At 55.3% G+C, this 57,396-nt stretch carries 57 protein-coding genes (1 of these 57 running past the window's edge); 20 read left to right on the top strand and 37 right to left on the bottom strand.

What is annotated here, in order from left to right; translation table 11 throughout:
* The first annotated feature begins 118 nt into the window (after positions 1-118).
* The 5 genes from L350_RS19170 to cmoB are packed head-to-tail and all read left to right on the top strand — an operon-like array spanning position 119 to position 3,699.
* Entirely contained in the window at positions 119-685 is a 567-nt protein-coding gene (locus tag L350_RS19170) for a hydrolase (protein WP_023300447.1), read from the top strand.
* Positions 682-1,500, top strand: a complete 819-nt coding sequence (locus L350_RS19175; RefSeq protein ID WP_032624044.1) for a DUF72 domain-containing protein — start codon at positions 682-684, stop codon at positions 1,498-1,500. The genes L350_RS19170 and L350_RS19175 overlap by 4 nt, the downstream gene beginning before the upstream one ends.
* Before the next feature lie 51 nt (positions 1,501-1,551).
* Complete coding sequence (locus tag L350_RS19180) at positions 1,552-1,947, top strand: MAPEG family protein (protein WP_032624043.1); 396 nt, start codon at positions 1,552-1,554, stop codon at positions 1,945-1,947.
* 40 nt (positions 1,948-1,987) lie between these two features.
* Positions 1,988-2,731, top strand: coding sequence for a carboxy-S-adenosyl-L-methionine synthase CmoA (gene cmoA / locus L350_RS19185; RefSeq protein ID WP_032624041.1), 744 nt, complete (start codon positions 1,988-1,990; stop codon positions 2,729-2,731).
* Complete coding sequence (gene cmoB, locus L350_RS19190; protein ID WP_015570275.1) at positions 2,728-3,699, top strand: tRNA 5-methoxyuridine(34)/uridine 5-oxyacetic acid(34) synthase CmoB; 972 nt, start codon at positions 2,728-2,730, stop codon at positions 3,697-3,699. Before cmoA ends, cmoB begins: the two co-directional genes overlap by 4 nt.
* Positions 3,700-3,897: 198 nt before the next feature.
* Here the strand turns inward: cmoB and cutC are convergent, their stop codons facing one another.
* Positions 3,898-4,641: a copper homeostasis protein CutC gene (gene cutC, locus L350_RS19195; protein ID WP_032624039.1), complete on the bottom strand. Its 744-nt coding sequence runs from the start codon at positions 4,639-4,641 to the stop codon at positions 3,898-3,900.
* A 78-nt stretch (positions 4,642-4,719) separates the two neighbouring features.
* The gene (locus tag L350_RS19200) at positions 4,720-5,280 is read right to left on the bottom strand and encodes a VOC family protein (RefSeq protein WP_032624038.1); all 561 of its coding nucleotides are present in this window, start codon (positions 5,278-5,280) and stop codon (positions 4,720-4,722) included.
* Between the two features lie 238 nt (positions 5,281-5,518).
* Between L350_RS19200 and argS the strand changes: the two genes are divergently transcribed.
* Positions 5,519-7,252 carry an arginine--tRNA ligase gene (argS, locus tag L350_RS19205; RefSeq protein ID WP_022648494.1) on the top strand — a complete coding sequence of 578 codons (1,734 nt, stop codon included), beginning with the start codon at positions 5,519-5,521 and terminating at the stop codon, positions 7,250-7,252.
* Positions 7,253-7,297: 45 nt separating this feature from the next.
* Here the strand turns inward: argS and L350_RS19210 are convergent, their stop codons facing one another.
* From L350_RS19210 to L350_RS19295, 18 genes are all read right to left on the bottom strand, one after another.
* Entirely contained in the window at positions 7,298-7,738 is a 441-nt protein-coding gene (locus L350_RS19210; RefSeq protein ID WP_022648495.1) for a DUF3421 domain-containing protein, read from the bottom strand.
* A 45-nt stretch (positions 7,739-7,783) separates the two neighbouring features.
* A complete protein-coding gene (locus tag L350_RS19215; RefSeq protein WP_032624037.1) occupies positions 7,784-8,074 on the bottom strand; it encodes a hypothetical protein in 291 nt (96 codons plus the stop codon).
* A gap of 244 nt (positions 8,075-8,318) precedes the next feature.
* The gene (locus L350_RS19220) at positions 8,319-9,458 is read right to left on the bottom strand and encodes a beta-galactosidase BglB (RefSeq protein ID WP_032622451.1); all 1,140 of its coding nucleotides are present in this window, start codon (positions 9,456-9,458) and stop codon (positions 8,319-8,321) included.
* A gap of 4 nt (positions 9,459-9,462) precedes the next feature.
* Positions 9,463-11,046 (bottom strand): MFS transporter, encoded by a 1,584-nt coding sequence (locus L350_RS19225; protein WP_022648498.1) that lies wholly within the window; start codon positions 11,044-11,046, stop codon positions 9,463-9,465.
* A 261-nt stretch (positions 11,047-11,307) separates the two neighbouring features.
* Positions 11,308-11,700 (bottom strand): flagellar protein FlhE, encoded by a 393-nt coding sequence (locus L350_RS19230; protein ID WP_022648499.1) that lies wholly within the window; start codon positions 11,698-11,700, stop codon positions 11,308-11,310.
* On the bottom strand, positions 11,700-13,778 hold the full coding sequence (flhA, locus tag L350_RS19235; RefSeq protein ID WP_003859723.1) for a flagellar biosynthesis protein FlhA: 2,079 nt from the start codon (positions 13,776-13,778) through the stop codon (positions 11,700-11,702). Before flhA ends, L350_RS19230 begins: the two co-directional genes overlap by 1 nt.
* The gene (flhB, locus tag L350_RS19240) at positions 13,771-14,919 is read right to left on the bottom strand and encodes a flagellar biosynthesis protein FlhB (protein WP_022648500.1); all 1,149 of its coding nucleotides are present in this window, start codon (positions 14,917-14,919) and stop codon (positions 13,771-13,773) included. Before flhB ends, flhA begins: the two co-directional genes overlap by 8 nt.
* A gap of 149 nt (positions 14,920-15,068) precedes the next feature.
* Positions 15,069-15,713, bottom strand: a complete 645-nt coding sequence (gene cheZ / locus L350_RS19245) for a protein phosphatase CheZ (RefSeq protein ID WP_022648501.1) — start codon at positions 15,711-15,713, stop codon at positions 15,069-15,071.
* A 10-nt stretch (positions 15,714-15,723) separates the two neighbouring features.
* Positions 15,724-16,113 (bottom strand): chemotaxis response regulator CheY, encoded by a 390-nt coding sequence (gene cheY / locus L350_RS19250; protein WP_000763862.1) that lies wholly within the window; start codon positions 16,111-16,113, stop codon positions 15,724-15,726.
* Positions 16,114-16,130: 17 nt separating this feature from the next.
* Entirely contained in the window at positions 16,131-17,180 is a 1,050-nt protein-coding gene (locus L350_RS19255; RefSeq protein ID WP_014884341.1) for a protein-glutamate methylesterase/protein-glutamine glutaminase, read from the bottom strand.
* Positions 17,177-18,043, bottom strand: coding sequence for a protein-glutamate O-methyltransferase CheR (cheR, locus tag L350_RS19260; protein WP_017384409.1), 867 nt, complete (start codon positions 18,041-18,043; stop codon positions 17,177-17,179). Before cheR ends, L350_RS19255 begins: the two co-directional genes overlap by 4 nt.
* 19 nt (positions 18,044-18,062) lie before the next feature.
* On the bottom strand, positions 18,063-19,664 hold the full coding sequence (tap, locus tag L350_RS19265) for a methyl-accepting chemotaxis protein IV (RefSeq protein WP_032624035.1): 1,602 nt from the start codon (positions 19,662-19,664) through the stop codon (positions 18,063-18,065).
* Positions 19,665-19,708: 44 nt separating this feature from the next.
* Positions 19,709-21,376, bottom strand: coding sequence for a methyl-accepting chemotaxis protein II (gene tar, locus L350_RS19270; RefSeq protein ID WP_032624034.1), 1,668 nt, complete (start codon positions 21,374-21,376; stop codon positions 19,709-19,711).
* A gap of 86 nt (positions 21,377-21,462) precedes the next feature.
* Positions 21,463-22,425, bottom strand: a complete 963-nt coding sequence (locus tag L350_RS19275; RefSeq protein ID WP_023300457.1) for a Csu type fimbrial protein — start codon at positions 22,423-22,425, stop codon at positions 21,463-21,465.
* Positions 22,422-24,806: a fimbria/pilus outer membrane usher protein gene (locus L350_RS19280; RefSeq protein WP_032624033.1), complete on the bottom strand. Its 2,385-nt coding sequence runs from the start codon at positions 24,804-24,806 to the stop codon at positions 22,422-22,424. Before L350_RS19280 ends, L350_RS19275 begins: the two co-directional genes overlap by 4 nt.
* Positions 24,782-25,543, bottom strand: coding sequence for a fimbrial biogenesis chaperone (locus tag L350_RS19285; protein WP_023300459.1), 762 nt, complete (start codon positions 25,541-25,543; stop codon positions 24,782-24,784). The genes L350_RS19280 and L350_RS19285 overlap by 25 nt, the downstream gene beginning before the upstream one ends.
* 16 nt (positions 25,544-25,559) lie before the next feature.
* Complete coding sequence (locus L350_RS19290) at positions 25,560-26,105, bottom strand: Csu type fimbrial protein (RefSeq protein WP_022648507.1); 546 nt, start codon at positions 26,103-26,105, stop codon at positions 25,560-25,562.
* A gap of 7 nt (positions 26,106-26,112) precedes the next feature.
* Positions 26,113-26,685, bottom strand: coding sequence for a spore coat protein U domain-containing protein (locus L350_RS19295; RefSeq protein WP_022648508.1), 573 nt, complete (start codon positions 26,683-26,685; stop codon positions 26,113-26,115).
* A gap of 427 nt (positions 26,686-27,112) precedes the next feature.
* Here L350_RS19295 and L350_RS19300 point away from each other — a divergent pair, with 427 nt between their 5' ends.
* Positions 27,113-28,372, top strand: a complete 1,260-nt coding sequence (locus tag L350_RS19300; protein WP_032624032.1) for a dicarboxylate/amino acid:cation symporter — start codon at positions 27,113-27,115, stop codon at positions 28,370-28,372.
* A gap of 96 nt (positions 28,373-28,468) precedes the next feature.
* Here the strand turns inward: L350_RS19300 and cheW are convergent, their stop codons facing one another.
* The 6 genes from cheW to flhD all read right to left on the bottom strand — a co-directional run bounded on the left by cheW (position 28,469) and on the right by flhD (position 33,874).
* Positions 28,469-28,972: a chemotaxis protein CheW gene (cheW, locus tag L350_RS19305; protein WP_003859699.1), complete on the bottom strand. Its 504-nt coding sequence runs from the start codon at positions 28,970-28,972 to the stop codon at positions 28,469-28,471.
* 19 nt (positions 28,973-28,991) lie between these two features.
* A complete protein-coding gene (gene cheA, locus L350_RS19310) occupies positions 28,992-31,001 on the bottom strand; it encodes a chemotaxis protein CheA (RefSeq protein WP_032624031.1) in 2,010 nt (669 codons plus the stop codon).
* Between the two features lie 4 nt (positions 31,002-31,005).
* Complete coding sequence (gene motB, locus L350_RS19315; RefSeq protein ID WP_022648511.1) at positions 31,006-31,935, bottom strand: flagellar motor protein MotB; 930 nt, start codon at positions 31,933-31,935, stop codon at positions 31,006-31,008.
* On the bottom strand, positions 31,932-32,819 hold the full coding sequence (motA, locus tag L350_RS19320) for a flagellar motor stator protein MotA (protein WP_003859696.1): 888 nt from the start codon (positions 32,817-32,819) through the stop codon (positions 31,932-31,934). The genes motB and motA overlap by 4 nt, the downstream gene beginning before the upstream one ends.
* A 123-nt stretch (positions 32,820-32,942) precedes the next feature.
* Complete coding sequence (gene flhC, locus L350_RS19325; protein WP_022648512.1) at positions 32,943-33,521, bottom strand: flagellar transcriptional regulator FlhC; 579 nt, start codon at positions 33,519-33,521, stop codon at positions 32,943-32,945.
* A gap of 2 nt (positions 33,522-33,523) precedes the next feature.
* A complete protein-coding gene (gene flhD, locus L350_RS19330) occupies positions 33,524-33,874 on the bottom strand; it encodes a flagellar transcriptional regulator FlhD (protein WP_003859693.1) in 351 nt (116 codons plus the stop codon).
* 796 nt (positions 33,875-34,670) lie between these two features.
* On the opposite strand from flhD, the gene uspC reads away from it, so the two are divergent.
* Positions 34,671-35,099, top strand: a complete 429-nt coding sequence (gene uspC / locus L350_RS19335; protein ID WP_022648513.1) for a universal stress protein UspC — start codon at positions 34,671-34,673, stop codon at positions 35,097-35,099.
* 15 nt (positions 35,100-35,114) lie between these two features.
* Here the strand turns inward: uspC and otsA are convergent, their stop codons facing one another.
* From otsA to L350_RS19365, 6 genes are all read right to left on the bottom strand, one after another.
* The gene (gene otsA, locus L350_RS19340) at positions 35,115-36,539 is read right to left on the bottom strand and encodes an alpha,alpha-trehalose-phosphate synthase (RefSeq protein WP_022648514.1); all 1,425 of its coding nucleotides are present in this window, start codon (positions 36,537-36,539) and stop codon (positions 35,115-35,117) included.
* The gene (gene otsB, locus L350_RS19345; RefSeq protein WP_022648515.1) at positions 36,514-37,317 is read right to left on the bottom strand and encodes a trehalose-phosphatase; all 804 of its coding nucleotides are present in this window, start codon (positions 37,315-37,317) and stop codon (positions 36,514-36,516) included. The genes otsA and otsB overlap by 26 nt, the downstream gene beginning before the upstream one ends.
* A gap of 153 nt (positions 37,318-37,470) precedes the next feature.
* Positions 37,471-38,451 (bottom strand): arabinose ABC transporter permease AraH, encoded by a 981-nt coding sequence (araH, locus tag L350_RS19350; protein WP_022648516.1) that lies wholly within the window; start codon positions 38,449-38,451, stop codon positions 37,471-37,473.
* Positions 38,452-38,465: 14 nt separating this feature from the next.
* Positions 38,466-39,980 (bottom strand): L-arabinose ABC transporter ATP-binding protein AraG, encoded by a 1,515-nt coding sequence (gene araG, locus L350_RS19355; RefSeq protein ID WP_023300465.1) that lies wholly within the window; start codon positions 39,978-39,980, stop codon positions 38,466-38,468.
* 71 nt (positions 39,981-40,051) lie between these two features.
* Positions 40,052-41,041, bottom strand: a complete 990-nt coding sequence (gene araF / locus L350_RS19360; RefSeq protein WP_023300466.1) for an arabinose ABC transporter substrate-binding protein AraF — start codon at positions 41,039-41,041, stop codon at positions 40,052-40,054.
* A gap of 316 nt (positions 41,042-41,357) precedes the next feature.
* Positions 41,358-41,915, bottom strand: coding sequence for a DJ-1/PfpI family protein (locus L350_RS19365; protein ID WP_032624817.1), 558 nt, complete (start codon positions 41,913-41,915; stop codon positions 41,358-41,360).
* Between the two features lie 504 nt (positions 41,916-42,419).
* Here L350_RS19365 and L350_RS19370 point away from each other — a divergent pair.
* Positions 42,420-42,923 carry a non-heme ferritin-like protein gene (locus L350_RS19370; protein ID WP_022648520.1) on the top strand — a complete coding sequence of 168 codons (504 nt, stop codon included), beginning with the start codon at positions 42,420-42,422 and terminating at the stop codon, positions 42,921-42,923.
* Positions 42,924-43,500: 577 nt separating this feature from the next.
* Entirely contained in the window at positions 43,501-44,844 is a 1,344-nt protein-coding gene (locus tag L350_RS19375; protein ID WP_032624030.1) for an anaerobic C4-dicarboxylate transporter, read from the top strand.
* 80 nt (positions 44,845-44,924) lie between these two features.
* Here L350_RS19375 and L350_RS19380 read toward each other — a convergent pair whose 3' ends face one another.
* Both L350_RS19380 and azuC read right to left on the bottom strand, forming a co-directional pair.
* A complete protein-coding gene (locus L350_RS19380) occupies positions 44,925-45,176 on the bottom strand; it encodes a DUF2766 family protein (protein WP_003859683.1) in 252 nt (83 codons plus the stop codon).
* Between the two features lie 106 nt (positions 45,177-45,282).
* Positions 45,283-45,366: a stress response protein AzuC gene (gene azuC / locus L350_RS24140; RefSeq protein ID WP_003859682.1), complete on the bottom strand. Its 84-nt coding sequence runs from the start codon at positions 45,364-45,366 to the stop codon at positions 45,283-45,285.
* A gap of 214 nt (positions 45,367-45,580) precedes the next feature.
* Between azuC and L350_RS19385 the strand changes: the two genes are divergently transcribed.
* Positions 45,581-46,999 carry an MFS transporter gene (locus tag L350_RS19385; RefSeq protein WP_032624029.1) on the top strand — a complete coding sequence of 473 codons (1,419 nt, stop codon included), beginning with the start codon at positions 45,581-45,583 and terminating at the stop codon, positions 46,997-46,999.
* A gap of 42 nt (positions 47,000-47,041) precedes the next feature.
* On the opposite strand, the gene L350_RS19390 is transcribed toward L350_RS19385, so the two are convergent.
* Positions 47,042-47,680, bottom strand: coding sequence for an RpiB/LacA/LacB family sugar-phosphate isomerase (locus L350_RS19390; protein WP_003859680.1), 639 nt, complete (start codon positions 47,678-47,680; stop codon positions 47,042-47,044).
* Positions 47,681-47,925: 245 nt separating this feature from the next.
* On the opposite strand from L350_RS19390, the gene yecR reads away from it, so the two are divergent.
* Positions 47,926-48,264, top strand: a complete 339-nt coding sequence (gene yecR / locus L350_RS19395) for a YecR family lipoprotein (RefSeq protein WP_022648524.1) — start codon at positions 47,926-47,928, stop codon at positions 48,262-48,264.
* 200 nt (positions 48,265-48,464) lie between these two features.
* Positions 48,465-48,962 (top strand): non-heme ferritin, encoded by a 498-nt coding sequence (gene ftnA, locus L350_RS19400; protein ID WP_022648525.1) that lies wholly within the window; start codon positions 48,465-48,467, stop codon positions 48,960-48,962.
* Between the two features lie 36 nt (positions 48,963-48,998).
* Here ftnA and L350_RS19405 read toward each other — a convergent pair whose 3' ends face one another.
* A complete protein-coding gene (locus L350_RS19405; protein WP_032622412.1) occupies positions 48,999-49,238 on the bottom strand; it encodes a YecH family metal-binding protein in 240 nt (79 codons plus the stop codon).
* Between the two features lie 188 nt (positions 49,239-49,426).
* On the opposite strand from L350_RS19405, the gene tyrP reads away from it, so the two are divergent.
* Complete coding sequence (tyrP, locus tag L350_RS19410; RefSeq protein ID WP_032622450.1) at positions 49,427-50,638, top strand: tyrosine transporter TyrP; 1,212 nt, start codon at positions 49,427-49,429, stop codon at positions 50,636-50,638.
* 316 nt (positions 50,639-50,954) lie between these two features.
* Here tyrP and L350_RS19415 read toward each other — a convergent pair whose 3' ends face one another.
* On the bottom strand, positions 50,955-51,623 hold the full coding sequence (locus L350_RS19415; protein ID WP_032624028.1) for a YecA/YgfB family protein: 669 nt from the start codon (positions 51,621-51,623) through the stop codon (positions 50,955-50,957).
* Positions 51,624-52,034: 411 nt separating this feature from the next.
* Between L350_RS19415 and L350_RS19420 the strand changes: the two genes are divergently transcribed.
* The 6 genes from L350_RS19420 to L350_RS19445 all read left to right on the top strand — a co-directional run.
* Complete coding sequence (locus L350_RS19420) at positions 52,035-53,156, top strand: branched-chain amino acid ABC transporter substrate-binding protein (RefSeq protein ID WP_023300472.1); 1,122 nt, start codon at positions 52,035-52,037, stop codon at positions 53,154-53,156.
* Between the two features lie 68 nt (positions 53,157-53,224).
* On the top strand, positions 53,225-54,139 hold the full coding sequence (locus L350_RS19425) for an ABC transporter permease subunit (protein WP_003859667.1): 915 nt from the start codon (positions 53,225-53,227) through the stop codon (positions 54,137-54,139).
* Between the two features lie 11 nt (positions 54,140-54,150).
* Entirely contained in the window at positions 54,151-55,425 is a 1,275-nt protein-coding gene (livM, locus tag L350_RS19430; protein ID WP_032624027.1) for a high-affinity branched-chain amino acid ABC transporter permease LivM, read from the top strand.
* Positions 55,422-56,297: an ATP-binding cassette domain-containing protein gene (locus tag L350_RS19435; protein ID WP_023300474.1), complete on the top strand. Its 876-nt coding sequence runs from the start codon at positions 55,422-55,424 to the stop codon at positions 56,295-56,297. Before livM ends, L350_RS19435 begins: the two co-directional genes overlap by 4 nt.
* Positions 56,294-57,010 carry an ABC transporter ATP-binding protein gene (locus L350_RS19440; RefSeq protein ID WP_032622411.1) on the top strand — a complete coding sequence of 239 codons (717 nt, stop codon included), beginning with the start codon at positions 56,294-56,296 and terminating at the stop codon, positions 57,008-57,010. The genes L350_RS19435 and L350_RS19440 overlap by 4 nt, the downstream gene beginning before the upstream one ends.
* 163 nt (positions 57,011-57,173) lie before the next feature.
* Positions 57,174-57,396 carry the 5' portion of a hypothetical protein gene (locus L350_RS19445; protein WP_032624026.1) on the top strand. It continues 248 nt past the right edge of the window, so only the first 223 of its 471 coding nucleotides appear in the window; it begins with the start codon at positions 57,174-57,176; the stop codon falls past the right edge of the window.

The following is a 57,396-nucleotide window of genomic DNA, read 5'->3' as shown; positions in this document are numbered from 1 at the left end:
ACGCGTGTTTGCTGTGCTCTTATTGTCTATTCTCACAAAAATTAACAAAATTATCCGACCGATAACAGGCCATCCCGTCGTAAGGTGTAAAAAAGCAATTAATTTTACTGGAGTGACAATGTTAACGCTTGATGCCACCAAAACCGCCCTTGTGGTCATTGATTTACAGGAAGGGATCCTGCCTTTTGCCGGTGGTCCACACACCGCTGACGATGTTGTAAGCCGCGCTGCGCGTCTGGCGGAAAAATGCCGGGCCAGCGGTGCGCCTGTCGTCATGGTGCGCGTCGGCTGGTCCACTGATTTCGCCGAAGCGCTAAAGCAGCCGGTTGATGCTCAGGCCCCGGCGCATGCGCTGCCGGACAATTGGTGGACATACCCGGTCTCACTCGGTAAACGCGACAGCGATGTAGAAGTCACCAAACGCCAGTGGGGCGCATTCTATGGCACTGACCTGGAGCTCCAGCTGCGCCGTCGCGGGATAGACACTATTATTCTGTGCGGGATCTCCACCAACATCGGTGTGGAATCCACCGCCCGTAACGCCTGGGAGCTGGGCTTTAACCTGGTGATAGCGGAAGATGCGTGCAGCGCAGCCTCTGCGGATCAGCATCAGGGCAGCATGACCCATATCTTCCCGCGTATTGGTCGCGTGCGCAGCACGGATGAGATCCTCAGCGCACTATGATGTACGTGGGTTTGCCCCAGTGGTCGCACCCGAAATGGGTGCGCCTGGGTATTACTGGCCTTGAAGAGTATGCCCGACACTTTAACTGCGTGGAGGGCAATACCACGCTGTACGCTCTGCCACGCACGGAGATCGTCGAGCGCTGGCGCGAGCAAACCACCGACGATTTCCGCTTTTGCTTCAAATTTCCGGCAACCATCTCCCACAACGCCGCGCTGCGAAACTGCGATGATTTAACCCACGAGTTTTTCACCCGGATGTCGCCCCTGGCAAACCGTGTTGGCCAGTACTGGCTCCAGCTTCCCGCCACGTTCGGCCCGCGCGATCTACAAGCCCTCTGGCAGTTTCTCGACGGCCTGCCCCACGATTTCACGTACGGTGTGGAGGTGAGGCATCCAGATTTCTTTGCCAAAGGCGACGCGGAGAAAGCGCTGAATCGCGGCCTGCATAAACGATCGGTCAACCGCGTGATCCTCGACAGCCGCCCCGTGCACAGCGCAATCCCGCACAGCGAAGCCGTTGTTGATGCCCAGCGCAAAAAACCGAAAGTACCGGTTCACGCCATTGTTACCGCGCAGAACCCGATGGTCCGGTTTATCGGCAGCGATAACATGCAACAGAATGAGGAGATGTTCGCCGTCTGGCTGCAAACGCTCGCGAAATGGGAGCAAACCACCACTCCGTACCTGTTTTTACATACGCCGGATATTGCCCAGGTACCTGAGCTGGTCGATGCTCTCTGGCAGGCCTTGCAGCAGGCGGTTCCGTCGGTTGGCCCCGCGCCGTCCATCCCACAACAATCTTCTCTTTTCTGAAATCACCCCCTATCATAGAGACGTGCCATCTGCCAAAAACAGGGAGTTAGTATGGTCAGCGCGCTGTATGCGGTGTTAGGTGCATTACTGCTGATTAAATTTTCATTTGATGTTGTGCGCCTGAGAATGCAGTACCGCGTCTCCTACGGTGACGGGGGCTTTTCTGAGCTGCAAAGCGCAATCCGAATCCACGGCAACGCGGTCGAGTACATTCCCGTCGCGTTAATTTTACTGCTGTTAATGGAGATGGATGGCGCTGAAACCTGGATGGTGCACGTCTGTGGGCTGCTGCTGATTGCAGGGCGTTTGATGCATTATTATGGTTTTCAACACCGCCTGATCCGCTGGCGTCGTTCCGGCATGAGCGCGACCTGGTGCTCGCTTTTGCTGATGGTGCTGGCTAACCTTTGGTATATGCCGTGGGAGTTGGTTTTCTCCTTCCATTAGCGCACAATATGCCCCTTTATTTTTCCCGGATTTTTACGTTATGTCAGATCGCGACACGCTTTTTTCCGCGCCTATCGCCAGCCTGGGCGACTGGACCTTTGATGAACGGGTAGCCGAAGTCTTCCCGGATATGATCCAGCGCTCTGTTCCCGGTTATTCCAATATCATCTCCATGATCGGCATGCTGGCGGAGCGTTTCGTTCAACCCGGCACGCAGGTCTATGACCTGGGCTGTTCGCTGGGAGCGGCAACGCTGTCCATTCGTCGTAACGTTCATCACGATGGCTGCAAGATTGTGGCTGTCGATAACTCACCGGCCATGGTTGAACGCTGCCGTCGCCACATTGACGCGTATAAAGCCCCTACGCCTGTGGAGGTGGTGGAAGGCGATATCCGCGATATCGACATCCAGAACGCCTCGATGGTGGTCCTGAACTTTACCCTTCAGTTCCTGGTGCCGGACGATCGTCAGCGGTTGCTGGATAAAATTTATCAGGGTCTGAACCCGGGCGGCGCGCTGGTGTTGTCTGAGAAATTCAGCTTTGAAGACGCCAGCGTGGGCGAATTGCTGTTCAATATGCACCATGATTTCAAGCGTGCAAACGGCTACAGCGAGCTGGAGATCAGCCAGAAGCGCAGCATGCTTGAAAACGTCATGCTGACGGATTCCGTTGAAACACACAAAGCGCGCCTGCGCAAAGCTGGATTTGAACACAGCGAACTGTGGTTCCAGTGCTTTAATTTTGGTTCTCTGGTGGCGCTGAAAGCCGGAGACACAGCATGATCGAGTTCGGTAATTTCTATCAGCTGATTGCCAAAAACCACCTATCCCACTGGCTGGAAACCCTGCCTGCGCAAATTGCCACCTGGCAGCGCGATCAGCAGCATGGTCTGTTGAAGCAGTGGTCCAACGCCGTGGAGTTTCTGCCTGAACTGACGCCTCATCGTCTGGATTTACTGCACAGCGTGACGGCGGAGAGCGAAGAGCCGCTCCCGGCCGGGCAGATCAACCGCATCGAAACGCTGATGCGTAACCTGATGCCGTGGCGCAAAGGGCCGTTCTCGCTGTACGGCGTGAACATCAATACCGAATGGCGCTCAGACTGGAAGTGGGATCGCGTTCTGCCGCATTTATCCGACCTGACCGGGCGCACCATTCTGGACGTGGGCTGCGGTAGCGGCTATCACATGTGGCGCATGATCGGCGCAGGCGCGCATCTGGCCGTCGGTATCGATCCGATGCAGCTGTTCCTGTGCCAGTTTGAAGCGGTGCGAAAGCTGCTGGGTAACGACCAGCGCGCGCACCTGCTGCCGCTGGGTATCGAGCAACTCCCTGCTCTGAAAGCCTTTGATACCGTGTTCTCGATGGGCGTGCTGTACCACCGTCGTTCCCCGCTGGAGCATCTCTGGCAACTGAAAGATCAGCTGGTCAGCGGCGGTGAGCTGGTGCTGGAAACGCTGGTCATCGAAGGGGATGAACATGCCGTTCTGGTGCCAGGCGATCGCTATGCGCAGATGCGCAACGTTTACTTCATCCCTTCCGCGCTGGCGCTGAAGAACTGGCTGGAGAAATGTGGGTTTGTCGATGTACGCATCGCCGATGTGTGCGTGACGTCGGTTGAGGAACAGCGCCGCACCGACTGGATGATCACCGAATCGCTGGAGCAGTTCCTCGACCCGGACGATCACAGTAAAACCATCGAAGGCTATCCGGCCCCGATGCGTGCGGTGCTGATTGCAACGAAGCCGTAGTATTTATCCCCTCACCCCGGCCCTCTCCCCAAAGGGGCGAGGGTGAAAAGACCGCACCGTGCAGTCCCCTCTCCCCTGTGGGGAGAGGGTTAGGGTGAGGGGCAAGAATAAAAAAAGGCCCCTGTTGAAATTGCAGGGGCCTGGTACAAGCAAGCATCATATTGGGCGACATGATGCGCGGTAAAAATCGGTACGTTGCTACACGTGATGACGTTCAATCAGCGATTTCATTTCCGCAACCGACTCTCCATCCACACCGTAGCGCGAGTACTCATCCGCTTCAGCATCCGTCGACATTGACAACCCTGTATTGCGATAACGCATGGGTGAAGGTATCCATTTACCCGCCGAGCTGTGTAGCTCTTCCACCCCTGCGTTTAAAAACAGTTCCAGATTGCTGGCGCGTACTCCTGCGCCCGCCATGATTATTGGAACACCGGAATGTGCTTTTAGTTCCGTAATTAATTTCAGTCCTTTTTCAGCCGAGGGCTGCTGGCCCGACGTCAGAACGCGCGCCACGCCCAGTTCTGCCAGCGTATCAAAGGCTTGTATCGGATCCTGGCACATATCGAACGCACGATGAAAAGTGACCGCCATTCCCTGGGCTGCGCGCATGACCTGGCGCATACGCGAAAGATCGATGTTTCCGTCTTCGTCCAGCACACCGATCACCAGCCCCGGAAAACCGGAATCACGGACGAGGGCGATATCCTCAAGCATGGCACTGAACTCACCCGCCGTATAACAAAAATCACCGCCGCGCGGGCGAATAATCGGGTGCACCGGAATGGTGATGGCCTGAAGAGCTGATTTCAGCACGCCAAAGGACGGGGTTAATCCCCCTTCTTTCGGTGCCGCGCAAAGCTCGATGCGATCGGCCCCCTGCCGTTGCGCAGTGACGGCACACTCCACGCTGTAACAACAAATTTCCATCAGCGCCATGTCATCCTCCTTAAATTTCACTCAACGTACCATCGTGGCACGTTGCCCGATTCGTGTCTGGATCGACGCTCACAGTGCTTACGCTTCGCTGGCGACGATCTGCTCAATAGTCCAGGGATGGAATTTCACCGTCACGCTGCCGTCCGTTACGGCAAGCGTAGGGTTCGGTAGGCGTTCGCGCTCACCTTTTGGCGAGCTGGTTTTGACGAAAATACCCGGCTGGCTTAACCCCTCGTCGGACAGCAGCGCCAGCGCACGGGCGTTCAGCGTCTCGGGCTTCCCAGGCAGAACAATTTCGATATGCTCCCAGCCTTCGTGCGGATAACGCTTCTCTCCTGGCCAGGGCAGTTCCACAACGGTGAATTGCCAATGCGCCACCGTAACCGGCGCGTGAAGTTTGAACAGGCAAATCGGGCGACCGTTAATGATATTCTCTGACAGCAGTTCTCCGCACTGCTCAAAGCCACGCCGCCAGCGTTCTGCGGTGGCATTCTGGTGGCAGCGCAAAGAGATGTGATCTGCCTCAAGCGGCGCGATATCCAGCCCGAGACGGGTGGCAAGTTCTGTGAACGCCTGGGTGAAGCGCGGTAAATCTGCGGAAATATCATGCAGTTCGTCAATGGTGTGCCAGTTCGCCATAGGTCAGTCTCGTTTCGTGTCGCAAAGCCGCTAATTTACTCTGTTGCCCTCTGTCGACCAACCGCATAATCACGGTTTTTTCGACTGCATGATTATGCATACCGTCTTCGCCTGGATTCTGAGCGATCTTCGCCCCCCGCAGGGCTGACGCCCGAGGCCATTTGCAGTATACTCCCGCCCTAAATTCTTAAACTGGCGTGGGTGTTTTTTACCCGCATCAAAAACGTAAGGTATCCAGGTGAATATTCAGGCTCTTCTCTCAGAAAAAGTCAGTCAGGCACTGATTGCCGCAGGTGCGCCTGCGGATTGCGAACCACAGGTTCGTCAGTCAGCGAAAGTACAGTTTGGCGACTATCAGGCTAATGGCGTGATGGCAGTGGCTAAAAAACTGGGCATGCCGCCGCGACAGCTCGCTGAGCAGGTACTGACGCATCTGGATCTCAACGGCATCGCCAGCAAAACCGAAATCGCCGGTCCGGGCTTTATCAACATTTTCCTTGAGCCTGCGTTCCTGGCAAGCCACGTTGACGCGGCGCTGAAATCTGACCGTCTTGGCGTGGCTCAGCCAGAAGCGCAGACTGTGGTGGTTGACTACTCCGCGCCAAACGTGGCGAAGGAGATGCACGTCGGTCACCTGCGCTCCACCATTATCGGTGATGCGGCCGTGCGTACCCTGGAGTTCCTCGGTCACAAGGTGATCCGCGCTAACCACGTAGGCGACTGGGGCACGCAGTTCGGTATGCTGATCGCATATCTGGAAAAACAGCAGCAGGAAAACGCAGGCGAAATGGCGCTGGCAGACCTGGAAGGTTTCTACCGTGAAGCCAAAAAACACTACGACGAAGACGAAGCCTTTGCCGAGCGCGCGCGCAGCTACGTGGTGAAACTTCAAGGCGGCGATCCGTACTTCCTCGAGATGTGGCGCAAGCTGGTGGACATCACCATGTCCCAGAACCAGCTTACCTATAACCGTCTGAACGTGACCCTGACCCGCGACGACGTAATGGGTGAAAGCCTGTATAACCCGATGCTGCCGGGCATTGTGGCGGACCTGAAAGCCAAAAACCTGGCGGTGGAAAGCGAAGGCGCAACGGTAGTATTCCTTGATGAGTATAAAAACAAGGAAGGCGAACCGATGGGCGTGATCGTCCAGAAAAAGGATGGCGGCTATCTCTACACCACCACCGATATCGCCTGTGCGAAATACCGTTACGAAACCCTGCATGCGGACCGCGTGCTGTATTACATCGACTCCCGTCAGCACCAGCACCTGATGCAGGCGTGGACTATCGTGCGTAAAGCGGGTTATGTACCGGATTCCGTGCCGCTGGAACACCACATGTTCGGCATGATGCTGGGTAAAGACGGTAAGCCGTTCAAAACCCGTGCGGGCGGCACCGTGAAGCTCTCCGATCTGCTGGATGAAGCGCTGGAGCGCGCCCGTCGCCTGGTGGCCGAGAAGAACCCGGATATGCCTGCTGACGAGCTGGAGAAACTGGCTAACGCGGTTGGGATCGGTGCGGTAAAATACGCGGATCTCTCCAAGAACCGTACCACCGACTATATCTTCGACTGGGACAACATGCTGGCGTTTGAAGGCAACACGGCGCCGTACATGCAGTACGCTTACACCCGCGTACTCTCCGTCTTCCGTAAAGCCAGTATTGACGAAAGCGTGCTGGCGAACGCCACGGTGACCCTTACCGAAGACCGTGAAGCACAGCTGGCTGCCCGCCTGCTTCAGTTCGAAGAGACGCTCTCTGTGGTCGCGCGCGACGGTACGCCGCACGTTATGTGTGCATACCTTTACGATCTGGCCGGTCTGTTCTCTGGCTTCTACGAACACTGCCCTATCCTGACCGCCGAGAGCGAAGCGGTGCGTAACAGCCGCCTGAAGCTGGCGCAGCTGACGGCGAAGACCCTGAAACTGGGTCTGGATACCCTGGGTATCGAAACCATAGAACGTATGTAAAAAAGAAACCCGGCGGTTGCCGGGTTTTTTTATAAATGAACGCCATCAGTCGTGAACGAGTACCTGGAAGGTATCTAATTCATACTCTCTGCCGTTATAGCCGATGCAGCAACCTCTGCTGAGGTGACTTCCAGCTTTACCCACAAAGAGACCGTTATCGAATTTTGCACGGGCAACGTAGAGCTTAGTGCCATTGGCTTCATGTCCCGCCTCAACCATATTCGGTGGGAAATGTTTATCCTTAACGTCTACCCATTTTAAAGCGCCCACGTAAACTTCAAATTCATTACAAAAGTGCTCTCTTCCTCCCCATGGGACCCATGCCGTATTGCCGAACACCCATTTCCCCGGATGAATCCCACCATTCACTTTTGCGCGAATAATAAACAATGGAGATGGTCCTTTGATACCAGGAACACCTATTTCATAACCTGCTACAGGCGCGTCCAATGGGATAAACTCATCTCTTTTCGCTGATTTCCACATAATGATGTCCTTTTCAGTCTAAATAATTATCCGTAGTTAAAATCATTAAAACTCAGAAATTGAATGAATGGCAAAGTCATTATTCAGGCTTTGAAAAATAATCACCTTAACCAGTGATTTTTCCGGGCCTTCCGCATGGATAAAACGGCGAAGCGCAATAAAGGTATGGAACTGGCCAGCCACAAGCTGGCTTCCGACATACAGTAGTGGGAAATAACCCGCACCATCAATATCCTTGAAAACCGTGTCGAACATATTGATATGTTCTTCAGACATTTTATCAGCATGCATATTTACAGCAGGGTTAACGATAATACCGCCCATTGTATTTTCCATTGCATCACTCCTTGTATGAATATTAGAAGAATCTTAACGCAGATAAAAAATAGGATAAATACGGATTGTGTTTTGTGAAGAAAATCACGATTTAATACTAAGCGCAACGTATTTCCAGCCTAGTATTCACCCCATCAATATATAACACGCCTGATATTGATAGCGTAAGGTATTTTCCCGGTACCATTATTAAAAAAGCCTCTTCTAAAAGAGGCTTTGCAGTAATGAGATTATTATTCAGGTATTAAAAATATTTCCGTAAATATTCCGTCAGGCACAAAATCGCCATTGCCTGTCCATACGGCATCGAGGTCAGCGGTATCTGGCGGTAAAACGCCAGATCGCTGCCCATCCCCGTCCCGAAGGACGTTTGCAGCAGTTCCCCTTCCGGCGAGATGTTTTGCACGATACCGCGGATCGCTTTCTCCGCCACCTCTGCATACTCTGCGCCGACATACCGCTTGCGCACGGCTTTCAGAATGCCGTAGGCAAACCCTGCCGTGGCCGACGCCTCCAGATAAGAATCAGGATCGTCCAGCAGCGTATGCCACAATCCACTCTCATCCTGACATTTTGCCAGTGCGGCGATCTGCGCATTTAGCACCTGCACCAGATAGCGACGAACGGCGTTGTTTTCTGGCAGATCCACCAGTTCGAGGAAATCCGGGATCACGATGGTCAGCCAGCTGTTGCCGCGCGCCCAGCGGGCCCGGGCAAAGTTGTGATTGCCGTCGTAATTCCAGCCGTGGAACCACAGCCCCGTCTCACGATCCATCAGGTTCTGTACGTGGAGCAGGAATTGATAGATCGCCTCCTCGACGTACTCCGGCTTGTTAAGCAGTTTGCCGATTTTCGCCAGCGGCAGCACCGTCATCATCAGCGTGTCATCCCACATCTGCTGATGGTTCTCTTCCGCCAGTGTGATGTGCTGCATGCCGCCATGTTCGGTGCGCGGCATCTCATTCATCGCCCATTCCGCCCAGCTTTCCAGCCACGGCAGCCAGGCCGGGTTTTTGGTCTCTTCGTAGCGATACGCCAGCGTCAGGAACGGCGACATGGTATTCACGTTTTTGGTGGTTGCGCCTTCTGCGAAACGGTCATTAAACCAGCTGTCGATAATCTCGCGCATGCCTGCGTCACCGGTCTGGCAGTAATACTGCCAGATACCGTACAAACCAACGCCGTGCGTCCATTCCCATCCGGCCCAGCCTTTGGTGTCGATCACGCGCCCGTCGTCCAGCCGCAGCAAAAACTCACCCGTTTTGTCGTGGATATTGACCAGATTATGCGTCACCTTTTGAATCAGCGATTTCAGTTCATCCCTGGCGATAAAGCGCTCAGGCTGACGCAGTAACGGGCTATGTTTGACAGGCCAAACTTTCATCATCTTAACCTCTGTTGTATGTCGAATTCAGTACCGCACGATCCTTCAGTGAAGGGGCCGCCGGCTTGTTGCGATTCAGGTAACCGATATTGTTGTTGCCCCACAGGGATTCATACGGCATACCGGCCAGCATCTCCACGGTGGCGCGGGCCTGCGGGGTCGCCGCCTCCGGCATCGCATGGCCGGACTCGCGCATTTTCGCGGTCTCTTCACGCAGGGTGCTGTGGGTCTGCAAATTGAGTTTGAAGCGCAGGGAGACCAGGAAGCCGCAGAACAGTACCAGAATGGTGCCGACGCTCAGGATCATCAGGATAGTGTGGCTCACTTCCGCAGGCTGCACTTTTTGACCGCTGACAAAGCCAGACATCTGCATCACGATCCCCACCAGCATTACCGCACCGGCCTGGGACGCTTTACGGGTCAGCGTCATGATGCCCGCGAAGATCCCTTCGCGACGCTGACCGGTGATCACTTCGTCCACGTCAGCAATGTAGGTGTAGGTATTCCACGGTACGTAGTTGATACCCCCGCGGCCAAGACCGGCAACCGCAGAGATCAGCAGCAGCAGAGCGTAAACGTCGCTCAGGCCCGCGTAATAAAGCACCGCGTAAGAGAGCGAGGCCAGGCCAAACAGCACGACCACCATGCGGTAAGACGGCGCAGGTCCGAAGCGAATGCACAGCGGGATCATGCCAATCACGGCGAGGAACTGGAAGATGGCCATCGTGCCCAGCAGGTTGGACGCCATGGATGCTTCCTGCATCAGCACAAACACCACGTAATAGGTGAATACGGCGTTGAACACATCCTGGGCAATATAGCCGCCGAGATACATGCCCAGATGCTGGCGGAAAATCTTGATACGCAGCGTCGAACTTAATTCGACAAAAAGACGGTTCAGGCTCTGTCCCAGGGTCAGCTTTTTCTTCTCTTCTTCAGCGCGCAGGGCTGCTTCAGACCACTCTTCCCGCGGACGCTCCCAGGTGAAGAACCAGACGAAAGTAAGCATCAGCGCGCAGAGTACGGAGAAGACCAGGCTTGCATAGAAGAAGGAGATCGCGTTGTCTTTGCCGAAATGCGTGAGCAGGATCCCCGGCAGGAAGGAGGCCAGAATGGCGGACATCTGGGCCATGGAGATACGCGCCCCGGAGAATTTGGTTTTTTGTTTGAAATCGTCAGTCATTTCCGGCACCAGCGTTTCATACGGCACCAGAATCATGGTGTAAACAATATCAAAGATCAGATACGTCAGGAGGTAATACCAGAAACTCATGTCCCCTACCCACATCAGCGAGTAGCTGAAAACGCAGGGAATACCGAGCAGGATGAAGAACTTACGCCGGCCAAAACGCTTACCCAGCCAGGTGGTACCAAAATTATCGGTTAAAAAGCCCATTAACGGACTGACAACCGCATCCAGCACCCTTGCGGCGGCGAAGATAAAGGTTGCTTCAATCGGTGTGAGTCCACAGAAGGTCGTATAAAAATACAAAAGCCAGGCGGCCGTCAGGGCGGTAGTCCCCGCTCCGAGGAAGTCCCCTGAACCGTAAGCAAGATAATTTGCGAGTCCAATTTTACGTGTTTTCATTGCCGTCAACCCTAATCAGTTTTGGGAGACTCCCTGTAAGCAAACCTCGTCCGGGAGCTTTTACACGGCTACAGTAAAAGTATCGACCTGGTGAAACCTTTCTGTTTCTGCCATCACAGGGTGGTGAATGGCAAAAATGCAAAGAGTGTCAATACGCGTGTCACTGATTTATAAAACAGCGTTTCTTTTGTATCAAAAGGGAAGGTCAATTTTGCCAGCCAGCCTTCAGAAATGCCTGAAGACTGGCGAAAAGGCGGGCAGTTAGCGGTAGTTGACGAGCACCTCGTTGCGCTGAACCTTCAGCGCCGGGATCAGACGTCCACCGCCTGGCACTTCCCAGATAAAGCGTAAAGGTTCCTGAGCAGACACCCCGTTGAAGGCCTGGGTGATGCCACTTTGGCCCTCGATTTCCGCGCAGCGGGTCAGCGAGCACAGCCGCACCCGCAACCCGGCCGGTGTGGGTCCCGTCAGGGTGTAACTCCAGGCCACCAGCGTCATCTGCCCGGAGACGGGCTCAGAGGCTGACAGCGGACGGGAGGAGATCGACTCCCCCCGATGGTTGAGCGTTAAGCCGATACTGCTGGCCTGCCATGCCCCCTCGCCTGCGGCCTGCACCGCCAGCGGGAAAAATAAGATCCACAGCCACTTACGCATTATTTCCCTCCTATGGTCGCCGTCATGCGAATATTGCGGTTATCGGACAGCTCCATATTCGACAGCACCACCAGCTGGTTCAGGCTCCGGCGCAGGAAGCGCGACAGCAGCGGACGCAGCGCATGATTCACCAGCAGCACCGGCGGCGCGCCCAGCATCTCCTGACGCGCCAGCGCCTCCTGGGTTTGCGCCAGCAATCTGTCCGCCAGACCCGGCTCCAGCCCGCCACCGCCCTGTAGGGCCTGAAGCAGCAGACGTTCCAGCGGCGTGTCCAGGCCAATCACCTGCACTTCGCCGGTTCCCGGGAACCATTGCTGGGTTATGGCGCGCCCGAGCGCCACGCGCACCACCGCCGTCAGCTCATGTGGATCGCTCTGGAGCGGCGCATGCTCGGCCAGTGTTTCCAGAATGGTGCGCATATCGCGGATCGGCACCTTCTCATCAAGCAGATTTTGCAGCACTTTGTGCAGGGTGGTTAAGGTCAGCACGCCCGGCACCAAATCTTCGGTTAGCTTTGGCATCTCCTGCGTTACGCGGTCAAGCAGCTGCTGCGCCTCCTGACGTCCAAACAGTTCCGCGGAGAACTGGCCAATAAGATGGTTGAGGTGCGTCGCGACCACGGTACTGGCCTCAACAACCGTGTAACCCTGGATCTGCGCCTGCTCTTTCAGGGCGCTCTCAATCCAGATGGCCGCCAGACCAAAGGCCGGGTCGGTCGTCTGCTCACCCGGCAACGTGCCTGCGGCAGTGCCAGGGTTAATCGCCAGCCAGCGGCCGGGGTACGCATCACCGCTGCCGATTTCCACCCCTTTCATCAGGATGCGGTAGCGGGCGGGCGGGAGATCCATATTGTCCCGGATATGCACCACCGGCGGCAGGAAGCCCATGTCCTGGGCGAATTTTTTACGAATGCTGCGGATACGGCCAAGCAGTTCGCCATCCTGCTGGAAATCCACCATCGGGATCAGGCGGTACCCCACTTCCATCCCCAGCGAATCTTCGAGCTGAACGTCGTTCCAGGTGGCTTCCACCGCCTGGGTATTCTCAGGCATTTTGACCGGCGCTGGCTCTGCCTTAGGCTGCGTTTCGCGGCCACGCATCCACCAGGCAAGGCCCAGCAGCGCGGCAGTGAACAGCAGGAATACCAGGTTTGGCATGCCCGGCACCATACCGAGCAGGCCCAGTACCGCCGCGGAGAGCAGCATAACGCGCGGGTTGCTGAACAACTGCCCCACCATCTGCTCGCCTACATCCTGATCGGTGCTGACGCGGGTCACAATCACCCCCGCCGCGGTGGAGATCACCAGTGCCGGGATCTGCGCCACCAGACCATCACCAATGGTCAGCAGCGTATAGCTTTCCGCTGCGTGGCCCATGTCCATGCCGTGTTGCAGCACGCCGACGAGCAGGCCGCCGACGACGTTAATCACCATGATCAGAATGCCCGCGATGGCGTCACCGCGCACAAACTTACTCGCACCGTCCATGGAGCCGTAGAAATCTGCCTCCTGGGTCACTTCGGCACGGCGTTTTTTTGCTTCATCTTCCGCAATCAGCCCGGCATTCAGGTCGGCGTCGATTGCCATCTGCTTGCCCGGCATCCCGTCGAGCACGAAGCGCGCGCCCACTTCTGCGATACGCCCCGCCCCTTTAGTGATAACCATGAAGTTGATAATCACCAGAATGACGAACACCACGATACCGATGGCGAAGTTGCCGCCCACCAGGAAGTGACCGAAGGCTTCGACCACCTTGCCCGCCGCCGCCGCGCCGGTGTGCCCTTCCATCAGGATGATACGCGTGGAGGCAACGTTCAGCGCGAGGCGCAGCAGCGTGGTGAACAGCAGGATCGTTGGAAACGCGGCGAACTCCAGCGTGCGCTGGGTGAACATCGCCACCAGCAGCACCATGATGGACAACGCAATGTTGAAGGTGAAAAGCAGGTCGAGGATAAATGCCGGTAACGGCAGCACCATCATCGACAGAATTAGCAGGATCAGAATCGGTCCGGCAAGGATCTGCCATTGCGTCGATTTCAGGTTGCCGGGCAGGCGCAACATTGCCACCAGATTAGCCATCAGTGTCCTTCTCGTTCAAAAAATCCAGTGCTTCAGGCACCGGAAGGTTCTCAGGTTTTACAGGTCGTTGACCGCCCGCTAAACGCCAGCGTTTCAGTTGCCACACCCAGGCCAGCACCTCTGCGACAGCGGCGTAGAGCTGGCCCGGGATCTGTTGTCCAATTTCCGCGTGGCGATACAGCGCACGGGCTAATGGCGGTGCTTCAAGGATCGGTACGCGGTTTTCCGTCGCGATTTCACGAATGCGCAGCGCAATTAGCCCGGCCCCTTTCGCCACCACTTTCGGTGCGCTCATTTTGTTTTCGTCGTACTGAAGCGCCACGGAGTAGTGGGTCGGGTTAGTGACAATCACATCGGCTTTCGGCACATCTTCCATCATGCGACGACGCGCGGCAGCACGTTGCATCTGGCGGATACGGCCCTTGACGTGCGGGTCGCCTTCCATCTGTTTATATTCATCGCGAATATCCTGACGCGACATTCGCAGCTTCTTGATATGGGAAAAGATCTGGAAGATAACGTCGAACGCCACCATCGGAATAATGCTGAGAACCACCAGCAGCGAGCCTAATCCGACCAGGTTCAGGGCATTCTTCATCGCCGTCATGGGGGATTCACTGATCAGACGCATCATCTCCGGCCAGTGGTGCCACAGAAAAAACCCGGCAGCACTGCCCATAAGAAGCGATTTCAGGATCGCTTTAAGAAGCTCAGCCCCGGTTTGAGCTGAAAACATTTTCGCAATACCGGGTAGCGGGTTGAGCTTGGAGAATTTCGGTTGCAGCGATTTACCGCTGAACACCAGGCCACCGAGCATGACCGGCGAAACAAGAGCCACGATGACCACCCCGGCAATCAACGGCAGCAGAGCGATCATGGCGCTTTTTACCAGGTTGATGATCTGAATGAGGATCAGATTGGGGTCATTGACCATGCTGTGATCAAAACGTAAGCCAGCAGAGAGCATTCCCGCCAGTCTGCGGGCAAGCATCTCCCCGCCCCACCAGATTATGCAGACGCCCACCACCAGGATCAGCAGGGAGGTCAGCTCTCGGGATCGGGGGATCTGCCCATCCTCACGGGCTTTTTCAAGTCGGTGGGGTGTGGGGGCTTCTGTTTTGTCGTCGTTCTCTTCTGCCACTGTGCCTGCTCGCAGCCCATTAATTCACGGGTATCATGCCAGCGCAGAGAAAATCCAATGGCGGGAAAAGCCCGTTTATTCGGGCTCTTTTCGCTGTTTTTGTTCTGAACAACCTCAGGCCGCGTTCACAGCCTGAGGCAGAAGGGCAATCAGAAACCAAGACTGTCCAGCAGATCGTCCACCTGATCCTGGCTTGCCACCACGCCCGCTTTACTGGTGTCAAGCTGTGGACCATTGAGCAGGCTTTCGTTCTCGCGTTTCGGACGGGCAGCCGGTTCCGGAATATTTTCCAGCAGCACCATCAACAGCTGACGTTCAATCTCCTGAATCACATCCATCATGCGCTTGATCACCTGGCCGGTGAGGTCCTGGAAATCCTGCGCCATCATGATGTCCAGCAGTTGCGCATTGGTGAAGCTGGTGTGTCCTGGCACATCGCCCAGGAACTGACGGGTGTCCGTTACCAGTTCGCGGGCATCCGCCAGCTCAATGGGGTTCTCAAACCACTCATCCCAGCGTTGGGTCAGCGCTTTCGCCCCCTTCTCCATCGCATCCTGGTGCGGCTGTGACGCCTCAACGCTGTTCAGCGCTCGCTCGGCCGCCTGCGCGGTCATCTGCACCACGTAGTCCAGACGGTCGCGCGCGTCGGGGATGGCTTCCGCCGCTTCGGCGATAGCCTGGTCCAGCCCCAGCTCACGGAGGCTGTCGCGCAGCATGCGGGTCAGGCTACCAATACGGGCAATAATGTCGCTCGGCGAATGTTCTTCAACGGGTTTCATAGCAGGTTGCAACATTTCCATCACCTCACATGCCGAGTTTCTCGAAGATCTTCCCGAGCTTCTCTTCCAGAGTCGCCGCGGTGAATGGCTTCACCACGTAGCCGCTTGCGCCCGCCTGTGCAGCGGCAATAATGTTCTCTTTCTTCGCTTCTGCGGTCACCATCAGCACCGGCAGAGAGGCCATGCCTGCATCCGCGCGGATGGTTTTCAGCAGTTCGAGACCGTCCATGTTCGGCATGTTCCAGTCGGAAATCACAAAACCAAACCCGCCAGCCTGGAGTTTGTTCAGCGCATCCACCCCGTCTTCTGCTTCTTCAACGTTGTTGAAGCCTAGCTCTTTTAGCAGGTTGCGCACAATGCGACGCATGGTGGAAAAGTCATCCACAACCAAAAACTTAAGCTCTTTATCCGCCATAAAATAATACTCCTGAGTCAAATACGTATTGCCTGTCCGGCACTGATTTTCGCCAGCATCTGCTGGCTTACCTGGCTAAGATCGACCACTTCGCTTACGCCACCCATATTGATGGCCTCGCGCGGCATGCCGAACACCACACAACTTGCTTCATTCTGCGCAATCGTCCAGGCGCCAGCCTGGTGCATCGCGAGCATTCCGGCGGCGCCGTCGTTGCCCATCCCCGTCAGGATCACCCCCACGGCGTTGCGCCCCGCATGTTTCGCCACCGAATGAAACAGCACATCCACCGACGGACGGTGCCGGTTAACCGGCGGCCCGTCATGAATTTTGATTTGATAGTTCGCCCCGCTGCGCGCCAGCTCCATATGTTTGTCACCCGGGGCGATATACGCGTGACCTGGCAGCACGCGCTCGCCGTCTTCCGCCTCTTTCACGCTGATCTGGCACAGCTTATTCAGGCGCTCCGCGAATGAGCGGGTAAAGCCCGGCGGCATATGTTGCGTAATCAGGATACCCGGGCTTGAGAGCGGCAATGGCTGGAGTACATGGCGAATTGCCTCTGTTCCTCCGGTTGACGCCCCAATGACCAGCAGTTTTTCCGAGCTGAGTAACGGTCCGGCCTTCAGGGTTGCCGGCGCGGCCATCGGCTTGTGGGCCGCCAGTTTTGCGCGCGACGCGGTACGGATTTTCTCGGCGATCATCTCGCTGTACGCCAGCATCCCCTCGCGAATGCCGAGCTGCGGCTTGGTGACAAAATCCACCGCCCCCAGCTCCAGCGCGCGCAGGGTGATTTCTGAACCTTTACCGGTCAGAGATGACACCATCACCACCGGCATCGGGCGCAGGCGCATTAATTTTTCCAGGAAATCGATGCCATCCATGCGTGGCATTTCGACATCCAGCGTCAGCACGTCGGGGTTATATTTTTTGATTAAATCCCGCGCGACCAGCGGATCGGGCGCTGTTGCCACCATCTCCATATCGCTGTGGCTATTGATGATTTCGGTCATGATCTGACGCATCAGCGCCGAATCATCGACAGACAATACCCTGATTTTACTCATGCTTTTTCCTTACTCAGCGCATAAACCGTTTGCCCACGCAGGCTAAACTCACGCACGAGGTTGCTGAAGTTTTCCGAGTGCCCGGCAAACAGTAAACCGTCAGGCTTGAGCAACGGAACAAAGCGACGCAGAATGTCCTGTTGCGTCGTTTTATCAAAATAGATCATCACGTTACGGCAAAAAATGGCGTCGAATGGCCCCGGCACGTTGTACTGCTTATCCAGTAAATTAACGGGAGCAAATTCCACGCAGTTCGCCAGCTCCTGGCGTACGCGCACCAGTCCTTCATGCGGGCCGGTACCGCGCATGAAGTAACGCTGTAGCTGCTGAGGAGACAGCGTTTTTAGTTCATCCTGGCGATAAACGCCGTTACGGGCTTTTTCCAGCACTTCGGTGTCGATGTCGCTGGCGTACACTTTCCAGCGGCCCGGCGCCATTCCCAGGGTGTCTGCAAGGGTGATGGCCAGCGAGTACGGCTCTTCCCCGGTAGAGGCTGCCGCGCTCCAGACGCGATACTCTCCGCTACGGCGACGGGCGTGTTCCGCCAGCACCGGGAAGTGATGCGCCTCGCGGAAAAACGCGGTCAGGTTGGTGGTTAATGAGTTGATAAATGCCTGCCATTCGGCGCTGTTCTGGTTCGCTTCGAGCATGCTCAGATAGCGGCCAAAATCATCCAGCCCCAGCGTGCGCAAGCGCCGCACCAGCCGGTTGTAGACCATGTCTCGCTTATGGTCCGCAAGCACGATCCCCGCACGCTGGTAGATTAACTGACATATCCGACGAAAATGCGCGTCGGACAGCGCGAGGCGCTGTGTCATCTGCAACAATAATGACGTTTGCCCTGAGGGCATGGGTGATGTCATAGCGCCTTCTCAATCACATTCAGGATACAACGGGTACGGCCTGTGACCGTCCGACTTCTGTTACTGCTTCAACGTGCTCTTTCACATTAAATACGGCGACCAACCCGGTAAGGTGATCCGCCTGGTTTGCCAGCTGATCGGTAGCCGCCGCCGCCTCTTCCACCAGTGAGGCGTTCTGCTGCGTAACCTGATCCATCTGTGTAACGGCCTGCGCCACCTGCTCAATACCACGGCGTTGTTCATCAGACGCCGAGGCAATCTCGCCCATAATGTCGTTAACCCGCGTCACGGAGGTGACAATCTCGTGCATGGTCTGCGCGGCGGTATCCACCAGCGCGGAGCCCTGCTGAACGCGGGAGACCGACTCTTCTATCAGCCCTTTGATCTCTTTCGCCGCGTTGGCGCTGCGACTGGCGAGGTTTCGGACTTCACCGGCAACCACCGCGAACCCGCGCCCCTGCTCTCCGGCACGCGCCGCTTCAACGGCCGCGTTCAGCGCCAGAATATTGGTCTGGAACGCGATACCGTCGATGACGCTGATAATGTCGCCAATTTTCTGCGAGCTGGCGGCAATCTGCTGCATCGTGCTGGCGACGTGAGAAGCCTGGTCGCCCCCACGTTTCGCCGTCATCGCCGCCTGTTTTGACAAGTCGGACGCCTGACGCGCGTTATCGGCGTTCTGGCTTACCGTCGCGGTCAGTTGCTCCATGCTGGCCGCCGTCTGCGCCAGCGATGCCGCCTGCTGTTCGGTGCGGGATGAGAGGTCGTTATTGCCTGCCGCAATCTCGGAGATCCCGGTATGCATGGCGTAACTGCCCTGACGAACGTTGCTTACCGTTTCCCGCAGCGAACTCTGCATCGCCTTCAGGCTGGCGAAAATCGCTGATATTTCATTCCTGCCATACACGGCCACCGGACGCGCCAGGTCGCCCTTCGCCATACTGTCGAAGTGGCTGCTGACGATCGCCAGCGGCTGGACGATCATTTTGCGCGACCACCACAGCGAGCCGCCGGTCAGCAGGGCGGCCAGGATCACCATGGTCAGGAAAATCACCCCTGACATGCGGTAGCTGGTACGGCTGTCCGCACCGGCACGCGCCACAAACTGGTTAATATCCTGCTGCCATGCGTTAAAGCTGTCGTCAAATGCCGCCTGAGACGCCTGCACCGGCGCGGTCAGGAAGTCAGAGAGCTGGTTGTTCTCCAGCCACGTCGCCTGATGGTCGAGATCGCCGTACCACACATCAAAGGTCTTTTTCATGGCGACCTTCAGCGTTTTCTCTTTCTCACTCACCGCCTCCTGCGCCGTAAACGCCTTAAACTGCGCGTCGGCCTGCTTCAGGCTGCTGCGGGCCACGACCATCAGCGCCTTAATATCATCCGGCGGATAGCTCAGCGCGGTTAACGTCCCTGCTTTGTTCAGCGCAGTGCTTGCCTGTAACAGCACGGCACGCGTTTGTGCCAGTGCGGAGCGCTGCTGATTACTCGTCTCAACTTCCTGCAAATTCTGATAGCCATCGCGAAACGCCCAGAAAGACAACCCGTTACTGCCAACCTGCAAAACCCCACACAGGATCAGAATCAAAAACAGTGTGGTCGAGATACGAATACGATTTAACATCCACGCTCCCATCAAGCGGCAAGCAGCCGCGGTTTAATTGTCAGTCAAAATGTTTCCCAGTTTTCATCTTGTCCGGTCACCGCTGCGCGCGTAGGTGTTGTCACGGGCGCCGGGGTTGCTTCGCTGTACGCTGACCGCGAGCTGACCGTATTTGTTGTTTTTGAAGTAAGACGGAACGCCGAGACGGCCATTTTCAGGCGGCTCGCCTGCTCCTCAAGCGCAGCGGCCGCGGCAGCGGACTCCTGCACCAGGGCGGCGTTTTGCTGCGTCACACGATCCATTTCCGATACCGCCAGAGCGACCTGGTCAATACCACGACTCTGCTCATCCGATGCAGAGGCGATTTCACCCATGATGTCCGTCACGCGCGTCACGGCATTCACGATGTCATTCATGGTTTCACCCGCACTTTCCACCAGCACCGAGCCGGTATCCACGCGTGAAACAGAGTCTTCAATCAGGGCTTTGATCTCTTTCGCCGCATTGGCGCTGCGGCTGGCGAGGTTACGTACTTCGCCAGCGACCACGGCAAACCCACGTCCCTGCTCGCCCGCACGCGCCGCTTCAACGGCCGCGTTCAGCGCGAGAATGTTGGTCTGGAAGGCGATGCCGTCGATAACGCTGATGATATCGGCGATTTTCTTCGAGCTGTCGGCAATGTCATGCATGGTTTTCACCACGCCGTCGACCACCCGACCGCCGCGCTGGGCGGTGTCGGACGCGCTTTCTGCAAGCTGCGACGCCTGACGGGCGTTGTCGGCATTCTGCTTCACGGTCGCGGTGAGCTGCTCCATGCTGGCCGCCGTCTCTTCCAGAGCGGACGCCTGCTGTTCGGTACGGGACGAGAGATCGTTGTTGCCCATCGCGATTTCACTCGTGCCGGTATAGATGGCATCCGCCCCCTCGCGCACGTTGGCGACGGTATCAATCAGCGAACGCTGCATATGGTCGACGCTGGTCGCCAGCTCGGTGATCTCGTTGCGACCAGAAACGGTCAGCGTTTTCGTGAGATCGCCCCGGCCAATATCGCGGATATGGGCAATGACGCGGCCAAGCGGATTAAGAAGGATATGACGAATGCCGTACCACACGGCCACCAGCACGATGACCAGCGCGAGGGCGAGCACCGCCATCTGCCATTTCGCGAAACGGTAGTCGTTCTGGCTTTGCGTAAAGGCGGAGTGATAAAGCTCGCCGCTGGCTTTGGCGTACTCGCCGAGCGCCGCGCCGAGGGCGTTCTGCATGCCCTGGGTCGGCTGCGCGAAATAGGCGTCCATATTGCCCTTCTCCAGGAACTGCACCAGCTCCGTGAGGCCGGCGAAGTAGGCCAGATATTTTTCATCTATGTTCGCGCTCGCCTGCGCCATTGCGGGCTGAGGGGCGATTTTTTTGAAGGCCTCGTAATGTTTCGCCGCGTCTGCCAGCGTGGCGCGCGCATTCTTCAGCAGTTCCGTTTTTGCGCTGCTCTGCTGGTTGTTCGGATCCATCATCATGCGGGCAGACGAGCGGCTCAGATTGATACGCGTCTGCAACATCAGATCCCAGGTTGTGGTCAGTTCGCTTTGCTGCATCCGCAAATCGTTCGAGGCCGCGAAGCTGTCCTGGTTCTGTTTTAACGAGGAGAAAAAGAGGCCGCCAGAAATAAGCTGAAGAAGTGCGAAAATGACCAGCACCATCATAAGCATTGTGACAACGCGGATACGGTTCAACATACAACACCTTCTCATCGATTGATTAACGGTGTTATCGGCAGGGGCCACGGGAACTTTACATTTGCGAAAGGGAAAAGCGCGGGGTGTCAGAACGCGACGTCAACGATCAGCGTGTCGGTGTAGGTTCCGGCAGGCGGCGTGGCCTGGCTGGTCAGGACCTTAGCGCTGTAGTTATAGGTGCGTAAAAGCCCGTCGGTACTGACCTGGGATGAGCTGGCGCTGGCCCAGCGCTCGCTGCCACTGCCGCCCCAGCGGTTGCTGGTCGCCTCTTTATAGATGTCGTAACTCATAAAATTGCTGCCGCTAACCATACGACGAACGTTGTTCAGGGCGTTTGCTCCATTATTAATGCCTATGGTGTAGGTGCTGCCCTTGGTGCAGGTGACGGCGATCGACTGCGAAACGGTGGGAAAATTTTGCACCAGCGGCGCGCTGTTAAAATTCACGTCCGGCGTGGTCATCGTGCTGCAATCGTTGGTCACGGTCATGTTGAGGAGAATGGAGGTAGTTGCCGTGCCGGTTTGCGGGGTCAGGCATAGCCCGCCCGCGCCAACGGCGCACACGTTGTAGTTGATGCTGAACGTTAACAACACCTGGTACGGCCCGGCCGTGACGTTCTGCCCCGGCACAGTACGGAAATAAAGCGGAATGTTGTAGCGCCTTGACCCCAGCAGCCCGAGCAGGGTGTTGCCATTCCAGGTATAGGTTTTGCTGATTTGTACTTCACTGTTTCCGCCGCAGCCAGTGGCACCGCACAGGCGCGTGGGGATAACGTCCGCGATGGCCGCATTATCGGTACGCTTCATGGTGGCGCGGCTGTTGGCGGCTATCGACGCCGAGGTGTAGGTCAGCGTCACCGAGTCGTTGGTTAGCAGGTTGAGAACAGTATCGCAGGACACCACCAGCGTGCCGGTGGTTTGCACCTCCCCCGTACTGCTCAGGGCGAATGAGGTGACGCTGCCAAACGAGGCGTTCACCGTACTGACGGTGCAGGCCGCCCAGCCGCTGCCCGAGAACAGCAACAGTATGGCTATCAACAGGCGTTTCACGGCGCCTCCCGGCAGGTCAGCGGACCGTAGGTTTGCAGCTTATGCTCGGGATTTGCGCCCACGTTCAACGTTGCGATACAGCGTTTACCGTCCGGGGTGATGACCTCCAGAGGATTCACATCGTTGAGGTTTTCCAGCCAGGCGAGGCCGTCGTAGCCAACAACCGCGCTACTGCGGGACGCGCGTTTGACCTGGCTTCCCACCGGGATCGCATTGCCCTGCGCGTCATGCAGGATCACGCTGGCAACCCGCTCCTGCTCCATCGGGAAATCCACCAGATAACCGTTATGCCGACGAATCGCCACCCGACGCTCGGTCTCTTTCAGCCGGGTATCCGCAGGTAAGTTCAGGGTATCAATGCGGTAGCTCGCCGGGTAATAGGCGGAAACGCCGCTGACCAGCAGATAACCTTTGTTATTGGTTTTACCAACCGGCTGGTTCTCGTAGCTGACGGGTACGTCCGGATGTCCGTCGGTGCTGATCACCACAAACGCATCGTTGATTTTGTTCGCCGCAAACAGCTCACCGTCCATCAGGACGACAGAGCCCATCGCCTCGCCCCACCAGGTCATCATCCCCTTCTCACCGTAGCCGCCGCCCTGAAGCTCAACATTGTTATTCCGCCAGCCGAGCGTGGCCTGTTGATAGTTACTCGACCGCGACTGGTTGGCCCAGGCCATGTTCCAGCTAAAGCCGCCGTCAGACCGCATCGAGTGGTTGTAGTTAATGCGTTGAGTGCTGCCTGCGTCAGGCGTGTTTTCAAAGGTAACGGCGGCGCTGTCACGTTCGCCCAGAGGGACCTGCAACGACAGCGCAACCGTCCAGTCATCCCGCTGCTGGTCACGGCTGGCCGCCAGGTAAATACTGCTTGAGCGCCACAGATTTCGGCTCCAGGAGAGGTTGAGCAGCTCGGTTTTCCGGCTGTCAAAACTCTCCACGCCGATCCACGCCGCACCGATATTGCCGTAATCACCGAGGTTAAAGGTTAAGGAGTACTGGTCGGTATTGCGGCTCAGGCTGGCAACGGGGTTATCATATTCATCATAAACGGTGGGCTGATCGTACAGGGCGAGGTTGCCGAAGCCGCGGTCGCGTCGGGTATGCTGGGTCGCTACGCTAAACTCGCTGGTGCTGTACTGATAGCCCCAGTTCATCTGGCCCCCTTCGTCGCCGCGCATCCGGCTTTGGGTATAAGACGTGTTCACCACGCCAAAACGCCCGAGCTTCAGCACCGTGCCCGCGCCGCCGAGCGCCAGCGACTCCGCCCCTTCCGCATGCCCCTCCAGCGTCAGCCAGTCGGTCACCCCGTAGCGATACGATCCGCTGCCCGCCGCCGGGCCATAGTCAAAATTCTCTATACCGTAGTTGCGCCGCAGGCTGCCCAGCGTCACGGCGCCGTCGCTTAACCCCTGCTTCAGCAGATCGCTGCTGACATAAAACGGCAGCGTGGTGCTCACCTGACGTCCCAGCGCGTCGGTGGTGACCAGTACCGCATCCCCTGCGCCGTTGATGTACGGCAGATTAGTGAGGGTAAACGGCCCCGGCTGAAGGCGGGTGGAGCCGGAACGGTAGCCATTAATAAAGAGATCGACCGAGGTCGGGACGGCCGCCTCACCGGAAAACGCCGGCAGCGGCCAGGTCACCAGATCCGGACGCAGGGAGAAGTCGCGCCCGTAGCTGATCCCGCCCATCCGCACGCTGGTGCTCCAGCTCAGCGCATCGCTGATGACGTCCCCGACGGTCCAGGTGGTGGCATCCTCCTCGTTGGTGATCAGCAGGGTTGAGTCATAGCGCACGTATCCTTCCTGCTGCCCGCTGCTTCCGGCGAAATTCTGTCGGGCGTACCCTGTCGAAGAAAACGAATAGTCTTCGTTGAAATAGCGGAACTCATGCCACACCGACGCCTGGCCGCCCGTATGTTCGGTATGGTTGGTATAAACGTCGTAGTTGAGCAGCGCGCCCCGGCCATAATGCGGCTTGCTTTGCGCGCTCTGACCGCTAAACGACGTGATCCGTGCCGCAACCCAGTCCCGGGGGACCGTCAGCATGAGCCGCTGGGCGCTGCTGTCATACTCTACGCGTACCGATGAGAGCGTTGAAAGGTTCACCTCTCCGGCAGGCACATGCTCCTGCGGCAGTCCGGCGCGAAGCAAATCCGCTCCTGAAATAAACCAGGCGCCCTCGCGCTGCGTCACCGGCACCACCAGACCCGTGTCATAGTGGTTCAGCACCAGGGCGAGCTGGAATACAGCTTCGCCGTTCATCGTCCGAGCGTCCGGCGGCGGCGGTAAACTGTCGTCGCCGGTTTCGGCAAATGCGCTGGTACTGACGCAAAGCAGGATCATCATCGCCGGTTTCAGTTGACGGGCGTCGATTGCCATTGCGTATCCCTGGCATTAATTTGCGCGCTCATCCGATTCGGCTGATAAATCCCTGCCGGAAGCGGCCAGCTTCGGGTGCTGCCTGGCAGCACATAACCCAGCAGCCCCTCGGCAACCGTGCGTTTTTGCCCGCCCTGCTCAACCGCAACCTGGCTGAGCCTGACGTGAACGTTCCCCTGATTGCGGACCTCAAGCGCGGGTTTCCCCTCCTCCTGAATGACCCGCCAGTTGAGCTGCTGAGTGTTCGCCAGCGCGTGATGCTCTCCTTCGTTGAGGGTGGGGATCCCCTGTCCATAAACAAATAAGGGAATGGAATAGCGCATTTGCAGTTTGAGGCCCATAGACGGTTCCGCTTTTGCATCCGGCTGGGGAATCTCATCCACAATGATGCGGTAGGCTTGCTCGACGCCGGACGGGATCGTCCCCTGCTTAATCAGGCGAATAAGCTGTTTACTGCCTTTAGCGATAGTCACGATCGGCGGGCTGGCGACCACATCCTGCTGGGCGGTGTAACGCTCATATCCGCCCTCCTGTTTCCAGCGCACAATGCGTATCTGCATTGTCGTGGCGCTGTTGCCCTGATTCTGGATCCACAATTCAGTTGCTCTGGCGTCTGCCGAAAGCCACGGATCGATAGGCCAAAGAAGAATGGTTGCGGCTGCTTGCGCCTTAACCGCTGTAAGGGCCGTTATCCCCAACAGACTCAACAGGCCTGACCGCCTGAAAAATGGCTTCATCAATGCTCTCCCTTTCCTACCATGACAAGGTCACGGTGAGTTGATCTGAATACGTTCCTGACGGGCTAAACCCGGTCAAAAGCGCGACGCCAAAAAGAGGCAGCGCGATGTTATTGCTGTTGGTATAGGTAATCGGTATTGCCTGGTTAACCCCAATTTCACTGTTTGCGGCCAAAGAGCTGCTGCTGTAGAGCCGGTAACCGACCACCTCTGTCCCGCCTGAACGCGTCATCCGCCGCACAGAGCTATAATTCTGACCGCCATTAATGCTCATACTTAGCGCCACACCCGGTGTGCAGGCGATGGACAACGCGCCGTCGGCAACAAAGCTGGTGCTGACCGGTGCGCTCTCCACGCCGCTGCGGGTCCCGAAATTCAGCGTACCGAAACGCCCGCCGGTGCCGGTGCTCACCGAGCATCCAGGCACAACCGTCGCGCTCACCCTGAATGACTGAGACGTCACCGCCCCGGCGTCTGGGATCAACATCAGCCCGACCAACAGGGTTAAAAAAGGGTGCACGACGCCCTCTGCGCTGTCGCGCAGACATAACAATGCCTTCATGGCTGAATCAGTAGGTGACGCTGACGTTAATCGTGTCGGTATAGGTTCCCGGTACGACCGTTACGCTATTGCCGCCGCCCGTAATGCGTGCGTAGAGGGTGTAGCTATCCACCCCACCCGCAGTAGAGGCGACCGGCAACGCGGCATTGTTCGCAACCACGTTGTTGTAACCGCTATCGCTGAACAGGCTGTAGGCAACGCCCTGCGCCGCATTGGCGGTGTTGACCAGATAGCGGCCCGGCGTACCTGGGGTGCCGACAACGGTTCCGGGTGCGGTAGCGTTAGTGTTGCCGGTGATCGCCACCGTGTAACTGGCAGTGGTACATTGAATGGTAAAGGTGTTTCCTCCGCTGGCACCGGTTAACTGGGTTGTCAGGGTGGAGAATGTTGCAGGATGAGTGCCGAAATCCAGCGTCCCGAAGTTAATGCCGTTTTGCGTTGGCGAGCCGTTGATCAAGCAGCCGTTTGTCAGCGTCAACGTCGCGCCGATAGTGCCGCTACTGGTGACCGCGAGAGCCTGACCGACCGTTGCCGCCGTCAGCAGCGTGCCCGCGCAGATAAAAAGAAGTTTTCTTTTCATTTACCACCCTCCAGAAGAAATATAGGTTCGCTTGCCATATTTTATTCATACTGTTCAGTATGTTAGCCCCGCTTAAACATTCCCCGGCGCGGTTACTGAGAATTTAGTTTATGGTTAGCACTTCAACCACTTTCATCAAAAAGAGGGCAACCCCGCTCGAATTAACAGGTTATTAACAAACATTACAAAGGGTTAGCAAAAAAAAAAGGGCATTATTCTTGCTTAACTTGAGGATATATCGCCTGTAGGGTGATCTGAGTCACAATATATCGTCATGATAAAAACAACGAATTTCATAAAAATTAAAAACAAGTTGTAACTCACGCAGCTTTACTTCAATTTATGCCCCGAATATTTTCCTGCGCTTAAATAAAAATTTTGTATGCATTGACGCAGGAAACTCTTTTAGCGCATAGAGGATCTTTTTGTGGCAAGTGCAAACAAACTCACGCTCTTCATCGTGATTTTCATGCTGGCGGGCATTCTTTCCGGTGCGGCGATCCATGAGTATGCTTCGTCCGACGCGATACAGGCCTGGTCGGAGAACATCACCCTGCTGACCGATATTTTCCTGCGGCTGATCAAGATGGTGATAGCCCCGCTGGTGTTCAGCACCCTGACGGTGGGCATTATGAGGCTGGGTGAAACGTCTACGATTGGGCGCGTCGGGGGTAAAGCGATGGTGTGGTTTATCAGCTCATCCGTACTTTCCATTCTGGTGGGGCTGTTTATTGTTACCCTTGAACAACCCGGCAGCGGTCTGAACCTGAGCATTCCGACAGAGACGGTTGATACCGGCCTGGCCGTGAGCGGGATGTCGCTGAAAGCCTTCCTGTCACACACCATTCCAACCAGCATTGCCGGCGCGATGGCGAACAATGAGATCCTGCAAATTGTGGTCTTCTCGATGTTCTTCGGCATTGGCGGCGCGTCACTGGGCCAAAAATTCAACGCCCCGCTGGTCGCGGCGCTGGATGTGGTATCCCACATTATGCTGAAGGTGACGGGCTACGTGATGTACGTTGCGCCGCTGGCCATTTTCGCGGCGATTTCGTCCGTCATTGCCACCCAGGGGCTGGGCATTTTGCTGAACTATGCCTCGTTTATTGGCGGTTATTATGTGGCGATCCTCCTGACCTGTCTGGTATTGCTGGCCGTGGGTTACATGGTACTGAAGAAAGAGATTTTCCGTCTGGTGGCGATGCTGAAAGATCCGGTGCTGGTGGCGTTTACCACCAGCAGCTCAGAAGCGGCATACCCGAAAACGCTGGAGCAGTTAGCGCGCTTCGGCTGTTCACGTAATATCGCCTCTTTCGTCCTGCCGATCGGCTACTCGTTTAACCTGGTCGGCTCCATGGTGTACTGCTCGTTCGCCTCAATGTTTATCGCCCAGGCGTACAACATTCACCTGAGTTTCACCGAGGTGACGGTGCTGATGTTAACGCTGATGCTGGCCTCGAAAGGCATTGCGGGTGTACCGCGCTCGTCGCTGGTGGTGCTGGCGGCAACCATTCCGAGCTTTAATATTCCGGTGGCCGGGATCCTGCTGCTGATGGGGATTGATCATTTCCTGGATATGGGACGGTCCGCCATTAACGTGCTGGGGAACGGGATTGCGACGGCGATGCTGTCGCAGAATGAAGGGGCGCGGGAAGCGGAGGCAGAGCTGGTGGAGCAGGAGGCGTAAGGTTACAAAAGAGCCGGGTGGCGGCTTCGCCTTACCCGGCCTACGAATGGCTCGAACACGTAGGCCGGGTAAGCGTCAGCGCCACCCGGCTTTATTTTATGCCACGTGATTCGCCGCGATATCCAGCAGCGCCATCTCTTCGCTGTTCAGCAGCTTCTCAATATTCACCAGAATCAGCATACGCTCGCCGAGCGCACCCAGCCCTGTCAGGTATTCCGTCGACAGCGTGACCGCAAACTCCGGCGCAGGACGGATTTGATCGGCGGTCAGCGACAGCACATCTGACACGCCGTCCACCACAATCCCCACCACGCGCTGCCCCAGATTCAGAACAATCACCACCGTGTTATCGTTGTACTCCACATCGCCCTGGCTGAACTTCACGCGCAGATCCACGATAGGCACAATCACACCGCGCAGGTTGGTCACACCCTTGATAAACGCTGGCGTATTCGCGATGCGCGTTACCTGATCGTACCCGCGAATTTCCTGCACTTTCAGGATGTCGATACCGTACTCTTCATCACCTAAAGTGAAAACCAGGAATTCCTGCCCAGAGGGCTCGCCCGCCAGTTTCGTTACGTTACTCATACCGGTCATGTTATTACCTTTTACTTAATCAGGCGGCTGTGTTCGCCACACGTTGTTCACGATTTAATCCCTGAAGTGCCGATACATCGACGATCAGCGCGACGCTACCATCACCCAGGATGGTGGCAGCAGAGATCCCCGGCACTTTGCGGTAGTTACTTTCCAGGTTCTTAACCACCACCTGATGCTGACCAATCAGCTGATCGACCAGCAGCGCGTAGCGGCGTCCGGCGCTTTGCAGGATCACAACGATACCCTGCGTGGCCTCGGTTTTTGCCCCGTCCACTTCGAACAATTTCCACAGTTCCACCAGCGGCAGGTACTCGCCGCGCACTTCGAGCACGCGCTCGCCGCCCGCCAGCGGATGCAGATCTTCTTCGCGCGGCTGGAGGGATTCCATCACCGCGTTCAGCGGCAGAATAAAGACTTCGTCCGCCACTTTAACGGACATGCCGTCAAGAATGGCCAGCGTCAGCGGCAGCAGGATACGGATCGTGGTGCCCGCGCCCTGCTTAGACTGGATCTCAACGTGACCGCCCATCTCCTGAATGTTACGTTTCACCACGTCCATGCCCACGCCGCGGCCGGAAACGTCGGTGACCTGCTCTGCGGTTGAGAAGCCCGGGGCAAAAATCAGCATGCCCACTTCTTCGTCAGTCATGTTTTCGTTGACCGCCATGCCCTGCGAAATCGCCTTCGCCAGAATGCGCTCGCGGTTCAGGCCCGCGCCGTCATCGGTCACTTCGATGCAGATGTTGCCGCCCTGATGTTCTGCTGACAGGATCAGGTTGCCCACTGGCGATTTTCCGGCTGCCACGCGGTTTTCCGGCAGCTCAATGCCGTGGTCGAGGCTGTTACGCACCAGGTGCGTTAACGGGTCGATAATGCGTTCAATCAGGCTCTTATCCAGCTCGGTGGAGCTGCCCATCAGCGTGAGTTCGATCTGTTTGTTGAGCTTGCTGGCCAGGTCGCGCACCAGGCGCGGGAAGCGGCTGAAGACATATTCCATCGGCATCATGCGGATGGACATCACCGATTCCTGCAAATCGCGGGCGTTACGTTGTAACTGGCCCATGCTGGTGATGAGATCGCCGTGGGTCACCGGGTCCAGCTCGTTGGAGCGCTGGGCCAGCATCGACTGGGTGATCACCAGTTCACCCACCAGGTTAATCAGCTGATCCACTTTCTCCACCGCCACGCGAATGCTCGTTGACTCGCTGGAGCGCGCCGCCGGTTTTTCACCGCGGGCCGGGGCGGCCGTCTCTTTGGGCACGGCTTTCAGTGCAGGGGCAGCGGCAACTACCGCAGGGGCAATTTCTGCCGGCGCGGGCACTTCAACGGCCGCCGCCTCGGTTTCAAACGCAATTTGATCCGCTTCAATCACGAAGCACAGCACCGCCACAATGTCATCCTGACCGATCCCGCCGTCGAGCGTCGCGGCCAGGCTGTCTTTACCCTTCACCACGTTGCTGAGCGTCGCCAGGTTACCCAGCTCCTCTTCCAGCAGGTTGACCTCGTTCTCTTTCAGCCGTGACAGCACTACGCGCAATTTTCCTGCGGCTGCATCAGGCGCACTGTCTGGTTTGGCCGCGGCGTCAACAACGCTCAGTTTTGCCGCAGGGACAACGGGCGCAGACGCCTCACCTTTGGCTTCCAGCGCTAACTGACGCAGCGCGTTGCAGATGTATTCAAAGCTGGCGGCATCAGGCTCTGCCGAACTTTTATAGGCGTCGAGCTGTTCCTGCATAATATCTTTCGTTTCCAAAAACAGGTTGATAATGTCGGTATTGAGCTGCATCTCACCGCGTCGTGCTTCATCCAGCAGGTTTTCCATTAAATGGGTCGTTTCCTGCAAAATGGTAAATCCAAACGTTCCGGCTCCGCCTTTAATGGAATGCGCCGCACGGAAGATGGCGTTGAGCTGTTCTGAGTCCGGTGCCTCGGGCACCAGATCCAGCAAATGTTGCTCCATATCGGCCAACAATTCGTCGGCTTCATCAAAAAATGTCTGGTAAAAATCGGTAATATCCATGCTCACGCTATCACCTCGGATTGGCTGGTGGCGATGTTGGAACGGCAGCCGAAGGGACGGCCCCAGGCTGTTTTAAATCGTCCAGTGACTCATTCTGACTTTCGGCGTTTTCATGCAGGATGGCCTGCTCCGCCTGCTGGTTCAGCACTAAAAGACTGATACGACGGTTGATGGCGTCATCCGGTCCGCGGTCGGTCAGGCGCATGGTTGCAGCCATGCCGACCACGCGCAGGACCTTGCCATCATCAAGCCCACCCGCCACCAGCTCGCGACGCGAGGCGTTGGCGCGATCGGCAGAAAGCTCCCAGTTGCTGTATCCCTTCTCTCCCGTGGCGTACGGGAAATCATCCGTGTGACCGGAGAGGCTAACGCGGTTCGGAATGCCGTTCAGCACCGGTGCAATCGCGCGCAGAATATCGCGCATGTAGGGCTCCACGTCGGCACTGCCGGTTTTGAACATCGGTCGGTTCTGGCTGTCGATGATTTGAATACGCAGCCCTTCCTGCACCAGGTCAATTTTCAGATGCGGACGCAGCGCGCGCAATTTAGGGTCCGCCTCAATCAGCTGATCCAGGTCACCGCGCAGTTTTTTCAGGCGCGCCTGCTCCATCCGTTTTTTCAGCTCGTCGATGTTAGGCTGTTTTTTCACTTCGCCCTGCTGCTGGGTGTAATCGTCACCGCCGCCGGGGATCGGGCTGTCGCTGTTCGAAATGCGCGGCCCGCCGGTGACCGCCGTCGCCAGCGGCGTTCTGAAATATTCCGCAATCTGAATAAGCTCTTTCGGGCTGGAGATGGAGATCAGCCACATCACCAGAAAGAAGGCCATCATGGCGGTCATAAAGTCGGCGTACGCGATCTTCCATGAGCCGTGAGAACCGTGCCCGTGCCCCTTATGCTTGCGTTTTTTTACGATGACGATCGGATGGGACTGGTTTTTCATGCGTCCTCAGTTGTCGTCTGTTGGTTGGGGTTTTTCACCGCGCGCACATGCTCTTCCAGTTCGATAAACGACGGACGTTCGCTGGAGTAGAGCGTCTTACGGCCAAATTCGACGGCGATCGGTGGCGCATAACCGTTGAGGTTTGAGAGCAGCGTAATTTTCACGCACTGCATCATTTTGGTGGTTTCAGCGCTCTTCTGGCGCAGCACGCTCGCCAGCGGGGAGATAAAGCCGTATGCCAGTAAAATACCGAGGAACGTCCCCACCATTGCGTGGGCAATCAGGGCGCCCAGTTCAGCCGCCGGGCGATCCGCCGAGGCCAGGGCATGAACGACGCCCATGACCGCCGCCACGATACCGAACGCTGGAAGCGAGTCGCCCACCAGCGCCAGGCTGTTGGCCGGCACTTCGGATTCGCTCTCGTGGGTTTCGATCTCTTCGTCCATCAGGGCTTCAATTTCGAAGGTGTTCATGTTGCCGCTGATGATCAGCCGCAGGTAATCGACGATAAAATCGAGCATCATCGCGTCAGCCAGAATACGCGGGTAGCTGGCGAAAATTTCGCTCTCTTTCGGGTTTTCAATGTCCCGCTCCAGCGAGAACATTCCTTGCTGACGTGACTTCGCCATCAGGCGATAGAGCAGCGCCAGAAGATCCATATACATGCTTTTGGTGTATTTCGAGCGACGAAACAGCAGCGGAATCGCCTTCAGCGTGCCCTTGATCGATTTACCGTTGTTACCAACGATAAAAGCCCCTACCCCTGCACCGCCGATGATGACAAGTTCAGCCGGTTGATAGAGTGCTCCAAGGTGCCCGCCGGTCATCATGTAACCGCCGAAAACTGTACCGAGAACTACCAGGTAACCTAATAAGATAAGCACGACATCATCCTTCCGCTAGTGACTATGGCAGGACGTTCATTTCGAGCGCGTGACCTGAACGCAGGGTAAAAAAAAGCAGCGGTAATCGCTTACCGCTGCTGGAATCTTGCCCACAGGTTCGGGTTAAACAGCGTGTTCGATCTGTTCATCCAGCAGTTGTGGAATAATATCGGCAGCATCCCGGGAAAGTTTACGTCTTTTTACGGCTCGGGATGGAGGCTGGCATAAACTACAGGCGAAGCTGCCCGCAGGCTGGTGCGCGTGGGTAATAAAATTGCCGTCACAGCAGTTGCAGCGCGACAATTCAAGCATTCCGCTTTCAACAAAACGCACCAGCGTCCAGGCGCGGGTCAGCGCCAGCAGGGGTCCCTGTTCCTGCTGCGGGCATTGCTCAAGGTAAAGTTTGTAGGCTTTAATCACGGCATCCACGCCGCTGCATAAGCCCGTTTTAAGCAGGTACTGCCAGGCGTTACAGAACATGGAAGCATGGATGTTCTGCTCCCATGTCATGAACCAGTCAGTCGAAAACGGCAGCATGCCTTTTGGCGGTGGGCTACCACGCAATTCTTTGTACAGCTTGATCAAACGACCACGGCTCAGTTGCGTCTCGCTTTCCAGCATTTGTAAACGCGCACCCAGCGTGATGAGTTCCATTGCCAGCTGGATATCACGGGCTTCCTGAACAATGCTTTTTTCGCTCATTGTTAAGCCCTTTTCTTCCGGGCTACGTCGTCAGGCTGGCTGATTTCGTTGAGCAGGCGGGTGGAGAGAAGAATACCGGTGTGGATCTGTTGCAGATCGTCCACGCGGGATTCCTGAGTCAGACGCGTAATGGTCTGCGGGTTATCGAAACGGAACTGGCAGACAAGCTGATTGGTTTCAGCCAGCTTGACCATCTGCGGAAGTGTTAATCCCCCCAGCATGGTTGCCATCTCTTCGTTAACACCCAGACGAAACATCGCTGACGGTTTGTCCTGACTAATCAAACGCTGCGCGAGCAATAAATACGACAAATTGATGTCGTAAATATGTTTTAGCAACTCGGATGTATGCATTTTTCCCATCCCGAATAACCAACTATTATTTTTATGCGGAAAGACCGCACCCCGTGATGTCGCCGGGAAATCACCCGGTATAAAAAGAAAAGGCCAAATGCATAGTTGAATTTAGGTTTGTACGTCGTAAAGCGCGTGACCGGTTAACATGGCCAAAATGTCGGTTACACATTTTATCTTTTCTTACAAATAACTAAGATTTTTCCTAATTCGACGCAAACTCTACTCGTCAGTTTTGACACATACAATGCAGCCCCCCCTGGAATTTAAAAAAAATGTGATCTGCGTCACATAATTTACGCGAATGTAACCCATAAATCCATCAGCGTGACTTGTAATTTGGGTGTTTTTTATCCAACCCAAGCTTGTTTATATTCTTCAGGAACGAATACTCATGCATCCGGACGGGGGAATTGGGTCTGGGAAATGTAAAGACAGGGCAAATCCGCATTGATCTGCTATGGGGAAAACTTCACGCTGAAACTACCATTAATTAATAAAGTAAAAACAGTGGGTTAACGCTGGTAACACAAAAATCAGTTTCGTTGCGTAACGATCTACGCCGGGTTGATGATGAGTTAAGGCGTGTTAACCACCCGGAAGGGAAAATGTGTAATTTACGTTAAGCTGTTAATTTTTTTCATTTAGGCCATCTTTTCAGTTATTCTTCTTATAAGAATAATTAATGAATAATTATGATAAGCTTCACACTAATGACGCATTCACCTCTTGCAGTAATGACAGTTTCGCGGTAAAGCTGGGGAAACTTGTCATTCTGACATCAAAGGAGTGCGTGATGAGTTACTCCCATCTGCTTGTTTCAGTTGCTGTTTCTCCCGAAAGCCACCAGCTTGTCGCCCGAGCCGTATCCATCGCCCGCCCCGCCAATGCCCGCATCAGCCTGATCACGCTGGCCGCGGAACCCGAAATGTATAATCAGCTGGCTGCGCCGATGCTGGAAGATATACGTGAGGTATTGCAGGAGGAAACGCACCAATTCCTGCAAGAGTTGGTGGAGAGGGCAGACTATCCGATTCATCAGACCGTTATCGCGACCGGTGAATTAAGCGCGCATATACTCGACATCTGTCAGAAAGAGAATATTGACCTGGTTATTTGCGGAAATCATAACCAGAGTTTTTTTTCTCGTGCGGCATGCTCGGCAAAATCTATCGTTTCGTCAAGCCAGGTTGATGTCCTGCTGGTGCCTCTTGGGGGCAATTAATGCCCCCGGAGAAAATCAGGCGAGTTTAGGGAAGGTCGCGATCTTTTTTTGCAGATCACCTTCCTGACTTTGCGGCTGGATCGCGCGCAAATCGTCAATAAAACGCGCCTGCCAGCGGTTAATATCATTCTTCATGATGGTCTCCATCATTTCCGAATGGCGTGAAATACGTTCCGCAAGCGGCATAGTTAACGCACGGTTCAGGGCATTTGCCACGTCATCGCGATCGTAAGGGTTTACAATCAGCGCTGAGGTTAACTCGTTTGCCGCACCGGCAAATTGAGACAGCACCAGCACACCCGGGTCAGCAGGATCTTGTGCTGCAACATACTCTTTTGCCACCAGATTCATCCCGTCGCGCAGGGGCGTGACCAGCCCGACATCCGCATAGCGGAACACTTTCATCAGAATTTTGCGCTCAAAGTGCTGATTCAAATAGAAAAGTGGCGTCCAGCCAAGCTGCCCGTAGCGCCCGTTGATGCGCCCTGCTTCGGTCTCAAGCTGGTGACGGATATCCTGATAGGCCTGAACCTCACCGCGTGAGGTCGGCGCTATCTGGGTATAACGAATCTTGCCGTGATGCTGCGGGAATTTTTCCAGCAGGGTTTCGTACGCGAGGAATCGCTCCGGCAACCCTTTGGAATAATCAAGTCGTTCAACCGAAAAGATATTCTTAACGTGCTTGAGTTCATCCTTAAGCTGGGCAAGCTTCGGAGGCAATGGACCGGAGGCCTGCTCGGCAATTTCGTCTGGCTCAATACCAATCGGGTAGACCTCGGTATGGAAATTACGTCCCCACGCGGTGTGAGATTTGCCGCCGTGAGTGACCAGTCGGGTTTTACCGGACACGCTGTCGAGGAAGGCCAGCCTGTCGTTTTCCGTCTGGAAACCGAGCAGGTCGTAATCGGACAGCGCCTCAAGGATCTCTTCATGCTGCGGCAGTGCCGTGAAAATCTCCGGCGTCGGGAAAGGAATGTGCAGGAAAAAACCGATTCGGTTATTCACACCACGTTTTCGCAGCTCTCTGGCGAAAGGCAGCAAATGGTAATCGTGGATCCATAAAATATCGTCTTCTTCGATCAGCGGCAGCAGTTTATCTGCCAGCAGCGCATTAACGCGCATATAGCCTTCATAAGATTCACGCTGGAATTTCACCAGGTCCAGACGATAGTGAAACGCTGGCCACAGCACGGCGTTTGAGAACTCGGAATAATATTCATCATAGTCCTTCTCACTGAGTGCGAAGGAAGCCCACGTGATATTGCCCCGTGACACCTTTTTAAGCGGTTTCTCATCATTACTGATTTCCCCGCTCCAGCCAAACCAGAGACCACCCGCGGCTTTGAGGGCACCTAATACCCCGACCGCCAGGCCACCGGCACTGGCTTTTTTATCATCCGGCGGTGCGATGCGATTAGAGACGACGACTAAGCGACCCATAATGATTTCTCCCGTTGTTTTGCGCTATTTGTTGTTGTTGCTGGTTAGCGACATCAGATATCCACTGCCAGACGCTGGCGACGTTTTCCAGCCGCCATCCGGCAACGGTTTCACCCGGCCCTACCTTGACAGACATGCCACTGGCCTGGTTTACCACGCTGAACCCGGCCTCGTCGGTCAGGTCATCCCCAAAAAATACTGGCGTGCGCCCTTTAAACGGCGCTTCCGCCATAAACGCTGCAATGGCAGCGCCTTTATTAATTCCTGCTGGTTTAATCTCGACCACACATTTACCGGGCTGTAACGCCAGCTCCGGATGGGCTTCCGCCACGCTTCTTGCTACCGAAAAGATCGCCGCCTCATGGTGAGGCGCCTGACGGTAGTGCAGCGCAAAGGCCATGCCTTTGGCTTCCAGTTCCGTACCGGGAAGCAGTTCCAGAGCAGAAGAGAGTTGCGCATGCAGCGCCTGAACCAGCGTATCGGGGAGTGAAACTATATGCAGTTGATCATGGATATCGCGGCGCTCCGCTCCGTGCACACCGGCCAGCGGAAAGTGATAAGGACTGGCGAGCACATCCAGCTCGGCCATTGAGCGCCCTGAAATCAATGCCAGTGCCCCCTCGTTCTGTCGGGAGAGCTGCTGCAAATTCTCTAACACCAGATCCGGTACAACAACGTCGTCAGGATGCGGTTCAATCCCGGCGAGCGTCCCGTCGAGGTCAAAAAAGAAAGCAAATTTTCCGGGCAGTACAGGCGGTGCGGTTAACAAGTCAGCCACCCTAATCCTCCTTACAGTGAACAAAACAGCCATGTAAGTATAGACAGTGTGACGGCGCTCGCCATTTAGCAACCGGCCCGTCAGCATAACTGGCGGGCCGGTCAGGGAGTCAACTATGGTTAATAGTTGAGCAGATAAGTGGCTAAAAATAAATCAGACGGTACGCTTAGCTTTTTGCTTGTAACGGTCGAAGATCACTGCTGCCAGCAGGATCAGGCCGCGTACGACGTACTGAGAGAACGGAGAAATATTAAGCAGGTTCATGGCGTTCTCCACGGTCCCCAGAATCAGGATCCCCGCCACCACATATGAGATTTTTCCGATGCCGCCCTTGAGGGATACGCCCCCCAATACGCAGGCTGAAATGACAATCAGCTCATAACCGATAGAGGTCATTGGCTGGCCGCTGGTCATACGCGACGCCAGAATAATCCCCGCCGCTGCCGACACCAGCCCGGAAAGCACGAAGATAATGATCTTGGTCCGTACGACCGGGACACCCGCCAAACGCGCCGCTTCCTCGTTCCCGCCAATCGCCAGGGTATTACGACCAAAGGTGGTGCGGTTAAGCAGGAAACCAAACAGGATCAGACAGGCTACCGTCAGCCAGATAGGCGCAGGCAAGCCCAGCCAGTTGGCATAGCCCAGCGTAAAGAAGCGCTCGTCTTCAATCCCCACCGCCTTACCGTCGGAGATGATATAGGCCAGACCGCGCACGATTTGCATGGTCGCAAGCGTCGTGATCAGGGCGTTAATCTTCAGGCGCGCAATCACAAAGCCGTTCACCAGACCGCTCAGCACGCCGAGCATCAGCCCCGCCAGCACGCCGATCCACAGGCTTTCGGTCATATTGATCACCACGGCAGTGGTGACCCCGGCACAGGCAATCACCGAGGCGACCGACAGGTCAAAATCGCCGGAGGCCAGGCAGAATAGCATTCCGCAGGCCACCATGCCGGACATGGAGATGGCCAGCCCCAGCCCCTTCATGTTGATGAAGGTCGCGAAGTTTGGCACAAAAATCGCGCACGCAACGAACAGGGCGGCAAAAACCACCAACATGCCGTACTGGTCCCAGATGCGGCCAAAACTGAAAGCCGACTTCGGCGCTCCGGATGTAGTAACAGAGGACATCATTGACTCCTTACTCAGGCGACAGCCTGGCTAACTTTAGGCATGGCGAGACTCAACGCCTGTTGTTCATTCGCCTGTTCATGCAGCAATTCACCGGCAATTTCGCCTTCACGCATCACTACAATACGGTCGGCGACGCCCAGCACCTCGGGCAGATCGCTGGAGGCGAACAGCACCGCCACACCGCGTTTTGCCAGCTCATAGATGACGTTATAGATTTCGTGTTTCGCCCCCACGTCGATACCGCGCGTTGGTTCATCCAGCAAAATGACCTTCATGTCTTCCGACAGCCAGCGCCCCAGAATGGCTTTTTGCTGGTTGCCGCCGGACAAATTCATGATCAGCTGTTCAGCCCCGGGAGTTTTGATGTTCAGCGAACGGATATGGTGATCAGCGTTGCGCGCCTCCCAGCCGTCGTTAATCAGACATCCCGCGCGGATGAACTTGCGCCGGGCAGAGATGTTGATGTTGTCGCGCACCGAGTGCACTGGAATAATGCCTTCGGCCTTTCGATCCTCCGGACAGAGCATGATGCCCGCGTTAATCGCCTGCGCAGGCTTCTGTATATCGACTTTTTTCCCATCAACGAAGACCTGGCCCTGGGTAATGCGCGTACCGCCAAACAGCCCTTTCATCAGCTCGCTGCGCCCTGCCCCGACAAGGCCAAACAGCCCGACGATTTCGCCGCTGCGCACCGAGAGTGAAATAGGTGTGCGCACGCCTGGGGCTTTAACGCTATCCAGACGCAGACGCTCAGGGCCGTACTCGCGCGGCTTCCAGTGGTAAATATCCCCGAGATCGCGCCCAACCATCGCCTGCACCAGCTGGTCATGATTGACCTGCTGCATATCGGTGAAGGTGCGCACGTAGCGGCCATCCTTAAACACGGTGATGGCATCGCTTAAGGCAAAAATCTCTTCCATACGGTGGGAGACGTACAGAATGATGCGGCCCTCTTTGCGCAGCTCGCGGATCACGCGAAAGAGGTTTTCAATTTCACGCGCCGAGAGCGAGCTGGTTGGCTCGTCAAAAGCGATGATCTTGGCGTTACGCGCCAGCGCTTTGGCAATTTCCACCATCTGCCACTGGCCGATGGAGAGATACTTAAGGGGCGTTTGCGGATCGACATCCAGCCCAAGGTGCCTGAGCTGCAAGCCCGCTTCATAGTTGAGCAGCGAGCGGTTGACCACGCCGCTTTTATGCGGAAGCTGGCCCAGGTAGATGTTCTCCGCCACGGTCATTTCAGGAATGAGATGCAGCTCCTGATAGATGATGGCGACGCCCGCGTTTAACGCTGCCGTGGTATCGGCAAAGGCCACCTCTTCGCCGCGAATGGCCAGCGTGCCGGTGGTGGGCGTGTAGTTGCCGCTGAGAATTTTTAGCAGCGTGGATTTTCCCGCGCCGTTCTCCCCCATCAGGGCATGAACCTGACCTGCATAGCAGTCGAAGCTGATATCGGTCAGCGCGTTTACGCCGGGGAATGTTTTACCGATGCCGCGGAAAGAGAGATACGGATCAGACTGTTGCATAACGACTCCGTGATTCCTGTAGTGTGTACGTCAGGCCCCTCACGGCGTGTGAGGGGCGCAATCACAGCGTATTACTTACCGCCCAGTCCTTTTTTCGCCAGCTCCTCTTTGAAATTATCGCGGGTGATCAGCACCACATCGGTTACTTCGGTGAATTTCGGCGGCTCAACCCCCTTGGTCACCCAGTTGTAAAGCATTTCGCTGGATTTATAGCCGTGGACATCCGGGCTTGGCAGCAGAGAGCCGTAGAAGCCGGTCGCCTGCGCTTTAGACAGTTCGCTCACGGCGTCCACGCCGTTGATGCCGATCCCGATAATGTCCGGTGCTTTAAAGCCCTGGCCTTCCGTTGCACGCACGCCGCCCAGCACGGTGTTATCGTTCATCCCCACCACCAGCCAGTGTTTCACCTCCGGATGCTGGACGAGCATAGAGTTCGCCGCATCAAAGGCGCCCGGGATATCGTTGGATTTGGTCGGGACTTTGTAGATTTGTTTTTCCGGGAAGCCAGCCGCTTTTAGGGCGTCCATGGAGCCCGTGGTACGACGACGGGCGGTATCCAGCTCGTCAGCGGTAATCGCCATCACGGCGGTCTCTTTTACATCCCAGCCGCGTTTTTGCATCTCTTTATAGAGCTCCTGGCCCTGACGCTCGCCGATTTTGGTGGCCGCCATCATCACCAGCGGAACGGTATCCATCGGTTTGCCTTTGGCATTCACGAACTGATCGTCCACCGCAATCACTTTCATGTCATAACCGCGCGCTTTCGCGGCAATCGCTGAACCCAGCTTTGGATCCGGCGTACAGATAACGAAACCTTTCGCGCCGCTCGCCGCCAGGCTATCAATGGCGTTAAGCGTTTTCTCGCCGTCAGGTACGGCGATTTTAATTACCTCAAATCCCAAATCTTTTCCGGCTTTATCAGCAAATTTCCATTCGGTCTGGAACCACGGTTCTTCCGGCTGTTTAACCAGAAAACCGAGCTTTAAATTTTCAGCGATAGCGGATTGTGACATAACGGCAGCCAGGCCGATGGCCGCCAGCGCTTTAGTAAATTTGTGCATGGTAAACTCCAGCTTTAGCATTCTTATCTGTAGGGAATAATGGCGAACAACATATTTAATCGGACTTAAAACAAGGCATTAGCGCTTACCTCGTCATAAGCGTTATTGCTGGTGATAGTTTTAGCGGGAAATTAATCATCCATAAGAGAGCGACATCACACCGCAGAATTACAGTAATTGCGTACATAAATTCAGCGAAAAATGACATAAAAAAGGACGTAATTGTCCTACAAATGGAAAGGAGTTAAGCAGGATTATCCATAAGGTCAGCTAAGTAATCCCTGTAACCCGGACGCCTTAGCGTCCGGCAGAAAATTTACCAGCGGTAATAGATGTGTTCAGCATGATCGCGCACGGGGGCATCGTCGCCCAACAGACGCGCAGAGAGCGTCAGCGCAAAGTCAAAAGCGTGCCCCAGCCCCTTGCCGCTGATGAGGTTGTTATCCTCCACGACCGGCGCATCCACATATACTCCATCATCAACGGTCTGCCACAGATCGCCGGAACAGACGTAGCGCCGCCCCTTCAGTAGCCCGTTTGCGCCCAGCACCCGCGCAGCCGCAGAGCAGATCGGGCAGATGAGTTTGCCGTGCTCGTCATGCGCGGAAACAAAGCGGATCACCTCCTGGTTAGCCGCCAGATTGATACTCCCCTGCGGCCCACCGGGTAACACGACCGCGTCATACAGCCTATTAAAACGTTCCGTTAAGGTACTGTCAGCCACCATGGGGATATTGTGGTAACTCACTACCGCACGGGACTCCGCGCAGGCCAGCGTTTCCACCTCAATCTGCAAGCGACGCAGGATATCAACTGTGATAATCGCTTCTGCTTCTTCAAAACCAGGTGCCAGCAGCACCGCAACTTTTGTCATCATAAACCCCTACAAGTGAAAAGATATAAAACATCGTTTCATTTTCCAGATTTGTTAGATAACAATCTTACGACGCGATCACAGAACCGTATATTGCGGGAAAATTGATTTAGCTCAAATTTGCTACAGCAGGATATATTTGCAGTTATTATTTCTGATTTAACACTTTCACAGAATTTCCCGCCACAGAAGGTTTCCTGAAACGATAAAAATGGGAAGCACTGATTTTAATATCATTAAAAACATAAAGATAAAAAATATTTTATCTCGCCACCTGTTTTCTGTTCTGCGCTATATTTAAATTTGTAATGTATGGTAAACACAGCCCAACTAAGAGTTTTCTTAATTCAAAGAGAAGCGTATGCTTATTTAAATCGAACACAGGACGTGAATTTTCGAGTTTGTTTACCTTGCAGAAATCTTTTTCTGTTATTCAATTGTCAGTACCTGCCGGGTCAGGTTTCGTAGCGGACATCAAGTCCCACAGTCAATAAGGATATGAGTATGACTACCCAAACGATGATGCAAAAACTGAATGCCCAGATGAACCTGGAGTTTTATGCTTCAAATCTGCATCTGCATTTGAGCGCCTGGTGTTCCAGAAAAAGCCTCAACGGCACTGCCACCTTCTTTCGTACTCAGGCGCAAAGTAACGTCACGCACATGATGCGTGTCTTTAACTTTTTGAAAGCCATCGGCGCCAATCCCACAGTCAAAGAGCTTGAAACGATTGAAGATAATTACTCCTCTCTGGAGGAACTGTTCCAGAAAACGCTTGAAGAGTATGAGCAACGCTGTACGAAGCTGAACAAGCTGGCCGATGAAGCCAAAGCGCAACAGGACATCATTACCCTCAAGTTTTTACGTGATATGGACAGAGAACAGCAGCAGGATGGCATGCTGCTGAAAACGCTCGCAGACGAAATCCGCAACGCGAAACGCGCGGGGATCTGTCTGGAGCAGACGGACCGCCATCTTCTCGACATAGCTACCGTGCAACACCACTAAATTCCTTCACCCGCTCCCGTCAGGGCTGAGAGTTCCCCACAAAATAATGCCTGCACAGACGGCCCCCTCTCCCTTGAGGGAGAGGGCTGGGGTGAGGGGGAACATACGGCTCTGGTGGTCATTCCGTTCACTTTATGTTCCTTGCTACTCTGTCACGGCATAACCGGTGAACGTGCCAGGGTGGCTCAGTCGCCACCACCCTGGCGACCCGGGCTTCCGGCGGAAAATCGCCGCTTCGCGGTACCTTCGGCTTATTCCTTCCGGCTTATCGGGGACGGGCGGAGGTAACATCCCTGTAAAGCCCGCCCTCTCGGCGCATCCCTGCGCCTCGCCCCGGCCTACAGGAAACGCCTCAGCGATTTACAGCCGGACCGAGGCATCGCTGAAAGCCTTCAGTTATTCTGAAGGCAACGTTATCGCTTTTGCTTTCAAATTACTGGGGATCCCTCAGCCCGTCAGGGAGTGGGTGCCAACTCCCTGCTTTTGCTGACATTTAACAAATCAGATCTTGCTCCCAATGAATAACCACACATCGTGTAATGATTTGTTTAATTACATTCATTAACGAGGGAGCATCATGATCATCATTGAGTTTATTGTCATTATCCTCTGCCTGCTGGTAGGTACCCGCTTCGGCGGGATGGGCCTGGGGCTGATAAGCGGCATCGGCCTGTTTATTTTGAGTTTTGTCTTTGGTCTGCAACCCGGTAAACCGCCGGTTGACGTGATGCTCACGATCCTCGCCGTCATCGGCTGCGCGGCAACACTACAGACCGCCGGTGGCCTGAACGTGATGATGCAATTCGCAGAGCGCCTGCTGCGAAAACATCCCCAGCACATCACCCTTCTCGCGCCGTTTACCACCTGGATGTTGACCTTTCTCTGCGGGACCGGCCACGTCGTCTACACTATGTTTCCCATTATCGCGGATATCGCCCTGAAAAAAGGCATTCGCCCGGAACGGCCGATGGCGGTGGCCTCGGTGGCCTCACAGATGGCGATCACCGCCTCCCCCGTTTCCGTGGCCGTCGTTTCGCTGGTCTCAATTCTGGGTGCGCAGAACGGTATCGGCCACGCGTGGGGGATCCTCGAAATCCTCGCCGTTTCCGTACCGGCCTCACTGTCTGGCGTCGCCATTGCGGCACTGTGGAGCCTGCGCCGGGGAAAAAACCTCGCAGACGATCCTGAATTTCAGGAAAAGCTGAAAGATCCGAAACAGCGGGAGTTTATCTATGGGGGAACGGAGACGTTGATGGATCAGCGTTTCCCTAAACAGGCCTACTTGTCAACGTGGATCTTCTTCGCCGGGATTGCCGTTGTGGTCCTGCTGGGTGCGTTGCCCGAGTTGCGTCCGGCGTTTGAGATCAAAGGCAAAATGACGGCCCTGTCGATGAACCTTGTTATTCAAATGATGATGCTTATTGCCGGGGCCATCATGCTGATGACCTGTAAGGTTAATGCGTCGGCCATTTCAAACGGAGCGGTATTTAAGGCGGGGATGGTCGCCATCTTCTCGGTGTTTGGCGTGGCATGGATGAGCGATACCTTTTTCCAGGCGCATCTCGACGAACTGAAAATGGCACTGGAGGGGGTAGTGAAGAGTCATCCCTGGACGTATGCCATCGTGTTGTTTCTGGTGTCGAAACTGGTCAACAGCCAGGCCGCGGCCTTAACCGCAGTCGCCCCGATGGGGTTGATGTTAGGCATCGATCCGAAAATGCTGGTGGCCTTCTTCCCGGCCTCCTACGGCTACTTTGTGCTGCCCACCTATCCGAGCGATCTGGCCTGTATTGGATTCGATCGCTCCGGCACCACCCGCATCGGTAAATTCATCATCAACCACAGCTTTATTCTGCCGGGTCTGATTGGCGTCAGCTGTGCCTGCGTGGTGAGCTATCTGCTGGTGCAGACGTTCTTTTGAACCTTCTGCGGGCGACAGACTCTGTCGCCCTTCGACGTAAAATCAGAAAACGGTTTCTAATTTTAAAACATCGGTTTATTTTAATGTGACTCACCCTGCGGCGTGAAGCGCAGTTCAATCAGCGCGATCGCTTTCTGGATCGCGCGGAGCGTAACCGGATCCGCAGCAGCAGGATGATTGGTGAAATCGATGTTTTTTAGCTGGGTCGACATCTTTTCGCGTACCTCAACCGGCGCGATAACGTCAATCACATCAAGGATTTGTTTGATAACCAGCTGGCAGGCGACGACGTCAGATACCAGTTCCTGATCGGCGCTCAGGTTTTGTGACATGGGCTTCTCCTTATTCAAAGGCCGCCATAGTAGCAAAACAGACGCCCTTCCATCTCCCTCTCGTCGTCCGCAGACATAAAAAAACCTGCCGAAGCAGGTTTTTTTATCAGAACATCGCACCCGGTGGGACGTCTTTAAACGTTGTGCAGTAGTTAGCCCACATGCTTTTCAGGATTTTGCGCAGTTTCATTATGTTGCTCCAGTAACGTGTTATGCAGGTGTTATTATCAATACGCTTATAATATGACCGTCATCACAAAAATCAACCATTTTGTGACCTGCATCACGGTTAACAAACCCTCAGTGCTGCCGGTTTGTTAAAAAAAGGCACGATAAATCCGCACGTTACAGACTTATAAATTCCAGTAAATTTTTATAAAATTTTTTGAGCGGGCAGGAAGAGAATGAGTGAAAACGTATCCGGCAAAGAGAGCCATGGATTATCGCCTGCGGCACTGCTGGTGGCCGGTGCTTTCTTTATGGAGTTTCTGGACGGGACGGTGATCGCCACCGCATTGCCGGATATGTCAAAAAGCTTCGGCGTACAGGCCGTGGATCTGAATATCGGCATCAGCGCCTACCTGATCACCCTTGCCGTGCTGATCCCCGCCAGCGGCTGGATCGCCGACCGCTTCGGCGCGCGAAAAGTATTTGCCCTCGCGCTGGCGATCTTCACGCTGGCCTCGGTATTTTGCGGCCTGTCCACCACGCTCGAGGAGTTTGTCGCAATGCGCGTCTTCCAGGGCATGGGTGGCGCGCTGATGGTGCCTGTGGGTCGCCTGGCCGTGTTACGTACAACGCCAAAGCATCAGCTCATCACGGCAATCGCCACCCTGACGTGGCCTGCGCTGGTCGCGCCGATCATCGGCCCGCCGCTGGGCGGGTTCATTACAAGCTATGCCGACTGGCGCTGGATCTTCTTTATTAATGTGCCGCTGGGGATAATCGCCATTTTGCTGGCACTGCGAATCATTCCAGACCTGCATGAAGATACGCGCCGACCGTTTGATTTACCGGGTTTTGTGGTCACCACCCTTGCCATGGTGAGCCTGGTTTATGCGATGGAGTTGATGGGCGCAGAGCCTCTGCGGACAGGATTAACCGCCACGCTGTTTATCGTCGGTGTCGCCGCGTTGAGCCTGGCGCTGCGCCACTTTAAGCGGGCAACCTGGCCGATGATCAGGCTCGATGCGATGCAAGTGCCAACGTTTCGCGTCACCCTGTACGGCGGATCGCTGTTTCGCGCCTCCATCAGCGCGGTACCGTTCCTGTTACCGCTGATGTTCCAGGTCGGCTTTGGCATGGACGCGTTCCATTCTGGCCTGCTGGTGCTGGCCGTTTTCGTAGGCAATCTCACCATTAAACCGGCGACGACGCCCCTGATCCGCAGCCTGGGGTTTAAGCGGCTGTTGCTGATTAACGGTTCACTGAATGTCCTGGCGCTGCTGGCCTGCGCCTTTCTTACGCCGCAGACTCCTGTGTGGCTCGTCATGCTGATCCTCTATCTGGGTGGCGTTTTTCGTTCGATCCAGTTTACAGCCATCAGTACGCTGGCCTTTGCGGATGTACCCTCGGCGCAGATGAGCTATGCCAATACGCTGTTTTCAACCGCAACGCAGCTTGCCGTGGGACTTGGGATCACGCTCGGGGCAATTGGTATTCGTATCGGGGAAAAAGTCAGTGAGAAGATGGGGATTGCCGGCATGCCGGGAATGAGCTTCCGGCTGGCATTTGTGGCGATCGCGCTGATCTGCCTGGTGGGAATGGTTGACACGCTGCGTCTGACCAAAAATGCAGGCAGCGCGGTATCATCGAAAAAGTAAGGCTCTGTGCCGGGCGGGCAACGCACCGCCCGGCAAAGGAAATCAGCCAACAATACCGCGCACGAAGGCTTCGATCTCTTTGTCCTGGCAGTTCTCGAAGAAGCACTGCTGGAAGCGCTGGCCTGAGACGGCGGTTTTAACCAGCTCAGGATCGATTGCACGCAGGGTATCCAGATAGTTTTCTTTTACCACCGCCGCTTTCACCTGGTTCAGAATACCGGCGTTACGCACCTGCGGCTCCTTACGCTCTGGTGGATAGCCTTCGCCATTGCGTCCGGTAAACGCTTTCTCAAAGATAAAGCGTACGTTCAGTTCTGCTCCCCAGCCGAAGCCTTTCGCAAACGGCAGAGAAAGCGCGTTACCGTTGTTGATTTGCGCAAACAGGAAAGCATCCGCAGGATCGATGCAGTAACCGCAAATCACACCCGGATGGATGTTCAGGGACATTAACGCGCCCTGCCCGGTACCGCAGCCGGTGACAACAAAATCAACGGCTTTAGCGTTAAGCAGAATGCTCGCCATGATGCCCAGGTGAATATAAGTGAGATGATGATCGTTCTCATCACTCATACCGACGTTATAGACCGGGAAACCTTTCTCATCAGCAACGGCTTTTAGCTCATTAAGGATGATGGGATTCTTAGCGGCCTGGCTGTTTTCCATCATCAGTGCAATTTTCATCTTGTCTCTCCTGAATGCATGGCGGGCGATCCCGCTGTGGATACCTTTTCAACTTAACCTTACTATCAAACAAACGCACTTTCAAATTAAGTGAAAACTTGTTTTAAAAAACAAAGATGCGCTCACAATTTCGCGCGGTGGCCCGGCTCGTTGTACAGTGAAAGGGCAGATCCTCCGGCTATTCCGGCCATTGCGTCCCGTCGCGTTGGTTACAATGGCGTATTTCCCGTCACGCAGAGTGAAACATGAAACGTGTAATCATAGCCGGAACGATCCTGTTGCTCGCCGGGTGCAGCATCAACCGTCAGGCAGAAGTCAGTAGTACTGATGCCCCAAACGGAATTGTGCGCCTCGACTATGGCCAGACCATGCTCCAAAACGCCTGGTCTGATGACTATGTTAATAACGGTACGGCAACAAAGGCCTGCCAACGCATGGGCTACGCCTCCGCGTCAGCCTACGGGCAGCCGATTAAAACCTGCACCCTGATCAGCGGTTCACTCTGTCTGAACGAAAGTGTGACCATTCAGTATAAATGTCAGGGATATGCCGTTACCTCTTCCAGCCAGAATCCGTGGTATTAACCGCGACTGCCAGTCACGCTGGCAGTTTATTTAATAAGAACAAAAATAATTCTCATTAATAAATATAAATGGCGGCAATGCGTTTTATTCCCATTCGTATTTTTAATAAATAAATATTTATTTTACTTTTTGCAAATAATTAAATAACAAATTATAGTGTCGCTCATCGTGAACCAGAATTAATAAACCGGAGCTGCACCATGTTAAAAACTGAAATGATCGACAAGCTCAATGCGCAAATGAATCTTGAGCTATTTTCTTCCCTGCTTTATCAGCAGATGAGCGCCTGGTGCAGCTATCACAGCTTTGAAGGGGCTGCCGCCTTCCTGCGTCGTCATGCCCAGGAAGAGATGACGCACATGCAGCGTCTGTTTGATTACCTGACGGACACCGGCAGCCTGCCGCGCATTGATAACGTGGTATCGCCTTTCGCCGAGTACGGCTCTCTTGATGAACTGTTCCGTGCCACCTATGAGCACGAACAGCTGATCACCCAGAAAATAAATGAACTGGCTCATGCCGCCATGACCAGTCAGGATTATCCAACCTTTAATTTCCTTCAGTGGTATGTGGCTGAACAGCACGAAGAAGAGAAGCTGTTTAAATCCGTGCTGGATAAATTATCTCTGGCAGGTAAATCTGGGGAAGGTCTGTACTTCATTGATAAAGAGCTGTCGACGCTCGACACGCAGAATTAATAGAAAAGCGGTGCTGAGTTTTCAGCACCGCTTTATTCAATGACGGCAAATTTTACTTTCGTGCGTGGAAAATCCATCTGCTGCCGGAATGAATTTTCCGCGCGCCGCCAGAAACGCCACCAGCTCCGCGGCTGTCATTTCCGAAGCTGAACAGGTATGGAAACGCGCCGCTTCGCCAAAGCGGGCATGTATCGCCTCAACCAGACTCTCCTTCGTATAACGCTCACCTGACTCAATCATCATATTCAGCACGTCGTGTCCGTGAATTGACATCATTACCTCTCGCAAATAAAAAGCAGACTAAATGCTCCCTCCACGGCACGCTTTGCGCAGGCGCAGGTTCCCCCTTTCTTTTTGTAAATTAATCATTACACCCTATGTAACGGTGATTTGACGAGATGGTGCTTTTCCCTTACTCTGCGCCGCAGAATGAGTCGCGGTATGGAAGCGTTGTAGAGGAAAGCGTGAAGAACAGAACTCTGGGAAGTATTTTTATCGTCGCCGGAACGACAATTGGCGCAGGAATGTTGGCCATGCCGTTGGCTGCCGCCGGCGTCGGGTTTGGGGTTACCGTAGTGCTGCTGGGCGGTCTTTGGGCCCTGATGTGTTACACCGCGCTATTATTGCTGGAGGTATATCAACATGTCCCTGCCGATACCGGCTTAGGCTCCCTGGCTGCACGCTATCTTGGACGCTACGGGCAGTGGATCACCGGTTTCAGCATGATGTTCCTGATGTACGCGCTGACCGCCGCCTACATCAGCGGCGCCGGGGAGCTAATTGCGTCAAGTATCAATGACGGCTTCGGTGCGTCGCTTTCACCGGAAACAGGCGCCATTGTCTTTACGCTGATCGGTGGCGGTGTGGTTTGTGCGGGCACGTCGCTGGTCGATCTGTTTAACCGTTTTTTGTTCAGCGCCAAAATTCTCTTCCTTGTTGTGATGCTGGTGCTGCTGGCACCGCATGTGCACAAGGTTAACCTGCTCTCCCTCCCGCTGGAGAAAGGTCTGGCGCTTTCGGCCATCCCGGTGATTTTCACCTCTTTCGGTTTTCACGGCAGCGTGCCGAGCATCGTGAGTTATATGAACGGTGATATTCGCAAGCTGCGCCGCGTCTTTGTGATCGGCAGCGCCATTCCGTTGATTGCTTACCTGTTCTGGCAGCTGGTGACGCTGGGCAGTATTGATTCCACCACCTTTATCGGCCTGATGGCAGAGCATTCTGGTCTGAATGGATTCCTGGTTGCCCTGCGTAACGTAGTGGCCTCTTCACACGTGGAGCTGGCGGTACATCTGTTTGCAGACCTGGCGCTGGCAACCTCCTTCCTCGGCGTGGCGCTTGGCCTGTTTGACTATATGGCGGATCTGTTCCAGCGTCGCAATACCGTTGCCGGACGCTTACAGACGGGGGCGATGACCTTCCTGCCGCCGCTGGCCTTCGCGCTCTTTTATCCGCGCGGGTTTGTGATGGCGCTGGGGTATGCTGGCGTGGCGTTATCGGTACTGGCCCTGCTGCTGCCTTCCCTGCTGGCGTGGAAGAGCCGCCAGCAACATCCGCAGCAAGGATACCGCGTGGCGGGTGGTAAGCCGCTGCTGTGCGTGGTGTTTGGTTGTGGGGTGGTGATTATTCTGGTGCAGATTTTGATTGCAGCGGGGATGCTGCCGGAAGTGGGATAACTTATTTATACAGGTCCTGAGGTACTGTTCCGTTCACCTTAAGATCAACAGAATATGATTTTTTCACAGCATGTGAACGGGATAAGGGGGCCGCCGCGGCCCCCTTATCAATCCCCGCGGCCCCGCGGAAAATCGGTGCTTCGCACTGCGCTCACCTCCCGACCATCTGCCTGCGGTCGGCTCAACTCGACATCCTGTCTCGATTCGCCTCTGGCCGCCATCCATGGCGTCCAGCCCTTGTCATCTGGTCTCCGGTTCGCCGATTTTAGCGGGGACTCAACACCCGTGCCCCATTCAGGCCACAGTAATTAATGATTTAATGCAGGCAGCAACTCTTAAACTTCTTCCCGCTCCCGCACGGACACGGATCGTTACGTCCCACCTTCGACCCGTTCACGATCGGCTTTTTCGCTTCCGACTGCTGCGGATTAGCCACCCAGTAGTTGTACAAACGCAGCGCCGCAGGCTGAATGCTCTCGATGCTGGCCATATACTCCTCTTCGGTCAGCGCATCCAGCTTCTCGCTGTTCTCTTCCGTTCCGTGCAGGGCAATCACCGCCAGATCCGCTTCCAGCGCTTCCGGCAGGGATGACCAGTCCGTCAGCGCCACGCCGCGCATGTAGCCATAGCACCACTCTTCCACTACGGTATAGCTCTGACCGTCAACGTCGTTATAGCCAAACAGCGGTTCAAACTGATCCGGGTATTCGCTCAGGCGCTCGGCAATATCGTTCATGTGCTTAAAGCAGAGATCGATAAAACGGTTCATCTCACGATCGTTTTTCCAGCGCGGAATATACTTCTCACCACCCCATACCGCTACCAGCCAGGTGTCGGGCTCCACCACAACGGGACCGGAAAGTACTGCGGTAAGCATGCCGTCCAGTTCGGACACGTCAATCACGGATGCATCGTCGTGTCCGTAAGAGATTAATGTCTCTTCCAGCCACGCCATCTCGCTTTCATTTAATGGGCCTTCAGCCATTGCTGATACTCCTGATAAAAAAAACGATCCTGACATATATCGCCGCGCATGCCTATCTGAAGTTTAGGTCTTTATTGCTGCAAAAACGTGCAAATCGTGACCGTTGCACAACTTATGGGCTTTGTTGTTAAGGAGATGTGATCTCCGCTGTAAATTCATCTCATCCCGCAAAGGCGCATAAAACGGCGCTCTATACTCAACGTGTTGTGACCCGGTCAAGGGATTAACCATTCTGGCAACCTTTTTGCTTAATGTTCTGCGCGCTTCGCGGTGCGTGGGATCCTCGCCGTATTAAGCACGAGATTGCTTCTAAAGTGCATTTTGTTCTCGCTCTTGTTTTTGGATTTACGATGCCATCAGGCGTTCGGGTTTATACCTGGTGCAAAAACCTCTTTGCTAAGGAACATAATAATGTCGCTGAAATTTACCAAAACTCCCCTCTCCCTGTTGCTGGCCGGTTGTCTGGTGACGGCCTTTTCTGCACAGGCCGATATCGTGATCGGCGTGGCCGGGCCGTTCACAGGCCCGAACGCAACCTATGGCGATCAATACTGGCATGGCGCTACGCAGGCGGCGGAAGACATTAACGCCGCTGGCGGGATCAACGGTGAGAAAATCAAACTGGTTCAGGGCGATGACGCCTGCGAACCCAAACAGGCCGTTGCCGTCGCCAACCGCTTAGTCGATCAGGATAAAGTGAAAGCGGTCGTCGGCCACTTCTGCTCCTCGTCGACCATGCCCGCCTCCGAGGTCTATAGCGATGCCGGGATCCTCTCCATCACCCCCGGCTCAACGAACCCGCTTATTACCGAGCGGGGCATGAGCGATATGTTCCGCATGTGCGGACGTGACGACCAGCAGGGCCAGGTCGCCAGCGATTTTATTCTTGATAAGCTTAAAGCCAAACGGGTCGTCATCATCCACGATAAAGACACCTACGGTCAGGGGCTGGCGGACGCCACTAAAGCGGCGCTGGCGAAACGCGGCGTTAAGGAAGTGATGTACGAAGGGTTGTCCCGCGGGGAGAAAGACTTTAACGCGCTGGTGACCAAAATTGGCGCACAAAAACCAGACGTGGTGTTCTTCGGGGGCTGTCACCCGGAAGCGGGCCCGCTGGTTCGCCAGATGCGTGAACAGGGCGTGCAGGCGAAGTTCTTCTCGGGAGACTGTATCGTCAATGAAGAGATGGTCACCGCCGCCGGTGGGGCGCAGTACACCAACGGTATTTACATGACCTTCGGTAAAGACCCGCGCCTGATCCCGGACGGAAAAGCCGTCATCGAGAAATTCCGCGCCGGTAAATTTGAACCAGAAGGATACACCCTCTACGCCTACGCGTCTGTGCAGGCTATCGCAGCGGCATTCAAGGCCACGAAAGGGACGGATTCCGCAAAAGCCAGCGAGTGGCTGAAGGCCAATCCTGTCGACACGGTGATGGGTAAAAAAGCCTGGGACAGCAAAGGTGACCTCAAAGTGTCTGACTACGTGGTCTACCAGTGGGACGACAAAGGCAAATATAAAGAAGTGCCATAACGGGACGGAATCTGCTCAACGCCGGCAGGTCTGACTGTCGGCGTAACCCTTTATTCAGGTGCGCGACCATGAGTACATTCTTCCTGCAACAATTAATTAATGGCTTAACGCTGGGTTCGGTCTATGGTCTTATCGCCATCGGCTACACCATGGTGTACGGCATCATCGGTATGATCAATTTCGCCCACGGCGAAGTGTATATGATCTCCGCCTATCTCTCGGCCATTGGCCTGGCCCTGCTGGCGTTTTTTGGACTCCACTCCTTTCCGCTGCTGATCCTGGGAACCCTGGTTTTCACCATCGTGGTCACCGGCGTTTATGGCTGGACGATTGAGCGCATCGCCTATAAGCCGCTACGCAATTCGACGCGTCTGGCGCCACTGATTTCGGCCATCGGGATGTCGTTGATACTGCAAAACTACGTCCAGCTCAGCCAGGGCCCACGGCAGCAGGGCGTACCGACCATGCTGGATGGTGTGCTGCGTTTTCACCTCGGCGAAGGGTTTGTCCAGATAACCTATACCAAAGTCTTTATTCTCATCGCCTCGTTCGCGGGCATGCTGGTGCTGACCTGGATTATCAACCGTACCCGCTTAGGGCGCATGTGCCGTGCGGTGCAGCAGGATCGTAAGATGGCCTCCATTTTGGGTATCAACACCGACAGAATTATTTCGCTGGTGTTTGTTATCGGCGCAGCCATGGCCGGGCTGGCGGGCGTGCTGATCACCATGAATTACGGCACCTTTGATTTTTACGTCGGGTTCGTTATCGGCATCAAGGCCTTTACGGCGGCGGTGCTGGGCGGCATCGGCTCTCTGCCCGGTGCGATGCTTGGCGGGCTGATTCTGGGCGTCGCAGAAGCGCAATTCTCCGGGATGGTGAACTCGGATTATAAAGACGTGTTCTCGTTTGGATTGCTGGTATTAATCCTGATCTTCCGTCCTCAGGGGCTGCTGGGCCGCCCTGTCGTGGCTAAAGTGTAAGGAACAACGCGATGACCTCTGACGGCTTTTCCCTGAAGCGCTGCATTCTGGACGCGATTTTTTCCGGAATGATCGCCCTGATTATTTTCGGCCCGATTGCGGGCGTGATACTGGATGGTTACAGCTTTAACTTTGACGGCCAGCGGCTGGCGTGGATTGTAGGCACGGTGATGCTGGGACGCTTTTTGCTGAGCGCCTTTTCAGCTACGGCGGCCGGAAGACGTTTACAGGCGCGGTTTGAATCCGACAATGCGGGGGTGTATGTCCGGCCACCGGCGTATAAAAGCCGCATGCGCTGGATCATTCCGCTGATTGTCACGCTGGCGATCTGCTTCCCGTTTGTGGCCACAAAATACGTTCTGACGGTCGCTATACTCGGACTGATCTACGTCCTGCTCGGTCTTGGGCTGAACATTGTCGTTGGCCTGGCAGGGCTGCTGGATCTGGGTTATGTCGCCTTCTATGCCATCGGCGCTTACGGACTGGCGCTCGGGTATCAGTATCTGGGGCTTGGGTTCTGGAGCATGCTGCCGCTGGCGGCGCTAATGGCTGCGGGCGCGGGCGCCCTGCTCGGCTTTCCGGTGTTGCGCATGCACGGGGATTATCTCGCCATCGTCACGCTCGGGTTTGGCGAGATCATCCGCCTGGTGCTGAACAACTGGCTCACCTTCACCGGCGGGCCTAACGGCGTTTCAGCCCCTGCTCCGACCTTTTTTGGCCTGGAGTTTGGCCGACGCGCCAAAGAAGGTGGCATCCCCTTCCACGAGTTCTTCGGCCTGACCTATAACCCCAACATGAAGTTTATTTTCATCTATGCAGTACTGTTCCTGGTAGTCATGCTGGTGCTGTACATTAAACACCGGCTGACCCGAATGCCCATTGGACGCGCGTGGGAAGCGCTCCGTGAGGATGAGATTGCCTGCCGTTCCATGGGGCTCAACCACGTTCTGGTCAAACTCTCGGCCTTCACCCTGGGCGCATCGACGGCAGGTATCGCCGGGGTGTTTTTTGCCACCTGGCAGGGGTTTGTTAACCCCACCTCTTTCACCTTTTTTGAATCGGCCCTCATCCTCGCGATTGTGGTCCTGGGCGGGATGGGCTCCACCGTCGGCGTCGTACTGGCCGCCTTTGTGCTGACCGTCACGCCGGAACTGCTGCGCAGCTTTGCGGAATACCGTGTGCTGCTGTTTGGCATGCTGATGGTGGTGATGATGAGCTGGCGTCCTCGCGGTCTGATCCGCATCAACCGCAGCGGATTTGCCGTGCGTAAAGGAGTGGCGCCATGAACGCAACGATTTTGCGTGTAGAACATCTGATGATGCACTTCGGCGGGATCAAGGCCTTAAACGACGTCAATCTTGAGGTGCAGCGCGGCTCTATTACTGCACTCATTGGGCCTAACGGCGCGGGAAAAACAACCGTCTTTAACTGCCTGACCGGTTTCTACCGGGCCTCCGGCGGCAACATTCTGTTCAATGCACGAAATAAAACCACCAATGTCATTCAGGTGCTCGGCCAGAAACTCCAGCCGGGCGACTGGCTCAGCCCGGCGCAGCTTGGTCAACGCCTGTTCTATAAGATGTTTGGCGGCACGCATCTGGTGAACCGCGCGGGTCTTGCGCGCACGTTTCAGAACATCCGCCTGTTCCGCGAGATGTCCGTTGTGGAAAACCTGCTGGTGGCACAGCACATGCGCGTCAACCGCAATCTGCTGGCGGGGGTGCTGAACACCCCTGCGTATCGTCGGGCAGAGAACGAGGCGCTGGACCGGGCGTTTTACTGGCTGGAGGTGGTGGATCTGGTAGATTGCGCGAACCGTCTGGCCGGGGAAATGTCCTATGGCCAGCAACGACGCCTCGAAATCGCCCGCGCCATGTGCACCGGCCCGGAGATGATTTGTCTCGATGAACCTGCTGCCGGCCTGAACCCGGTGGAGACACACAAGCTGAGCGAGATCATCCGGTTCCTGCGCGACCACCACGACATCACGGTTTTGCTGATCGAGCATGATATGGGGATGGTGATGGGCATTTCAGATGACATCATTGTGCTCGATCACGGTGATGTGATTGCCAGAGGTAAACCGGCTGAGATCCAGCACAATGAAAAAGTGATTGCCGCGTATCTGGGCACCGACGAAACCGAGGTTAATCTGTGAGCGCACCGATGCTTCAATTTCATAATGTGGACGTTTTTTACGGGGTGATCCAGGCGTTGAAGCAGGTTTCACTTGAGGTAAATAAAGGGGAAACCGTGGCCCTGATTGGCGCTAACGGCGCGGGGAAGTCAACATTACTGATGTCTGTCTTTGGTCAGCCCCGGATCCGCAACGGGCAGATCCTCTTCTGCGGCGAGGATATCAGCCACAAATCCACCCACTATGTTGCCACCGGCGGCATCGCGCAGGCACCTGAGGGACGACGCATTTTCCCGGATATGTCTGTAGAAGAGAACCTGCTGATGGGGACAATCCCCGTCGGCAATCAGCATGCAGCTGAAGATATGCAAAGCATGTTCGACCTCTTCCCTCGCCTCAAGGAGCGGCGTAACCAGCGGGCGATGACGCTCTCCGGCGGTGAACAGCAGATGCTGGCTATTGCCCGGGCGCTGATGAGCCGTCCTAAACTTCTGCTGCTGGATGAACCCAGCCTCGGCCTCGCACCCATCGTGGTTAAACAGATCTTCCAGACGCTGCGCGAACTGGCCCGTAACGGAATGACGATTTTTCTGGTCGAGCAGAATGCCCACCACGCGCTGAAGTTGTCCGACCGCGGCTATGTGATGGTTAACGGCCAGATTCGGTTAAGCGGCAGCGGCGAGGCGTTGCTAAAGGATCCGGAGGTGAGGAAGGCGTACCTGGGCGGCGTGTGAAGCCTGGAGGCTATAGTGAGAAAAACTCACAGTGATTGCCATTATTAATCGTTTTTCTGATGCGACCGCATTCAAATATCATCTTCACGACCCGCCTTTACGCGGGTCGATAAAACGTTCAGCCGCAAACTGAATAATAATGATAAGAGGATCCGGGGCAAATATGACACTTGATGCGTTATATCAGTTATTGAAAACTGTATTACCACCTGACACAAATTCAGCCGATGATTTACAGGATTTTATGGCCATGCTTATGGCTAAGAAACATCACTCAGAGGCTCTGTCACCGTTTTCGCAGCGCGTATACATGCTGTCCGTTGCCCATCGCGACCCTAAGCAAGCGGCTGCGCTGATTTCAGCCTGTCATCCTGAAGCAGGAAAGC

Origin of the sequence: Enterobacter sp. MGH 4 (assembly GCF_000534735.1) — a bacterium.
Lineage (GTDB): Bacteria > Pseudomonadota > Gammaproteobacteria > Enterobacterales > Enterobacteriaceae > Enterobacter > Enterobacter intestinihominis.
This window is presented reverse-complemented; position numbering and strand designations above follow the sequence as displayed.

Bases quoted from the DNA above. Each gene is read 5' to 3' on its own strand.
- L350_RS19425 (WP_003859667.1), top strand. From the start codon at position 53,225: ATGAGTACATTCTTCCTGCAACAATTAATTAATGGCTTAACGCTGGGT.
- azuC (WP_003859682.1), bottom strand. From the start codon at position 45,366: ATGAAACTGCGCAAAATCCTGAAAAGCATGTGGGCTAACTACTGCACA.
- L350_RS19390 (WP_003859680.1), bottom strand. From the start codon at position 47,680: ATGAAAATTGCACTGATGATGGAAAACAGCCAGGCCGCTAAGAATCCC.
- L350_RS19215 (WP_032624037.1), bottom strand. From the start codon at position 8,074: ATGGAAAATACAATGGGCGGTATTATCGTTAACCCTGCTGTAAATATG.
- L350_RS19230 (WP_022648499.1), bottom strand. From the start codon at position 11,700: ATGCGTAAGTGGCTGTGGATCTTATTTTTCCCGCTGGCGGTGCAGGCC.
- L350_RS19380 (WP_003859683.1), bottom strand. From the start codon at position 45,176: ATGTCACAAAACCTGAGCGCCGATCAGGAACTGGTATCTGACGTCGTC.
- L350_RS19415 (WP_032624028.1), bottom strand. From the start codon at position 51,623: ATGGCTGAAGGCCCATTAAATGAAAGCGAGATGGCGTGGCTGGAAGAG.
- L350_RS19385 (WP_032624029.1), top strand. From the start codon at position 45,581: ATGAGTGAAAACGTATCCGGCAAAGAGAGCCATGGATTATCGCCTGCG.
- yecR (WP_022648524.1), top strand. From the start codon at position 47,926: ATGAAACGTGTAATCATAGCCGGAACGATCCTGTTGCTCGCCGGGTGC.
- L350_RS19290 (WP_022648507.1), bottom strand. From the start codon at position 26,105: ATGAAGGCATTGTTATGTCTGCGCGACAGCGCAGAGGGCGTCGTGCAC.
- L350_RS19285 (WP_023300459.1), bottom strand. From the start codon at position 25,543: ATGAAGCCATTTTTCAGGCGGTCAGGCCTGTTGAGTCTGTTGGGGATA.
- L350_RS19365 (WP_032624817.1), bottom strand. From the start codon at position 41,915: ATGACAAAAGTTGCGGTGCTGCTGGCACCTGGTTTTGAAGAAGCAGAA.
- cmoA (WP_032624041.1), top strand. From the start codon at position 1,988: ATGTCAGATCGCGACACGCTTTTTTCCGCGCCTATCGCCAGCCTGGGC.
- cmoB (WP_015570275.1), top strand. From the start codon at position 2,728: ATGATCGAGTTCGGTAATTTCTATCAGCTGATTGCCAAAAACCACCTA.
- flhC (WP_022648512.1), bottom strand. From the start codon at position 33,521: ATGAGCGAAAAAAGCATTGTTCAGGAAGCCCGTGATATCCAGCTGGCA.
- tap (WP_032624035.1), bottom strand. From the start codon at position 19,664: ATGTTAAATCGTATTCGTATCTCGACCACACTGTTTTTGATTCTGATC.
- L350_RS19210 (WP_022648495.1), bottom strand. From the start codon at position 7,738: ATGTGGAAATCAGCGAAAAGAGATGAGTTTATCCCATTGGACGCGCCT.
- L350_RS19370 (WP_022648520.1), top strand. From the start codon at position 42,420: ATGACTACCCAAACGATGATGCAAAAACTGAATGCCCAGATGAACCTG.
- tar (WP_032624034.1), bottom strand. From the start codon at position 21,376: ATGTTGAACCGTATCCGCGTTGTCACAATGCTTATGATGGTGCTGGTC.
- L350_RS19220 (WP_032622451.1), bottom strand. From the start codon at position 9,458: ATGAAAGTTTGGCCTGTCAAACATAGCCCGTTACTGCGTCAGCCTGAG.
- L350_RS19435 (WP_023300474.1), top strand. From the start codon at position 55,422: ATGAACGCAACGATTTTGCGTGTAGAACATCTGATGATGCACTTCGGC.
- L350_RS19170 (WP_023300447.1), top strand. From the start codon at position 119: ATGTTAACGCTTGATGCCACCAAAACCGCCCTTGTGGTCATTGATTTA.
- araH (WP_022648516.1), bottom strand. From the start codon at position 38,451: ATGTCCTCTGTTACTACATCCGGAGCGCCGAAGTCGGCTTTCAGTTTT.
- cheR (WP_017384409.1), bottom strand. From the start codon at position 18,043: ATGACATCACCCATGCCCTCAGGGCAAACGTCATTATTGTTGCAGATG.
- uspC (WP_022648513.1), top strand. From the start codon at position 34,671: ATGAGTTACTCCCATCTGCTTGTTTCAGTTGCTGTTTCTCCCGAAAGC.
- flhD (WP_003859693.1), bottom strand. From the start codon at position 33,874: ATGCATACATCCGAGTTGCTAAAACATATTTACGACATCAATTTGTCG.
- flhA (WP_003859723.1), bottom strand. From the start codon at position 13,778: ATGGCTAATCTGGTGGCAATGTTGCGCCTGCCCGGCAACCTGAAATCG.
- L350_RS19375 (WP_032624030.1), top strand. From the start codon at position 43,501: ATGATCATCATTGAGTTTATTGTCATTATCCTCTGCCTGCTGGTAGGT.
- araG (WP_023300465.1), bottom strand. From the start codon at position 39,980: ATGCAACAGTCTGATCCGTATCTCTCTTTCCGCGGCATCGGTAAAACA.
- L350_RS19200 (WP_032624038.1), bottom strand. From the start codon at position 5,280: ATGGCGAACTGGCACACCATTGACGAACTGCATGATATTTCCGCAGAT.
- L350_RS19175 (WP_032624044.1), top strand. From the start codon at position 682: ATGATGTACGTGGGTTTGCCCCAGTGGTCGCACCCGAAATGGGTGCGC.
- L350_RS19420 (WP_023300472.1), top strand. From the start codon at position 52,035: ATGTCGCTGAAATTTACCAAAACTCCCCTCTCCCTGTTGCTGGCCGGT.
- cheZ (WP_022648501.1), bottom strand. From the start codon at position 15,713: ATGTTGCAACCTGCTATGAAACCCGTTGAAGAACATTCGCCGAGCGAC.
- L350_RS19405 (WP_032622412.1), bottom strand. From the start codon at position 49,238: ATGATGTCAATTCACGGACACGACGTGCTGAATATGATGATTGAGTCA.
- araF (WP_023300466.1), bottom strand. From the start codon at position 41,041: ATGCACAAATTTACTAAAGCGCTGGCGGCCATCGGCCTGGCTGCCGTT.
- motB (WP_022648511.1), bottom strand. From the start codon at position 31,935: ATGAAAAACCAGTCCCATCCGATCGTCATCGTAAAAAAACGCAAGCAT.
- cheW (WP_003859699.1), bottom strand. From the start codon at position 28,972: ATGACCGGTATGAGTAACGTAACGAAACTGGCGGGCGAGCCCTCTGGG.
- otsA (WP_022648514.1), bottom strand. From the start codon at position 36,539: ATGGGTCGCTTAGTCGTCGTCTCTAATCGCATCGCACCGCCGGATGAT.
- L350_RS19180 (WP_032624043.1), top strand. From the start codon at position 1,552: ATGGTCAGCGCGCTGTATGCGGTGTTAGGTGCATTACTGCTGATTAAA.
- L350_RS19255 (WP_014884341.1), bottom strand. From the start codon at position 17,180: ATGAGTAAAATCAGGGTATTGTCTGTCGATGATTCGGCGCTGATGCGT.
- L350_RS19295 (WP_022648508.1), bottom strand. From the start codon at position 26,685: ATGAAAAGAAAACTTCTTTTTATCTGCGCGGGCACGCTGCTGACGGCG.
- L350_RS19280 (WP_032624033.1), bottom strand. From the start codon at position 24,806: ATGGCAATCGACGCCCGTCAACTGAAACCGGCGATGATGATCCTGCTT.
- livM (WP_032624027.1), top strand. From the start codon at position 54,151: ATGACCTCTGACGGCTTTTCCCTGAAGCGCTGCATTCTGGACGCGATT.
- L350_RS19225 (WP_022648498.1), bottom strand. From the start codon at position 11,046: ATGAAAACACGTAAAATTGGACTCGCAAATTATCTTGCTTACGGTTCA.
- ftnA (WP_022648525.1), top strand. From the start codon at position 48,465: ATGTTAAAAACTGAAATGATCGACAAGCTCAATGCGCAAATGAATCTT.
- cutC (WP_032624039.1), bottom strand. From the start codon at position 4,641: ATGGCGCTGATGGAAATTTGTTGTTACAGCGTGGAGTGTGCCGTCACT.
- cheY (WP_000763862.1), bottom strand. From the start codon at position 16,113: ATGGCGGATAAAGAGCTTAAGTTTTTGGTTGTGGATGACTTTTCCACC.